General features: G+C 40.4%; 59 protein-coding genes, 1 tRNA gene and 2 pseudogenes (2 of these 62 only partly in view). 36 read left to right on the forward strand and 26 right to left on the reverse strand.

The genetic code is table 11. The features are described from left to right. From rph to JEU79_RS16525, 3 genes are all read left to right on the forward strand, one after another. A protein-coding gene (gene rph / locus JEU79_RS16515) for a ribonuclease PH (RefSeq protein ID WP_198264981.1) crosses the window boundary here: on the forward strand, positions 1 to 132 show its end. Its footprint begins 600 nt before the window's first position; the window shows 132 of its 732 coding nt (coding positions 601–732); its start codon lies beyond the left edge, outside the window; it ends in the stop codon at positions 130 to 132. Positions 133 to 332: 200 nt separating this feature from the next. Beyond that, positions 333 to 971 carry an RdgB/HAM1 family non-canonical purine NTP pyrophosphatase gene (rdgB, locus tag JEU79_RS16520; protein ID WP_198264982.1) on the forward strand — a complete coding sequence of 213 codons (639 nt, stop codon included), beginning with the start codon at positions 333 to 335 and terminating at the stop codon, positions 969 to 971. Next, complete coding sequence (locus JEU79_RS16525) at positions 961 to 1,488, forward strand: GNAT family N-acetyltransferase (protein WP_198264983.1); 528 nt, start codon at positions 961 to 963, stop codon at positions 1,486 to 1,488. Before rdgB ends, JEU79_RS16525 begins: the two co-directional genes overlap by 11 nt. On the opposite strand, the gene JEU79_RS16530 is transcribed toward JEU79_RS16525, so the two are convergent. From JEU79_RS16530 to thiS, 7 genes are all read right to left on the reverse strand, one after another. After that, complete coding sequence (locus JEU79_RS16530) at positions 1,468 to 2,688, reverse strand: PAS domain-containing sensor histidine kinase (protein WP_198264984.1); 1,221 nt, start codon at positions 2,686 to 2,688, stop codon at positions 1,468 to 1,470. The two genes, JEU79_RS16525 and JEU79_RS16530, sit on opposite strands and share 21 nt — an antisense overlap. Further along, complete coding sequence (locus JEU79_RS16535) at positions 2,681 to 3,313, reverse strand: hypothetical protein (RefSeq protein WP_198264985.1); 633 nt, start codon at positions 3,311 to 3,313, stop codon at positions 2,681 to 2,683. Before JEU79_RS16535 ends, JEU79_RS16530 begins: the two co-directional genes overlap by 8 nt. Positions 3,314 to 3,337: 24 nt before the next feature. Further along, positions 3,338 to 3,712, reverse strand: coding sequence for a response regulator (locus JEU79_RS16540; protein WP_198264986.1), 375 nt, complete (start codon positions 3,710 to 3,712; stop codon positions 3,338 to 3,340). A gap of 290 nt (positions 3,713 to 4,002) precedes the next feature. After that, positions 4,003 to 5,388 (reverse strand): oxygen-independent coproporphyrinogen III oxidase, encoded by a 1,386-nt coding sequence (hemN, locus tag JEU79_RS16545; RefSeq protein WP_246540604.1) that lies wholly within the window; start codon positions 5,386 to 5,388, stop codon positions 4,003 to 4,005. Positions 5,389 to 5,413: 25 nt separating this feature from the next. Further along, a complete protein-coding gene (gene trmB / locus JEU79_RS16550) occupies positions 5,414 to 6,112 on the reverse strand; it encodes a tRNA (guanosine(46)-N7)-methyltransferase TrmB (RefSeq protein ID WP_246540342.1) in 699 nt (232 codons plus the stop codon). 32 nt (positions 6,113 to 6,144) lie between these two features. Next, a complete protein-coding gene (locus JEU79_RS16555) occupies positions 6,145 to 6,927 on the reverse strand; it encodes a thiazole synthase (protein ID WP_198264988.1) in 783 nt (260 codons plus the stop codon). Between the two features lie 289 nt (positions 6,928 to 7,216). Next, positions 7,217 to 7,417, reverse strand: a complete 201-nt coding sequence (thiS, locus tag JEU79_RS16560; RefSeq protein ID WP_198264989.1) for a sulfur carrier protein ThiS — start codon at positions 7,415 to 7,417, stop codon at positions 7,217 to 7,219. A 129-nt stretch (positions 7,418 to 7,546) separates the two neighbouring features. On the opposite strand from thiS, the gene JEU79_RS16565 reads away from it, so the two are divergent. Next, positions 7,547 to 9,373, forward strand: coding sequence for an AMP-dependent synthetase/ligase (locus JEU79_RS16565; RefSeq protein ID WP_198264990.1), 1,827 nt, complete (start codon positions 7,547 to 7,549; stop codon positions 9,371 to 9,373). A 181-nt stretch (positions 9,374 to 9,554) separates the two neighbouring features. Here JEU79_RS16565 and JEU79_RS16570 read toward each other — a convergent pair whose 3' ends face one another. Continuing rightward, positions 9,555 to 10,694: a GGDEF domain-containing protein gene (locus tag JEU79_RS16570; RefSeq protein WP_246540605.1), complete on the reverse strand. Its 1,140-nt coding sequence runs from the start codon at positions 10,692 to 10,694 to the stop codon at positions 9,555 to 9,557. A 245-nt stretch (positions 10,695 to 10,939) separates the two neighbouring features. Here JEU79_RS16570 and JEU79_RS16575 point away from each other — a divergent pair, with 245 nt between their 5' ends. The 12 genes and pseudogenes from JEU79_RS16575 (at position 10,940) to istB (ending at position 25,975) form a co-directional block, all read left to right on the forward strand. Then, positions 10,940 to 13,102 carry an AsmA family protein gene (locus JEU79_RS16575; RefSeq protein WP_198264992.1) on the forward strand — a complete coding sequence of 721 codons (2,163 nt, stop codon included), beginning with the start codon at positions 10,940 to 10,942 and terminating at the stop codon, positions 13,100 to 13,102. A gap of 98 nt (positions 13,103 to 13,200) precedes the next feature. Next, a complete protein-coding gene (gene mutY / locus JEU79_RS16580) occupies positions 13,201 to 14,268 on the forward strand; it encodes an A/G-specific adenine glycosylase (protein WP_198266051.1) in 1,068 nt (355 codons plus the stop codon). A 45-nt stretch (positions 14,269 to 14,313) separates the two neighbouring features. Then, a complete protein-coding gene (locus JEU79_RS16585; protein ID WP_198264993.1) occupies positions 14,314 to 14,583 on the forward strand; it encodes an oxidative damage protection protein in 270 nt (89 codons plus the stop codon). 176 nt (positions 14,584 to 14,759) lie between these two features. Beyond that, positions 14,760 to 16,202: a sensor domain-containing diguanylate cyclase gene (locus tag JEU79_RS16590; RefSeq protein WP_198264994.1), complete on the forward strand. Its 1,443-nt coding sequence runs from the start codon at positions 14,760 to 14,762 to the stop codon at positions 16,200 to 16,202. A 136-nt stretch (positions 16,203 to 16,338) separates the two neighbouring features. Next, positions 16,339 to 18,039 carry a GGDEF domain-containing protein gene (locus JEU79_RS16595; RefSeq protein WP_198264995.1) on the forward strand — a complete coding sequence of 567 codons (1,701 nt, stop codon included), beginning with the start codon at positions 16,339 to 16,341 and terminating at the stop codon, positions 18,037 to 18,039. A 370-nt stretch (positions 18,040 to 18,409) separates the two neighbouring features. After that, a tRNA-Phe gene (locus tag JEU79_RS16600) sits at positions 18,410 to 18,485 on the forward strand. A gap of 191 nt (positions 18,486 to 18,676) precedes the next feature. After that, positions 18,677 to 19,129 (forward strand): hypothetical protein, encoded by a 453-nt coding sequence (locus tag JEU79_RS16605; protein WP_198264996.1) that lies wholly within the window; start codon positions 18,677 to 18,679, stop codon positions 19,127 to 19,129. Positions 19,130 to 19,319: 190 nt separating this feature from the next. Then, positions 19,320 to 21,899, forward strand: coding sequence for a bifunctional UDP-sugar hydrolase/5'-nucleotidase (locus tag JEU79_RS16610; protein WP_198264997.1), 2,580 nt, complete (start codon positions 19,320 to 19,322; stop codon positions 21,897 to 21,899). Positions 21,900 to 22,083: 184 nt separating this feature from the next. After that, positions 22,084 to 22,527, forward strand: a complete 444-nt coding sequence (locus tag JEU79_RS16615) for a hypothetical protein (protein WP_198264998.1) — start codon at positions 22,084 to 22,086, stop codon at positions 22,525 to 22,527. Beyond that, positions 22,457 to 23,638: a transposase gene (locus JEU79_RS16620; RefSeq protein ID WP_214660608.1), complete on the forward strand. Its 1,182-nt coding sequence runs from the start codon at positions 22,457 to 22,459 to the stop codon at positions 23,636 to 23,638. Before JEU79_RS16615 ends, JEU79_RS16620 begins: the two co-directional genes overlap by 71 nt. 94 nt (positions 23,639 to 23,732) lie before the next feature. Further along, on the forward strand, positions 23,733 to 25,226 hold the full coding sequence (gene istA / locus JEU79_RS16625) for an IS21 family transposase (RefSeq protein WP_198263001.1): 1,494 nt from the start codon (positions 23,733 to 23,735) through the stop codon (positions 25,224 to 25,226). A gap of 55 nt (positions 25,227 to 25,281) precedes the next feature. Further along, a pseudogene (istB, locus tag JEU79_RS16630) lies at positions 25,282 to 25,975 on the forward strand (IS21-like element helper ATPase IstB). Positions 25,976 to 26,371: 396 nt separating this feature from the next. Here the strand turns inward: istB and JEU79_RS16635 are convergent. Next, complete coding sequence (locus JEU79_RS16635) at positions 26,372 to 27,319, reverse strand: IS1595 family transposase (RefSeq protein ID WP_198262526.1); 948 nt, start codon at positions 27,317 to 27,319, stop codon at positions 26,372 to 26,374. Between the two features lie 232 nt (positions 27,320 to 27,551). Here JEU79_RS16635 and JEU79_RS16640 point away from each other — a divergent pair, with 232 nt between their 5' ends. Continuing rightward, positions 27,552 to 28,559, forward strand: a complete 1,008-nt coding sequence (locus JEU79_RS16640) for an HTH domain-containing protein (RefSeq protein WP_198265000.1) — start codon at positions 27,552 to 27,554, stop codon at positions 28,557 to 28,559. A 56-nt stretch (positions 28,560 to 28,615) separates the two neighbouring features. Next, positions 28,616 to 29,323, forward strand: a complete 708-nt coding sequence (locus tag JEU79_RS16645; RefSeq protein ID WP_246540344.1) for a hypothetical protein — start codon at positions 28,616 to 28,618, stop codon at positions 29,321 to 29,323. 670 nt (positions 29,324 to 29,993) lie between these two features. Here JEU79_RS16645 and JEU79_RS16650 read toward each other — a convergent pair. Genes JEU79_RS16650 through JEU79_RS16665 form a run of 4 tightly spaced genes read right to left on the reverse strand, consistent with a single transcriptional unit; the run spans position 29,994 to position 32,658 of the window. Next, positions 29,994 to 30,797 (reverse strand): IS3 family transposase, encoded by an 804-nt coding sequence (locus tag JEU79_RS16650; protein ID WP_198265002.1) that lies wholly within the window; start codon positions 30,795 to 30,797, stop codon positions 29,994 to 29,996. Further along, complete coding sequence (locus tag JEU79_RS16655; RefSeq protein WP_198263033.1) at positions 30,775 to 31,095, reverse strand: transposase; 321 nt, start codon at positions 31,093 to 31,095, stop codon at positions 30,775 to 30,777. Before JEU79_RS16655 ends, JEU79_RS16650 begins: the two co-directional genes overlap by 23 nt. Positions 31,096 to 31,126: 31 nt before the next feature. After that, positions 31,127 to 32,470, reverse strand: coding sequence for an IS66 family transposase (locus JEU79_RS16660; RefSeq protein WP_198265003.1), 1,344 nt, complete (start codon positions 32,468 to 32,470; stop codon positions 31,127 to 31,129). An 11-nt stretch (positions 32,471 to 32,481) separates the two neighbouring features. Beyond that, the gene (locus JEU79_RS16665; RefSeq protein WP_198265004.1) at positions 32,482 to 32,658 is read right to left on the reverse strand and encodes a hypothetical protein; all 177 of its coding nucleotides are present in this window, start codon (positions 32,656 to 32,658) and stop codon (positions 32,482 to 32,484) included. A gap of 250 nt (positions 32,659 to 32,908) precedes the next feature. Between JEU79_RS16665 and msrP the strand changes: the two genes are divergently transcribed. Continuing rightward, positions 32,909 to 33,925, forward strand: coding sequence for a protein-methionine-sulfoxide reductase catalytic subunit MsrP (msrP, locus tag JEU79_RS16670; protein ID WP_246540346.1), 1,017 nt, complete (start codon positions 32,909 to 32,911; stop codon positions 33,923 to 33,925). After that, the gene (locus JEU79_RS16675; protein WP_198265005.1) at positions 33,909 to 34,649 is read left to right on the forward strand and encodes a protein-methionine-sulfoxide reductase heme-binding subunit MsrQ; all 741 of its coding nucleotides are present in this window, start codon (positions 33,909 to 33,911) and stop codon (positions 34,647 to 34,649) included. The genes msrP and JEU79_RS16675 overlap by 17 nt, the downstream gene beginning before the upstream one ends. A gap of 35 nt (positions 34,650 to 34,684) precedes the next feature. Here JEU79_RS16675 and JEU79_RS16680 read toward each other — a convergent pair whose 3' ends face one another. The 3 genes and pseudogenes from JEU79_RS16680 to JEU79_RS16690 form a co-directional block, all read right to left on the reverse strand. Next, on the reverse strand, positions 34,685 to 36,130 hold the full coding sequence (locus tag JEU79_RS16680; RefSeq protein WP_198265006.1) for a catalase: 1,446 nt from the start codon (positions 36,128 to 36,130) through the stop codon (positions 34,685 to 34,687). Between the two features lie 139 nt (positions 36,131 to 36,269). After that, positions 36,270 to 36,698 carry a hemerythrin domain-containing protein gene (locus JEU79_RS16685; protein ID WP_198265007.1) on the reverse strand — a complete coding sequence of 143 codons (429 nt, stop codon included), beginning with the start codon at positions 36,696 to 36,698 and terminating at the stop codon, positions 36,270 to 36,272. A 25-nt stretch (positions 36,699 to 36,723) separates the two neighbouring features. After that, positions 36,724 to 37,029 (reverse strand): annotated as a pseudogene (locus JEU79_RS16690) (transposase); the annotation flags it as partial. A 199-nt stretch (positions 37,030 to 37,228) separates the two neighbouring features. On the opposite strand from JEU79_RS16690, the gene JEU79_RS16695 reads away from it, so the two are divergent. After that, positions 37,229 to 37,414, forward strand: a complete 186-nt coding sequence (locus JEU79_RS16695; protein ID WP_198265008.1) for a hypothetical protein — start codon at positions 37,229 to 37,231, stop codon at positions 37,412 to 37,414. Positions 37,415 to 37,539: 125 nt separating this feature from the next. Continuing rightward, the gene (locus JEU79_RS16700; protein ID WP_198265009.1) at positions 37,540 to 38,637 is read left to right on the forward strand and encodes a PilT/PilU family type 4a pilus ATPase; all 1,098 of its coding nucleotides are present in this window, start codon (positions 37,540 to 37,542) and stop codon (positions 38,635 to 38,637) included. A 17-nt stretch (positions 38,638 to 38,654) separates the two neighbouring features. On the opposite strand, the gene cysQ is transcribed toward JEU79_RS16700, so the two are convergent. Continuing rightward, positions 38,655 to 39,530, reverse strand: coding sequence for a 3'(2'),5'-bisphosphate nucleotidase CysQ (gene cysQ, locus JEU79_RS16705; RefSeq protein ID WP_246540348.1), 876 nt, complete (start codon positions 39,528 to 39,530; stop codon positions 38,655 to 38,657). Between the two features lie 40 nt (positions 39,531 to 39,570). Continuing rightward, a complete protein-coding gene (nudE, locus tag JEU79_RS16710; RefSeq protein ID WP_425511152.1) occupies positions 39,571 to 40,116 on the reverse strand; it encodes an ADP compounds hydrolase NudE in 546 nt (181 codons plus the stop codon). Between the two features lie 176 nt (positions 40,117 to 40,292). On the opposite strand from nudE, the gene yrfG reads away from it, so the two are divergent. Next, the gene (gene yrfG / locus JEU79_RS16715; protein WP_198265011.1) at positions 40,293 to 40,949 is read left to right on the forward strand and encodes a GMP/IMP nucleotidase; all 657 of its coding nucleotides are present in this window, start codon (positions 40,293 to 40,295) and stop codon (positions 40,947 to 40,949) included. A gap of 20 nt (positions 40,950 to 40,969) precedes the next feature. On the opposite strand, the gene JEU79_RS16720 is transcribed toward yrfG, so the two are convergent. After that, positions 40,970 to 41,302 (reverse strand): DUF3392 domain-containing protein, encoded by a 333-nt coding sequence (locus tag JEU79_RS16720; protein ID WP_198265012.1) that lies wholly within the window; start codon positions 41,300 to 41,302, stop codon positions 40,970 to 40,972. A gap of 228 nt (positions 41,303 to 41,530) precedes the next feature. Then, on the reverse strand, positions 41,531 to 41,938 hold the full coding sequence (locus JEU79_RS16725; RefSeq protein ID WP_198265013.1) for a YkgJ family cysteine cluster protein: 408 nt from the start codon (positions 41,936 to 41,938) through the stop codon (positions 41,531 to 41,533). 352 nt (positions 41,939 to 42,290) lie between these two features. Here JEU79_RS16725 and JEU79_RS16730 point away from each other — a divergent pair, with 352 nt between their 5' ends. The 3 genes from JEU79_RS16730 to zapE all read left to right on the forward strand — a co-directional run bounded on the left by JEU79_RS16730 (position 42,291) and on the right by zapE (position 46,642). Then, the gene (locus JEU79_RS16730) at positions 42,291 to 44,387 is read left to right on the forward strand and encodes a response regulator (protein ID WP_198265014.1); all 2,097 of its coding nucleotides are present in this window, start codon (positions 42,291 to 42,293) and stop codon (positions 44,385 to 44,387) included. Between the two features lie 258 nt (positions 44,388 to 44,645). Continuing rightward, positions 44,646 to 45,458, forward strand: a complete 813-nt coding sequence (locus JEU79_RS16735; protein WP_198265015.1) for a response regulator transcription factor — start codon at positions 44,646 to 44,648, stop codon at positions 45,456 to 45,458. 20 nt (positions 45,459 to 45,478) lie between these two features. Beyond that, complete coding sequence (gene zapE / locus JEU79_RS16740) at positions 45,479 to 46,642, forward strand: cell division protein ZapE (RefSeq protein ID WP_198265016.1); 1,164 nt, start codon at positions 45,479 to 45,481, stop codon at positions 46,640 to 46,642. Positions 46,643 to 46,671: 29 nt separating this feature from the next. Here zapE and fnr read toward each other — a convergent pair whose 3' ends face one another. Continuing rightward, positions 46,672 to 47,481: a fumarate/nitrate reduction transcriptional regulator Fnr gene (gene fnr / locus JEU79_RS16745; RefSeq protein ID WP_198265017.1), complete on the reverse strand. Its 810-nt coding sequence runs from the start codon at positions 47,479 to 47,481 to the stop codon at positions 46,672 to 46,674. 207 nt (positions 47,482 to 47,688) lie between these two features. Between fnr and hisB the strand changes: the two genes are divergently transcribed. The 10 genes from hisB (at position 47,689) to tatC (ending at position 53,657) form a co-directional block, all read left to right on the forward strand. Further along, complete coding sequence (gene hisB, locus JEU79_RS16750) at positions 47,689 to 48,294, forward strand: imidazoleglycerol-phosphate dehydratase HisB (protein ID WP_198265018.1); 606 nt, start codon at positions 47,689 to 47,691, stop codon at positions 48,292 to 48,294. Positions 48,295 to 48,379: 85 nt separating this feature from the next. Then, on the forward strand, positions 48,380 to 49,060 hold the full coding sequence (gene hisH, locus JEU79_RS16755) for an imidazole glycerol phosphate synthase subunit HisH (RefSeq protein WP_198265019.1): 681 nt from the start codon (positions 48,380 to 48,382) through the stop codon (positions 49,058 to 49,060). Positions 49,061 to 49,097: 37 nt separating this feature from the next. Next, positions 49,098 to 49,838 carry a 1-(5-phosphoribosyl)-5-[(5-phosphoribosylamino)methylideneamino]imidazole-4-carboxamide isomerase gene (gene hisA / locus JEU79_RS16760; RefSeq protein ID WP_198265020.1) on the forward strand — a complete coding sequence of 247 codons (741 nt, stop codon included), beginning with the start codon at positions 49,098 to 49,100 and terminating at the stop codon, positions 49,836 to 49,838. Between the two features lie 40 nt (positions 49,839 to 49,878). Continuing rightward, entirely contained in the window at positions 49,879 to 50,652 is a 774-nt protein-coding gene (hisF, locus tag JEU79_RS16765; RefSeq protein WP_198265021.1) for an imidazole glycerol phosphate synthase subunit HisF, read from the forward strand. Next, the gene (gene hisI / locus JEU79_RS16770) at positions 50,649 to 51,059 is read left to right on the forward strand and encodes a phosphoribosyl-AMP cyclohydrolase (protein ID WP_198265022.1); all 411 of its coding nucleotides are present in this window, start codon (positions 50,649 to 50,651) and stop codon (positions 51,057 to 51,059) included. Before hisF ends, hisI begins: the two co-directional genes overlap by 4 nt. A gap of 15 nt (positions 51,060 to 51,074) precedes the next feature. Then, positions 51,075 to 51,395, forward strand: a complete 321-nt coding sequence (locus JEU79_RS16775) for a phosphoribosyl-ATP diphosphatase (RefSeq protein ID WP_198265023.1) — start codon at positions 51,075 to 51,077, stop codon at positions 51,393 to 51,395. A 41-nt stretch (positions 51,396 to 51,436) separates the two neighbouring features. Continuing rightward, the gene (locus JEU79_RS16780; protein ID WP_198265024.1) at positions 51,437 to 51,772 is read left to right on the forward strand and encodes a histidine triad nucleotide-binding protein; all 336 of its coding nucleotides are present in this window, start codon (positions 51,437 to 51,439) and stop codon (positions 51,770 to 51,772) included. A gap of 62 nt (positions 51,773 to 51,834) precedes the next feature. Further along, positions 51,835 to 52,137: a Sec-independent protein translocase subunit TatA gene (locus JEU79_RS16785; protein WP_198265025.1), complete on the forward strand. Its 303-nt coding sequence runs from the start codon at positions 51,835 to 51,837 to the stop codon at positions 52,135 to 52,137. A gap of 15 nt (positions 52,138 to 52,152) precedes the next feature. Next, on the forward strand, positions 52,153 to 52,632 hold the full coding sequence (gene tatB, locus JEU79_RS16790) for a Sec-independent protein translocase protein TatB (protein WP_198265026.1): 480 nt from the start codon (positions 52,153 to 52,155) through the stop codon (positions 52,630 to 52,632). Further along, positions 52,629 to 53,657: a twin-arginine translocase subunit TatC gene (tatC, locus tag JEU79_RS16795; RefSeq protein ID WP_246540350.1), complete on the forward strand. Its 1,029-nt coding sequence runs from the start codon at positions 52,629 to 52,631 to the stop codon at positions 53,655 to 53,657. Before tatB ends, tatC begins: the two co-directional genes overlap by 4 nt. On the opposite strand, the gene JEU79_RS16800 is transcribed toward tatC, so the two are convergent. From JEU79_RS16800 to JEU79_RS16820, 5 genes are all read right to left on the reverse strand, one after another. Next, positions 53,654 to 54,286, reverse strand: coding sequence for a hypothetical protein (locus JEU79_RS16800; RefSeq protein WP_198265027.1), 633 nt, complete (start codon positions 54,284 to 54,286; stop codon positions 53,654 to 53,656). The two genes, tatC and JEU79_RS16800, sit on opposite strands and share 4 nt — an antisense overlap. Before the next feature lie 306 nt (positions 54,287 to 54,592). Further along, positions 54,593 to 55,752 (reverse strand): IS3 family transposase gene (locus JEU79_RS16805; protein ID WP_198265028.1). Its coding sequence is split into 2 segments (ribosomal slippage): positions 54,593 to 55,302 and positions 55,302 to 55,752, totalling 1,161 coding nucleotides; the frame shifts between segments, so codons are not numbered across the junction. A 63-nt stretch (positions 55,753 to 55,815) separates the two neighbouring features. Continuing rightward, entirely contained in the window at positions 55,816 to 56,088 is a 273-nt protein-coding gene (locus tag JEU79_RS16810; protein ID WP_198265029.1) for a hypothetical protein, read from the reverse strand. A gap of 4 nt (positions 56,089 to 56,092) precedes the next feature. Then, a complete protein-coding gene (locus JEU79_RS16815) occupies positions 56,093 to 56,695 on the reverse strand; it encodes a polysaccharide biosynthesis/export family protein (protein WP_198265030.1) in 603 nt (200 codons plus the stop codon). A gap of 21 nt (positions 56,696 to 56,716) precedes the next feature. Next, positions 56,717 to 57,671, reverse strand: the 3' portion of a protein-coding gene (locus JEU79_RS16820; protein ID WP_198265031.1) for an outer membrane beta-barrel protein. 293 nt of this gene lie beyond the right edge of the window; only the last 955 of its 1,248 coding nucleotides appear in the window; its start codon lies beyond the right edge, outside the window — the gene reads right to left on this strand; it ends in the stop codon at positions 56,717 to 56,719.

A 57,671-nucleotide genomic window follows, 5' to 3' on the forward strand; every position in this document is an offset into this window, starting at 1 on the left:
GGGGGCTTTATTGAAATTCAAGGGACAGCTGAAGGCCATGCTTTTCAACCAGAAGAACTCACCGCCATGTTAGCATTAGGCAAAAAAGGCATCGAACATCTGATTGAAAAGCAGACTGAAGCACTGGCTTAATCATCTAAGCAAACACTTAGTAAACAGAGAATGGCATAGCTCAAACCTTTTTTACACTTCAGATGTAGGATGTGGTGAGGCACGAACCGCATCAATGGCTTTAAATGTACGTCTTTGATGCGGTTCGTTCCTCACCGCATCCTACTAATGTAAAGATATATAGCTTATTTAATCTGTCCCCAAAAAATAGAGAATGAAAAATGAATTTAGATAAAAAAATTGTTTTAGCGAGTGGTAACAAAGGTAAAGTCAGGGAATTTGTCAAAATGTTCACTGATCTGGGTCTCAATATCGTGCCACAAACGGAACTCGGTGTGGGTGATGTTGAAGAAACCGGCACCACCTTCGTGGAAAACGCCATCATCAAAGCACGTTATGCCGCAGAAATCACCGGGATGCCAGCCATTGCCGATGATTCCGGCATTGAAGTTGACTACCTGAATGGTGTTCCCGGTATTTATTCCGCGCGTTATTCAACCTTAGCAGGCAGTGGCGAATACGGGGGTGACTCTAAGGATGCGAATAATAATTTAAAGTTATTAGATGCCCTAAAAGACGTAGACGATGATGCCTTACGTACTGCACGTTATCAATGTATTCTGGTTTATATGCGTCATGCTGCTGATCCAACACCGATCATTTGCCAAGCTGCCTGGGAAGGTATTATCATGCGCGAAGAAGTAGGTGATAATGGTTTTGGCTATGATCCACTATTCTGGGTGCCCGAGCACCAGCTATCATCAGCACAACTCGACCCTGACATTAAAAATGGCATGAGCCATCGTGGTAAAGCATTGCGTTTATTACATGATGAACTCACTGCATTGTATGCAAAATAGCACACTGAGTTTTCGTCAGGCAACATCATCTGACTTGGAGGCGATTTTAAATTTCCCCCAAGACAAAACCGAATTATTTTATTTCTTCCCCTCTGCCAGCTACCCTTTAACCCAAGCACAACTTGAAGCACAACTTAGCGAACGCTATGAGTCCACCGTTATGCTTGATCTTAAGCTTGCGCCTAAACAACAAGTTATTGGCTTTGCTAATTTTTATAATGTAGAAAACCATAATATTGCCTTTATCGGCAATGTCATAATCAAACCAGAAAAGAGACAACAGGGCTTGGGGAAAAAATTAGTGCAGACAATGGTGGCGATTGGCTTTCAACAATTAGGTCTCAATGAAGTACACCTCTCTTGCTACAGCCAAAATACTAAGGCTCTATTGTTTTATCAACATCTGGGATTTAAGCCCTATGCTATTGAACAGCGCAAAGATTTTAATCAACAGTCAACGGCGATGATACATTTTAAAATTAAGCGTAAAGCGTTTTTAGCGACTTTCCAAAGCTAATTTTAGATCAAAGCTAAAGAGTGAACCTTTGCCAGGCTGACTTTTAACCATCAACTCACCATCCATAAGTGTTACCAATTGTTTGCTTATGGCTAAACCAAGTCCCGTCCCCCCATATTTGCGGGTGATCGAGCCATCACCCTGAGAAAATGATTCAAATATTTTATCCTGATCGCTTTCAGAAATACCAATCCCTGTATCTTCAACACTCACATTAAGAATCAGTTGTGATTCATTTTGACAGAGGATCGTCATGGCAAGAACAACTGAACCTTGTTCGGTGAATTTAGCAGCATTATCCAACAAACTAATTAAAACTTGTTTTATTCGGCTCTTGTCTCCAATCACAATTTGAGGAATATTTTCATCAAATTTAATATCAAAGTGTATTTGTTTGAGCATTAACTTAGCCCGTATAATACGATCAATATCATCAATTAAGTCTCTAAAATTAAATGCTTTCGCATTCAGTAATAATTGCTTGGAATTAATTTTGCTATAATCCAGCACATCATTAACAATACCTAATAAGGTTTGACTCGACACATTGAGTGCTTTGATATAAGTCTTGGCATCTTCGTCTAAATCACAATAATTGAGCAGTTCAGTCATGCCCATAATACCATTAAGCGGTGTCCTGATTTCATGGCTGATATTGGCTAAAAACTGTGACTTGGTATAACTGGCAATTTCAGCCAAACGACGTGCCTCACGTATGGATTCTTGAGCACTTTTACGCTCATTGATATGTTTTTCGAGCAATTTTTCCCGCATCACACTCGCTGTCACATCGCTGATATGAATTAAACAAAAAACCTCGTGTTGCTCTTGTTCATCATCCAAACGAATTTGGGTAATTTGAATATGCTGCAACAAGGGTGTTTTTTCTTTATCTTCTTTATTGGTGTTCACATACAGTGGCAAGGGTGAATGGTTAAAAACATTAGAGATAACAGCCGGCATTCCCAACTCAAAATTAACTTCAATGGCCTGATGAATACGGGTATTTTTTAATTCAGGAAAAACTTGCAACAAGCTTTGCTGGTAAACTTGAGTAGCGCTTAGACCACTGGCATTGGCAACCCAACGATTCCAGTGCACAACCCGTAAATCCTGATCCAGAATGATCAAGCCCGTATTGATAGCATTCAATAAAACCTTACAATGCTTAAAGAGTCGATTGAAAGCAGAATCAGACATTTTCAAGCATTTTATTGAGTTGTAATTTAATACTATCCATCGACACTGAACCAAGAACAAAGGCTATATGACCACTTATTTGATTAGTCGTCAGGGTAAGATCCACTTGCATCGACATAACAACCTGATTGGTATTAAAATGACTGTTTTTAAATAGGTTTTCGGCTTTATCATCACTGAATTGTGGTAACTTGATAACAAAATTGTCATCCAGCATTTTGGCAATAATACCAATACAGGCATTCAGCACAATATTACCAATTTCAGTGAAAGCCTCCTGCTGTAGTTCAGTGGCCATTTCATCACTCAGATGATTGCCTAACATGGCACGGATCACATTGAGACTACCACTCACGGGAAACAGCAACATGGATTGCATGTCAAAGGGACCCGAAATATCCTGAGACACCGTGATAATGTTTTCATCATTGGGGAATCGCTCAAGCAATTCATCGACACTACAAAAAGAAATCTCTGGTACTGATAATTGGATTTCCTGATGCAACATTTCACTTAATGCTGCTGCCGAGCGTCCAATCCCCACATTGAAAAGTTCCGTCAATAGGTCAAATTCCATCTCAGTCAAAGTAACGGCTTGTTTTTCTGGCGATATATTATTGGTCATCACTGCTTCTCATCCGAAAATTCACTAGGGTGCTTCATTAAAATAAGCGACCAGTTGCTCAATTGATTTTTCAGTGATGGGTTTATTGATGCATCGACCATTTAATGCGGTGGTTTTTTCTTGAATGGAATCTTGAATATTCGCTGTTAATAAGGCTTTGGGTGCTTCTGGAAAGTTTTGATTCAGTTCAGCCATCAGTTCTAAACCATCCATACCCGGCATATTAAAATCAATACTAAACAAATCAAAGATGTGTTCTTTGGTTTGTTCAAGTGCTTCATCAGCATTCTTGGCTTCGGATAATTGCCATTGTGGGCAGAGCGCTTGCAAGCCCTTTTTGATCATCATTCTCGACACTAGACTATCATCGACAATCAGCACATGTTTTGCTTCGGACATTATTTTCTCAATATTTAAAATGCTAATAAAAATGTAACTCTTCAACGTGTTTAGATATAAATAACGACGAAATTAAATAAAGGGTGAATACGCTGAGTAGTTACATTAAAATTTAGTTGAGAATGTCCAAATTGGCAAGCTAAGATAAGAAAAGAGTGCTATTTTTACTCTTGTGAAAAATGAGTACGAATAAAATCATAAAAATATGCACTTCATCCGTCTCTTTCATTACATGAATGCCATCACGTTTTTGACTATAAGTAGCCCGGTGTTGGTATTGTTCCGAAACACTATATTAATTTGGAAAAACGTTGGGTTTCTTCATCGGGTTTAATATAACGATCAAACACCATGCAGATGTTACGAATCAATAAACGCCCCCGTGAGGTCACTTCGATACCCTGTTTATCCAGTACAATTAAACCATCTTCCACCATAGTGGCATAACGCTCTAATTCTGTTGCAAAATAGACTTTAAAGTCGATCTTAAAGCGCTCACCGACTTTGGCAAAATCAAGTTTAAAATGACAGATCAATTGCATAATGGCTTCACGACGAATCAAATCATCATCGTCAATTTCAACCCCACGGAAAATCGCTAACTCACCCTGATCAATCAAGGCATTGTATTCATCCATGGTACGAGCATTTTGAGCAAAGCTATTGGCAATGGTGCCTATTGAAGTAATGCCTATACCCACTAAATCACAGTCAGCATGGGTCGCATAGCCCTGAAAATTGCGGTATAACTCACCGTTTTTCTGAGCAATGGTTAGCTCATCATCGGGCTTGGCAAAGTGATCCATACCGATATAAACATAGCCCGCTGCCGTGAGCTTATCCATACAATGTTTAAAAATTTCCAGCTTTACCGCCGCAGAAGGCAGTTCACTTTCATTGATACGACGCTGTGGTTTAAAACGCTCGGGCAAATGCGCATAATTAAAGACCGACACCCGATCAGGACTGATTTCAATGAGTTCATCCAGAGTTTGATCAAAGCTTTCGACCGTCTGCAAGGGCAGTCCATAGATCAAATCAACGCTGATGGATTTGAAATTTTCTTCCCGTGCCGCAGTCATTGCAGCCAGAGTTTCCTCTCTGCTCTGAATTCGATTCACCGCTTTTTGTACCGCCGGATTAAAATCCTGCACTCCCAGACTCATGCGATTAAAACCTAGCTCGCGTAATAGTTTGATACTCTCACGGGACACTTCACGCGGGTCAATTTCAATGGAATATTCACCACTATCATCATCATGCAAATTAAAATGCTGACGGGTCACTGCCATCAATTCACGCATTTCGTCATGACTGATAAACGTCGGTGTACCACCACCCCAATGCAATTGATCGACTTTACGAGAGGGATCAAATAACTTTGCCTGCAGGGCAATTTCTTTGTGTACTCGCTCCAGATAAGGCGCAGCTTTAGAACGATCCTTAGTCACCACCTTGTTGCAACCGCAATAAAAACACACGGTATCACAAAAAGGAATGTGAAAATAAAGCGAGAGGGCCTTATCAGACTGATTGGATTTTTCCGCAAACTTGCGATAGCTGTCAGCGGTATAATCATCACAAAATTGTACTGCGGTAGGATATGATGTGTAGCGTGGTCCTGCTTTGTCATATCGTTTAATGAGCTGTGGATCAAACTCAACATTTGCCATAATTTTTTATCCTGATACGGGAATTGTATTAATTTATTTTTTCAAAAAGTATGTCCCAAACACCATGTCCAAGGCGTTCGCCACGGCGCTCGAATTTGGTTCTGGGTCGGTATTCTGGCCTAGGAATATAACGCCCCTCTACAGCACAATTGTCAAACCCCGGAGCATTTAACATGCTTTCAAGCATCTGTTTAGCATAATGTTCCCAATCCGTTGCCATGTGAAACTGCCCATGAAGTATTAATTTTTTCCGTAACAACTGGATAAAATCATCTTGCACAATGCGCCGTTTATGATGTTTTCTCTTGTGCCAGGGATCGGGAAAAAACAGATAAACAGCACTCAGACTATTGTCCTGAATTTGATTTTTTAGCACCTCAATGGCATCAAACCGCATGACTCTGAGGTTAGTGAGTCCTTGCTCACCTATATTGCCCAATAAACGTCCCACACCGGGACGATGCACTTCAATACCAATATAGTTATTTTCCGGATGTCGGGTAGCGGTTTCAATTAATGAATCCCCCATGCCAAAACCAATTTCCAGTATAACAGGCGCCTGACGGGAAAATAATTGTTCAAAATCAAGCTTTGCCTCAGGTTCAATACCAAAGACAGACCAGAGATCGGCAAAGGCTTTTTCCTGTCCCAGCGTCATCCGCCCCGAACGTACCACATAACTTTTGATCGCACGGGGGTGCTTAACTTGTTCTGAACTTTCTTTCACTAGCAGCCCCCTTTCACTTTTCACTTTCAAACTTAGAAAAACGTACCATCAATGGGTGAAGATGCACTGGCGTAGGCTTTTTTCGGCATACGTCCGGCTAAAAAGGCTTCACGCCCCCCTTCAATGGCTTTTTTCATTGCCGAAGCCATCAGCACCGGCTTGTTAGCCGCAGCAATGGCGGTGTTCATTAACACCGCATCACAACCAATTTCCATGGCAATTGCCGCATCAGAAGCCGTACCCACACCGGCATCAACTAAAATAGGCACTGTGGCATTTTCTTTAATCAGACGAATATTATGCGGATTACAAATGCCCAAGCCTGAACCAATTAAACCAGCCAACGGCATGACCGCCACACAGCCCATTTCTTCCAACTGTTTCGCCATAATAGGATCATCACTAGTATAGACCATGACTTTAAAACCATCTTTGATCAGAATCTCTGCGGCTGCAATGGTATCAATCATATTGGGATAGAGTGTTTTTTGATCACCCAGCACTTCAAGCTTCACCAAATCATGACCATCAAGCAATTCACGGGCTAGCTGACAGGTTCTCACCGCATCTTTAGCGGTATAGCAACCGGCTGTATTAGGTAAAATAGTGTATTTATCAGGCGAGATAACATCCAGCAGATTGGGTTCATCAGGGTTTTGACCAATATTGGTACGACGGATAGCCACCGTGACTATCTCTGCACCACTGGCTTCAATTGCCTCACGGGTTTCATCCATGTCCTTATATTTGCCAGTACCGACGAGTAAACGTGAGTGATACGCTTTGCCAGCAATGATCAGCTTGTCATCTTGCATAGTATGTCCTGATAATTAAGTGTTCTGGGTAAATTAAACCTAAAAAAATCAGTTGAACCTACTGCGACCGCCTTATGCACTGAATCTTAAGGATTTTCCAGAACATTTTGACTTCACCCGTAGGGTGACTACGAATAAAGCCCAAATAACCTGTAAAACCCTTAATCTTCAGCACCTAAGTCGCTCTCGCTACGATTCAACTGATTATTTTAGGTTAAAGGCGCATTATAGCCTAAAAAGTGCATGATAATAGCAGTTGCTGAGCTTAACATGATATATCGCAAAGACTTTAGCCACCGCCAATTGCATGGACAATTTCCACTTTATCACCGGCATTAAATAAATATGTATCATGACGGCTTTTTGAGACAATTTCTTCATTCACTTCAACGGCTAAACGCTGACCGACAATGTCCATCTCAGCGAGTAAATTCTGCACAGAATAGCCGTCTGACACCTTTTTGGCATCACCATTTACGAAAATTTTCAAAAAAAGCTCCTTTATTTACGATAAAAACGCCCATTCAAGGGGTTTTCCTACTCGAATTGACTGTTAGATGTGTTATATTTTACACGGAAACTAGCAGACGTTAAATATAACTTCCCAAGGAATTACTGCATGCTCGCCAGTTCTCAAGATAAAATAATAAGTTTACAACAAGCCGTTACTTTAGATGGCTTGTTTTATGAACGCACAGTACGTTCTGCCGATGATATTGCCTATATACAATATAACAAACAAAAAAAGCACACCCCAGACGAAGCATGGGAAGAAACTACCTGGAATGAAATGGCCGTGCTGGTCGGTCGCTGGCAAAAAGCCATCGATGCCGAAGAGTTAGAAAGTGGTGATCGCGTTGCCATTTTGATGAAAAACAGCAAAGAATGGATAGCAGTTGATCAAGCTGCACTTGGCTTAGGTTTAGTTATCGTACCATTGTATCTTGAAGATCGCCCGGATAATATTGCTTATATTCTTGAAGATTCAGCAATCAAATTATTAGTCGTTCAGGATAGCAGTCAATGGGGTCGTTTACGTGATAATTGTGCTGATAACACTTTTTTAAAGCGGGTGGTTTTGGTTGATGCGACAGAACAATTAGAAAATGAACTCGACATCGTGACCACCATGCAACAATGGCTACCGGAAGAAGGCCATGTCATGCATAAGCGCGATGGTGATCCCAATGAATTGGCAACCATTGTTTACACCTCTGGCACAACGGGCAAGCCCAAGGGTGTGATGCTTAGCCATAATAATATCCTATCCATCGTATCCCCTTCTGCCGCCGAACTGAAAGTTCGCTCAGACGACTTATTTCTATCTTTTTTACCCATATCCCATACCTTTGAGCGCAGCCTCGGTTATTACCTGACCATGATGGTCGGTTGTCGAGTGGCTTTTGCCCGCTCAATTCAAGTGCTTGCTGAAGATTTGGTGACACTGAAGCCCACCATTCTAATTTCTGTGCCACGTATTTATGAACGAGTCTATGCCAAAATTGAAGGGACTCTATTAAAAGGCTCGCCTATCAAACGGCTACTATTTAAACTCACGGTACAGGTCGGTTGGAACCGTTTCTTATACAAACAAAAACGTTCTAGCCTATGTTTATCCTGTCTTATCTGGCCAATACTCAGACGCATTGTTGCCGATAAGGTGATGCAAAAATTTGGTGGTGAACTCAGGCTGGCAGCAACCGGTGGCGCTGCTATTCCATTTCCTGTTGCGAAAACCTTTATTGGTCTTGGGCTAACGCTGATTCAGGGCTATGGTCTAACAGAAACCAGTCCTGTCGCGACATTTAATCGTATCGACAATAACGACCCGCGTTCAATTGGTCATGCCCTACAGGGCATTGAACTCAAAATTGGTGATAATGATGAACTGCTCATCAAAAGCCCCGGGGTGATGATGGGCTATTGGAACAATCATGCCGCTACCGCACAGGCCATTGATCCTGATGGCTGGTTTCATAGTGGTGATCAGGCACGTATCGATAAAAACAGCGGCCATGTTTATATCACTGGTCGTTTAAAAGATATTTTGATTATGTCCAATGGAGAAAAAATTCCTCCCACAGACATTGAAAATACCATCGTGATCGATCCACTATTTGAACATGCCATGTTATTAGGCGAAGGTCAGGCCTATCTCAGTGCGGTACTGGTATTGAATTCTGAAGAATGGGTACAGATTGCACAGAAAAACAACTTAGATCCCTTTGATAAAAACAATCTTCATGATAAGGCTGTCAATAGTCAGATTGTGCGCCATTTAAGAACCGTTTTACACGATTTTCCAGGTTATGCCAAAATTCGTAAAGTGGTTCTAAGCCTCGACCCTTGGACAGTTGATAATGGTATTTTGACCCCCACTCTTAAAGTCAAACGACCCAAGGTAATGGAGCAGTTTAAGAAAGAAATTAAGAGCTTATATAGTTAGCATCCATCCATTTTATACCCATGATATTTGGAAAAGCAGTAGTAGGGTGGGCATGGCTTTATCTGCCCACGCTGACTCAATACCTTGTATTCACATTTTCAGCGTGGGCACAAAAAGCGTGCCCACCCTACAGTCACTGAAAGTGTAAAAGACCCTATCTACAAATGGATACTACTGAGCACTAAAACAACTCAATGTCACCTTCATTGACCTGTTCCTGCAATTCGCCCTGTGCCACCAATGTTTCGTACAAGGCGATATTATTGCGCCCATGTTCTTTGACGTAATAAAGCGCATTGTCGGCACGGTCGATAATTTCACTTTGCATTTTGCTATTGTCTAATTGCGTCACACCAATACTGATCGTGACTTGGCCCACCGAGGGAAAATCATAGTTCTCAATGTGTTTTCTAAAACGATGTAAAATGGTCTCAACCATATCAGAGCCGACATTTTTTAGCAGCACTACAAACTCCTCGCCACCATAACGAAAAAGCCAGTCATCGTCTCGAAATACTTTTTGCATCTGTTGGGCAAAATGTAGCAAGACTTCATCACCATACAGGTGTCCATAAGCATCATTAATACGCTTAAAGTGATCAATATCTAAAATAGCCAGATAACTATGCTTACTTATTTCAGGCTTATTCATTTCAGCCTGACGGCGTAATTGATGCTCACTTTCCAAGGATAATTGGTTCATCTTGCGATCAAAAAACTTTCGATTATACAAGCCCGTCAATGCATCCTTATCATTCAATGAAATCAATAATTGATGATTGCTATAAATTTCGGAGAGATAGTGGACTAATTGCAAGACAATGGAACGAATTTCTATGGGTAAATCGTTGCTGGATAATGAGTGAATCTCAGCACCAACTTGAGCGGAAAACTGATAAGCCATAAAAAAGCTGGTTTGCTTATCCTGATTCATTTTCTTGAGTAATAGGCTTACCGTTTCTGTGCTTACCGATTCAACAGCAAGCGCACAATCATTTAGTTCGCTATTTTGTACAATTGCCTGCTGACACGCCTCAAGTGACTCGACACTCATGGCATGTTGGCCCAGCTCAGCCAAGTTATTAGCGATCAGTGATGTTTGCGAAAGCTCCAAACCATAGCAGGCCTTTCTATCCTGATAAGCTTCTACAGAAATAGAGGCATCGTTATGCACTCGTTCGAATTTCAATAAAACAATGCTTTCCAAGGCATCAAACTGCTGCATCATCACATCAAAAAAGACAGCCACTAGGGACTCTTCATCTCGATAAGATGTTAATAAAGCACTTTTTTTTAAAATTTCACTACAAAAATCGGTCATATTAAACACAAAATTGGCTATATACCCATAATACTTGGAAATGCAGGCTTCGTTCTTTTAACTAAAATCCTCAATCATGTAGTGCTTATACACTCAATCGGCTCTTAGTCAAAATGCCTCGCTGCACTTCCAAGTATCACGGGTATAGAATAGGTTGCTATTGTTAGTTTTATATATTTTAATACATATATTATGTGAACATTTCCATGCTCTTTTTTACAACATCTTATCACTGGTAAAAATATATGACAAAACTACTTAAAATATTACTCTGGCTTATCGCATCATTTGTAATTGTAATTGTTCTGGCTAGCGTCCTATTACCAATCCTTGTTGATCCAAATGACTACAAAGATGAAATTGCCCAGCAGGTCTATAACAAAACTGGTCGAACCCTGACAATTGACGGCGATATTGACTTATCCATCTCTTTGCCGCTCTCCGTATCGCTGGATTTAGGCAAAATTGAACTCAGTAATGCCAAGGGATTTACTGATACGCCCTTTGCCCGAATGCAAGGCGCGTCGCTCTATGTTGCCATTATGCCATTACTGACTTCCAACCAATTGGATATCGGTGAAATTCAACTGAATGGCATGGAATTGAACCTAATAAAAAATAAACAGGGGCAAACTAACTGGGCTGATTTATCTTCTCCCCCAACCACAGCCGATCCAGCCAAAGAAGCACCCGCTTCTACCAGTAAAGCAAACCAAGCAGCTTCCTCTGAAAGTAGCTCTATGCCAGCCATTAGCGTTGCTGGACTCAATATCAAAGATGCCATCATTAATTGGACTGATGAACAAGCTGGACAAAAAATCAGTTTATCCAAAAGTAACATTAGCATCAGTGAGTTAATTGAAGATAAGCCCTTTGAGCTGAAAATAAGCACTTATATTCAAAGCAGTCAACCGGCCATAAAAGGTGACTTTAGTTTAACCAGTAGCCCAACAATCTCATTATCAAAGCAACAATTCAGTTTACCTGATACTTTGCTCTCATTGGATTTAACCGGCGATGCCCTCCCCGGTGGTGCTAACAAAACCACTCTGGGTGGCGATATTCATTTTGATGGCAATAAGCAAGTGCTTGAAATCAACAAAATGAAACTCACTTCCTTTGATATGGTCATTAATGGCTTATTCCATACGGCCAAGCTAGATAGCTCCCCCGTATTTAATGGTGAAGTCAGCATTGAACAGTTTTCACCCAAAAAATTAGCCCGTACCCTCGGTGCTGCATTACCCAATATGAAAGAAGCTAAGGCGCTTAATAGTGCTGATGCTAAAATGACATTTAACGGCAATGCAGACTCAGTCACCATCAGCGCTTTAGAAGCCAACCTTGATGATACGGCTTTAAAAGGAAATGCCTCGATTAAAAACTTTAAAGCACCTCGCTATGGTTTTGATTTAACACTCAATCAATTAAATCTAGACTTTTATGCCATGGCAGCGCCTGCTGATGTCAGCACGACAGCAAAGACAGACACGAAAACTAAAGCTGCTCCAACAACTAAACCCAAGCCAAGCAAAGCCCCTGTCAAAACAGCTAAAAGTGCACCCATTTTTCCTGTTGAAACACTACGCAAGTTAAACCTCAATGGTAAATTAAGCATTGCTGAGTTTATCGCCGGTGGTGCCAAAATGACTGATGTGGTTATTGTCTTAAAAGGTAATAAAGGCTTGGTACAATTAGCCCCACTCAGTGCCCAAATATATCAGGGCAGTATTAACCTAAAGGCAGACATTGATGCCCGAGGAAAAACCCCAAAGGTAAAAATCAACAATGTCTTGAAAAATGTGCAAATCGGAGACCTATTACAAGCCACTACAGGCTCACAAGAATTCACCGGTACTGCTAACATTAGTGCTAACATCACTTCTATCGGCAATGATAAAAATAGACTGGTAAAAAACAGTAATGGTAATATGAAATTACTCATCACTGATGGTCATATCAAAAAGCTGGATATTTTAAACACCCTAAGAAAAGCCGATGCCTTACTAAAAGGTCGTACGGCACCATCCGGCTCACAAGAACAGAACACTAAGTTTACTGAATTAAAAGGGACGTTTAATATCAAAAATGGCGTGATGAAAAACAACGATCTTTCCAGCAAATCACCTTTGATGGAGCTTACGGGCAAGGGTTATGCTGATTTTCCCAAAGAATATCTTGACTATACTCTCTCGGTTAAACTCTTAAATAGTTTAAAAATTGATGGCAAGTCACAGGGTACTGACTTTAAAGGCAAAGAGATCCCTTATACCATCAAGGGTAAGTTTTCTGAATTATCAGAAGAAGCCAATCTCAGCAAGCTCATTGAAGGTGAAGTGAAAAAGAAAGTCAGCAAAGAATTAGAAAAAAAGTTTGGTGACAAACTCAAAGGCTTTCTTAAGTTCTAAACATAGACCAGCACCTTAATCAGCACTAACAAGCCGGGTATTACCCGGCTTTTTCATTAGCGACTTTTTTTACGCTTCACTTAACGGATAACATTATTATCAGCAAACAAACACCGGCCCAATTTGCTAAAGCACTACTCAAATGGTTTGACCAACACGGCAGAAAAGATCTCCCCTGGCAGAAAAATAAAACCCCCTATCGCGTCTGGATTTCTGAAATCATGCTGCAACAAACGCAGGTCAAAACCGTCATTCCTTACTACCAGCGATTTATGCACAATTTTCCTGATCTCGATGCGCTGGCAAAAGCCCCTCATGACGATGTACTGCATCTCTGGACAGGACTGGGCTATTACGCCCGTGCTCGCAACTTGCATAAAACAGCTCAAATCATTGCCCAAGAACATGCCAGCCAATTTCCCGATGACAGAGAAGCATTACAAGCCTTGCCCGGCATCGGGCGTTCCACAGCCGGTGCGATTTTATCCTTCGCCAAAGGTCAGCACCATGCTATTCTTGATGGCAATGTGAAACGAGTCCTATGCCGCTATTACCGCATACAAGGCTGGAGTGGCCACTCAAAAACACAACAAGCACTTTGGACATTATCTGAAAACATCACCCCTAAGAAACGCTGTGATGACTTCAATCAGGCCATGATGGATTTGGGTTCAAGTTTATGCAGTCGTAGCAAGCCCCAGTGCTCACTATGCCCCTTACAAAAAGGCTGTGAATCATTTCAGCATCAGCAACAGAACTTATACCCACAAGCTAAGCCAAAGAAAACAATGCCAGTTAAAAGTGCTTATTTGCTCATGCTACTTACCCCAGAAGGTGAAGTGCTACTGGAAAAACGTCCTGAACACGGTATTTGGGGCAGTTTATGGTCCTTTCCACAATGTGAAAAGCATGATGATATTCAAGTCTGGTTGGATAAATATCATTTTAAGACGATTAACGATATTGTCATACAAACAGAATTTCGCCACACATTTAGTCACTACCACCTGCAAACAAGTCCTGTTTCCATTACCATAGCCCCCCCTTCAAGCGTGATGGATGATCAACATTTCATCTGGTTCAACCCTCAAAAACCATTGAAATTAGGTATGCCCACCCCCATTACAAAGCTTATATCACAATTGAATAGCAGTACTAACAAGTAAAGAGCATTTAAAGAACAACTAAAAGAACGATAAAAAGGTAAGAATATGTCACGAATGGTAAACTGTGTAAAATTAGGAAAAGAAGCCGAAGGCCTCGAACGATTAACTTATCCTGGTGAGCTGGGCAAACGAATTTTTGAAAATATTTCCAAAGAAGCATGGGCGGGATGGGTAAAACACCAAACCATGTTGCTCAATGAATATCGCCTATCCCCCATTGATCCTGAACACCGAAAATTCTTAGAAAAAGAAATGGACAAATTTCTCTTCAGTGATGAAGAGCCAGCAAAACCAGACGACTATAAGCCTCAGTAGTAGCCCTTTCTGAGCCACTAACTCGCGATATAATGATTTTTTCTCATGCCTGAGTAAAAATCATTATTATTCAAATACTTTCCTTATTCCTTACAGCAAAAAAATTCCCATAGAAAATTCTTTTTAGTCTATACTTTATGTTTATCTCTTTAACAGCCCTTCATTAGAGACCCTATATGTGGAATAGAAAATTACGCTTTGTCGCATTATTAACAAGCTTGCTACTCGTTGGATTTTTATCAACCAGTTATATCAGTTACTTTGTCGCACACGAATCAGTTATCAACCAAATTGAAAAAACTACCTTACCACTCACTAGCGATAATATTTACTCTGAGATACAACGCGATCTATTACGCCCCATCTTTATTTCATCAATCATGGCACAAGATACCTTTGTACGAGACTGGATTATAAACGGTGAACAAGATGAAAAGGCTATCATTCGATTTTTAAAAGAAATTCAGATTCAATATGGCACTATCACCAGCTTTTTTGTGTCTGAGAAAACACGTAAATATTACCATTCCAGCGGCGTTTTAAAAGTTGTCAGTAAAATAAACCAACAAGATAGCTGGTACTTTCGCGTACAAAACATGCATCAGGATTATGAAATTAACGTTGATGTTGATACCGCAAAAAAACAAGCTTATACCATCTTTATTAATCATCGTGTTTATGACTACAATGGTGTTTATCTTGGCGCTATTGGCGTAGGCTTGGCTGTTGAAGCGGTTAAAAGTCTAATTGAAGACTACAAAAATCGCTATGGGCGACAAATATATTTTATTGATACCCAAGGCAACCTCACTTTACGAGGAACCTCTCATCACGGCACAGAAAACATACGCCAGGAACAGGGTTTATCAATATTTGCCAACGAAATTCTTAGCTCAGCCAATAGCTCGTTCAATTATGAAAAGGAGGGTAAAAAAACCTACTTAAATAGCCGCTTTGTACCCGAATTTGATTGGTATCTTATTGTTGAACAGCAACAAGATGAGGATGAAATGCGTATTCAAAACACCCTCATCATCAACCTGCTGGTCAGCGCAGTTATTTCACTCATTATTATCTTCCTAGTCTACTTGCTCATCAGCCGCTACCAACACAAATTGGAAACTATGGCAGCAACCGACAAATTGACAGGCGCCGCTAATCGTCAAATCTTTGAAATGCTTTTTTCACAAGCGCGCACTCAGGCCAAACGTCGCGATAGCCACCTATCAATGATAATGCTTGATATCGACTATTTTAAACAAGTCAACGACACTTATGGCCATCCCACCGGTGACGTAGTGTTAAAAAAACTAACCCATATTATCAAAGAAAACATACGTGAATCCGATATATTATTTCGCTGGGGAGGTGAAGAATTTCTTATTATTTTACCTGAATGCGATCAACAAAAAGCCGTTTATATTGCTGAAAAAATTCGTAGTTCGGTGGAAAATGAAAGCATAAAATTTGCCGGAAAATCCTTATCCATTACAATAAGCCTTGGCGTAGCAAGTCTTTTAGCAAATGATCATGCCGATGAATTAGTGTCACGTTCAGATAAAGCACTCTATAAAGCTAAAGAGAATGGACGCAATAGAGTTGAGATGGGCATAGTATAGCCCCCTCTATAAAGAGTTGTTAATTCATCTCAATGTTATATACTGCCAATAAGGTATTGACTTACTAACTCCAGATAGTCACTGTCAATTTTGGTTTTTTATTCCCCATGATTTAAACACATAGGTTTAATCATATATGGCTCGCAAGTTACTCCAACTCTTATTAATTATTCTTATTGCATCCAGTGCATTATCTTTTACCAGTTTTAATTTCATAGTTTCTGCTATTGAGAAACATGAGCTAGCAAATGAAAAACTCTTGCTCAATGACATCCGTGCGCAAATTAACCTTTCTTTTAACCTGCTTGATAAACTACTCCTTCAGAAAAAAAATAATTATTTAGAACTACATCAATTTGCCCAAGAATTTCTGCAAAAAAACAAAACACCTGCCGATTTTGTCGAACTACAAACAATCTTAAAAGAAAAATCCGGCTTCCCAATTGAGTTATATATTATCAATGCTGATTTTAAAATCATAAAAACATCATTTCCCCCCGACCTAGGCTTGGATTTTGGTGCAGCACCTTTTAAAAATATAGCCCATTATTTAAAAAAAATCAGACGAACCAAACAAATCATGGTCGGGCAACCCAATATAGAATTCATTAGTAAAAAAGTGAAAATTTATTCTATGTCGGTGCTTGATGACAATCACTATCTGGAACTCGCCTTTATCGATCCGGATATCAATGAATATTTTAAAAAATTAATTGACTATACTTCTCACAGAGACGGCGTACAAATCTCCCTATTTGTTGAATTTTGGAATAACATGCTCATACCCATGACCTTTATTCCCGAAAAAAACAGTAATAAAAAAATTGCACTTTTTCAAGAATTGGAGTCAAAGACTAAAAGTGATCAACAGGCCTTTAATAAAATCATCAGCGAAAAAGTCCCCTATCAAGTTCAAACAATCGCGCCTCAAGGGCACAAAATAAATAGCTATTATCTCCAACTAGCCGGTTTTTCAAGTCCTTACATTAAGAAATATTCCTCAAAATACCTTGCCAAGGTTGTTTTTGATCAACACAAGATTTTACTCATTAAAGAACAATTTAAACTCTTCCTGATATTGTCATTAGGACTGACCATATCTGCAATCATCATTTTTGCACTTTATATTCGCAACTGGCTGATAACGCCAATTAATCTAGTACTCAGTGCCATCCAAAAAAAATTACCCGTTGACATAAAAAAACCATTGGCCGATTCTCATGAAATAAAAGAAATCGCTCTCACCTATAATGAAACGCTTGAACACCTCAAGCAAACCATGAATAAATTAGAGCAACGTTCAAGCAAAGATCCTATGACTGGACTTGATAATAGAAGAAAGTTTACTGAATCATTTAAGCTGGAAGTTCAACGAGCAAAACGTCATCAAACCCATCTCGCATTAGCAATGATTGACCTTGATGGCTTCAAAAAATACAATGATTTTTATGGTCACCAAAAAGGCGATCAACTATTAATCGAATTTGCTCAACAAATGCAACAACGTTTTCTACGACCATCGGATCACCTATGCCGAATGGGTGGCGATGAATTCAGCATATTACTCGTTGCTATAGAGCCAACTCACATAATCTCAACCTTTAATGAGTTTCAAGAAACATGGAATACTCACTACCGTGACAATATCATAAACGTTCAAGATGATTCTCAGATTGTAGTGACCGCTTCTATTGGCATTTATACTTTTAGCAGCCAGAATTCACCTGATTGGGAAACGGCTTATCAACAGGCTGATATAGCCCTGTATCGAGCTAAAGACAAGGGGCGGAACCTTATTGAACTCATAGAAGATGCTCCATTGCTTGTCTCAGAATGAACATTAAACTTTCACATTATTACTACACTAACTTAGGTCATACCACTCAGCACACCATCTTACAGTCCAACTCAATATTTCTGTCCACATTCGGCAAAACCTAACAAACACAAACAATATTGGCAATTAATTCTCTATACACATGAAATTTAACAAGTTTTTATTATTTTTAAAAAAAATATTACCCTTTGAATAAATATTACATCAATAAGTCAAAAATATTTCATTTTTTGCTTGACAGAAACGGGCAAAAACGACAGAATACACGCCGTTGATTAAGCAAATAATCACGCCATTGAAAAGCAAGCCATTTTCTTCTCAATATCAGTAATAACTGCAACACACGCAACAATTAATTAGTAGCATCGTTGCCCGGATAGCTCAGTCGGTAGAGCAAGGGACTGAAAATCCCTGTGTCCCTGGTTCGATTCCAGGTCCGGGCACCATTTCCACTTTTTCCACCTGATTTTTCATTCTATATCCCAAAATCTCTTCAAAATAAATAATTTTTTAAAAATGTCCTGTTCGGTCAAGTTTTTGTCCTGTATAGACAAGTAATATTCTCCTTAAGCTTATACAATATATCCTATAACAAATTACTAAAAAAATTTACAACTCACTATAGGGATGATTTTTTATGAGCAAAAGTATTATTCAGGGAGTCACTCCTGAAGAAAAGGAATTCAGTGACAATAATATTACCTGGCATAAGGGTGTATTATTGGGAATTGAAAAAAATACCAGTTGGAAATACGTTACTAATCTTGGCATAAACTTTAAATATTGTAGGGAGCAAAGTAACACGGCTGAAGATTTTATCGAGCAAGCAAGAATTAATCATGCTATTGATGTACAGAAAAAAGTTCAAAAAACAAAACCTTCCAACAATTCTAATGCTAGCAATGACATTAACAGCAATAAAATTTCAAGCATACATAAAATAAAAAAAAGTGCTACACCTCAACAGCAGTTTACAAGTTGTAGTCATTGTTCACATCATATCAGTCAGACATTAAATAAATGTATGATGTGTATACATTTTAGTCTAGTTGATAATTTTACTCCAAGAAAAACAAGTTATTCAGCATAATACACCAAGCCTGACCCTTTCAATTTTTGGTAATCCAATAGATTTCCACTGTTCAATCTAGGGTACGCCCTAGATTAGCATCGGGTACGCTCCGGTTACATCCTTGCATCAACTCCCCTAGTATATTCTTGGCGTTATTAGCGATGTCTAATAACCATTCATAAAAAAAACAGAACATAGGGAGTTAAGTATGTTTTTTACAAGACAACGAAGGTTATCTCAAGCCGTATTTGCCATGCTTGCAGGTACAGCACTGACCTTATCGGCATCCGCCTTTGCTGATGATAAACACGATAATGACAACGATGACGATGATAAAAATGAACGTAAAGTCTATATCATGCATTCCGGTGATTTACATGGTGACACCGAATCTCACCCAAATGCCAGAGCAGATGCCACGGGTAGACTTGAAGGTGGACTCGCGCGTGCTGCGACTGTTATTAAGAAATTAAAGAAAAAACATAAGGGTAAAATAATCTGGGGGCACACAGGCGATACCATTCAAGGTAGCGCAGTTGCCACCTACACTCAGGGCAAAGCATTGGTTGATGTCTGGGATGCGCTAGCCCCTGATGTGTTTGCAGCAGGTAACTGGGAGTTTGTCTACGGTCTGTATCGTTATCAACAACTATTTGGCAGTGATGGCGATATTCGCCCTATTACTGAAGCTGAATATGGCCAGATGTTTATGAAACCATACGATCCTAGTGGCAATATCTATCAGGGCTTTAACCCTGAACACGCCATTAAGGCTGATCAGAATGGAGAAAAGCGTCGCTGGCGTTCAATTTCTGCTAATGCCTATTATAATGGTTTGAATGTTGGTCCTGGTGTGAATGGTAAAACAGCCGGTGAACATTTTACTGATCCTTATTATATTAAGGAAGTAAACGGTATTAAAATTGGTTTCATTGGCTGTACGACCAATCGTGGCCCTCAAGTTGTTAGCTCTAATGTCACAGCCGGTCTGTCATTCTCGAACTGTATGGGTGGTGTCAAATTCCCACAAAACAAAGCCATTGGCTGGGCGGATGATCACCCCAATCGAAATGCAGCTAAAGAAAAGAGTGTACAAAATCCTTTGGGTAAGGAAATGCCACAATGGGGCTCTACCGTTGGCTTCCACACCGTACCTGAAATCATAAAATTCACAGAAATTTTACGTGCTGATAAGGGGATAGATACGCAATACATTAACTCTGCTACCGGTACGCCTTGGCAAGGTGAAGGTGTTGACTTAGTTGTGGTTATGTCTGAAGCGGGCATTCCTGAAAATCTATGGAATGCTGAACATGCAACAATGCCTGAAGGTGTTCGTTTCCCAGAGATTATTCTCTCCTCTGACACGCATGAGCGTACCCGTTACCCTGTTGTTGCCACCAATATCGACGGCAATAAAACAGTCATCATCGAAGAAGGTGAAGATGGTATGCAAGTGGGTTTACTCGAGCTTGAATTTGAAGGTGGTGAGCTAAAAGAATGGGAATGGAAGCGTTATGATATTGATGATAGCATCCGTCCTGACAGTGAAATTGCTGACTTAGTCAAAGATGCTCGCGCACCCTTTGTTAGTGTTGCAGGCGGTGGTGACTGGGTTCCAGGTGATGAATTCCTGAATCCTTTCAATGGTTATACACTGACTGTGCCCATTGATTATCAAATGGCAAGTACAGAAGTTGTTCTGGAACGTAATCGTTTCTCTTATGAGCATGATCCTGCAAACTTAAAAATGCCTGCTGATATTGAAGGGACTTTACATGATGTCTATGCTGATGCTTTCCGCGCTCTAACCGATGCCGACGTAGGTGAGATACGTGGTTTCCGCTACAACAATACTATTATGCCTGGTCCTATTACTGTGAAAGATGTTTATCATAGTTTGACTATTGGTGCGATGATTGCTCGAGGCAATATTCCTGCTTCACCTGAAGCAGAAGCTGCCGCTGGTACTTGTATCTCGGATAAAACCGATCCTAACTATAAAAACCACACCAAGAATGATTGTCATTTCCTTGGCTGGCCCCGTAGCTTAGTGCAAACCCTGGAACTTTCGGGCAATGGCACACAGCAGGCTAGAATCCCTGGATGGAGTGGTGGTTGGTTCTTCAATTATTCAGGTGTGAACTTTGATCTGGATGTGTTTAAACCAAACTTTGATAAGTATGGTTCAAAACTACGTTCACGTACTTCCAATGTACGCTTGGTGGATGCAGAGACCGGTTTAGACAAGGGTGGAAACTTACCCAGTCATATTGATATTGCTGCTTACTATTTTGATGGTGACTTCAATCGCATTAACCGTAATCAGATTGTGTCTAAGCTAACTTGTAAGAAAGCCGGCTATCCTGGTGTGACTCGTGCTTGTGCCGATGAGAAAATGTTAATTCTGGTTAAAGTGGGCAAGGCTTATGGCGCTCAAATGGCCTGGGTTAACTCTACTCAATTCAGCCAGCGTGAAACTGCAAGCATTGATGGTTATGACATCTTTCCTCTGGATGTCGTTGAAGCCTTTGGTCGCTATGTCAACGAGGCAGACATCAATATCCTTGACCTGCGTAGTGGCACGGCAGAAACCGTTACCGTTTCAGGTTTAGGTGGTGCTGTAACTGTCGCGAACCTATCGCCTACCTTCCCACGTATCAATCTATTAGAGCAGTTGCCTGATGGTCGTGATGAATTTGGTTTCAGTGTCATTCAACCAATGCGTGGTGCGACTTTAACACCGGCCAATCGTGTTGATGCACCTGACGATGAAGGTGATTTTTAATCTCACATCAATAATAATTATGCGTTAATCTTTAGCCCGCTCTTTGAGTGGGCTTTTTTATAGGACATAAACATTTTTTATGTTTTAATGAATTTTCTCATTTAAACAATAATAATCCTAAAAAAATCAGTTGAACCTACTGCGACCGCCTTATGCACTGAATCTTAAGGATAATAAATAACTTATGAAGAATATAAAATTTAATAAAAAATATTTGCTTATCACTGGTAGTTTTATAATTATCACAGGTCTTAATGGCTGCTCCAAAAACACCGATAATCAGCCCCAGCAAACAATCCAAACCGAACAAGTCGATAGTCAGAAAGACTACTTTGGTGAAGCCAACCGCATCCAAAAATTTTCTGCCGACAAAAAATATCAAGCGGCTCTTTATACCAATGCTTTTCCTCTCAAAACAGGTGTCATTCATAGTTGGATATTACAAGTCACTACACCCGATGGACAAGCTGTAGAAGCAAAGAAGATTTATGTGCATGGCGGTATGCCTATGCACCAACATGGATTTCCAACCACCCCTAGGACCCAGTATTTGGGCAATGGCCTGTATGTATTTTCAAGAGCCTTCCCTTGCACAGTTTCAGTTGCGAATGGAAGAAGAGCTTCATAAAAATAATTTACGAACCCTCTTTGGTGTTGAGAATATACCTCAAAACAGTCAACTGCGAAAGATACTTGATGCTGTGCCCAGTGAAGGGTTCGCCCCCATTTTTAAAGATTTGTTTGAACGTCTGAGACGGCACAAACATTTAGAAGATTATGCTATTTTTCCCAATATATTACTGTGCGTAATTGATGGCACCCAGTATCACAGTTCAAAAGACATTCATTGTGAACAATGCCTGCATAAAGAACATAAAAGCGGTGAAATCACTTACAGTCATGCCGTATTACAAGGTGCCATCATGCACCCAGATAAAAAACAAGTGTTACCAGTCATGCCTGAAGCCATCCAAAATAAAGATGGTACAGAGAAACAAGACTGTGAGATCAATGCCAGCAAACGCTTCATTGCTCAATTGAAAAAAGACCACCCTCGCCAAGGCTTTGTTATCTGTGGTGATGGACTGATGTCACACCAACCGATGATTGAAACCATTAAAGATAATAAAATGCATTATCTTCTGGTGACCAAACCAGGTGATCATAAATATCTTTTCGAATGGCTCAATGACTTTACTGAATTGTCCTCATTTGAAACCATCGATGAGAAAGGTCGTACCCATCAGTATCGTTGGAAAAATGCAGTTCCATTACATGGTGAAGCTGATGCCGTCACCGTTAACTTCCTTGAGTATCATCTCATCAATTCAGAAGGAAAGATCACCTATCGTAATAGCTGGGTGACTGACTTTCAAGTCAGTGAGCACAATATTATCCAACTGGTTCAGGCTGGGCGTTGTAGATGGAAGATTGAGAATGAGTGTTTTAACACGCTGAAAAATCAGGGCTATTCTATAGAACATAATTATGGTCATGGTAAACAACATCTCAGCTATAACATGTACCTACTTACCTTGCTGGCCTTTTACTTTCATCAAATATTTGAGCTGACCGATGGGGCTTATCAGGCCTGTCGAACTAAAGCAGGTTCTAAGCGGTATTTGTGGGAAATGTTCAGAGGGACTATTCAGTTTCTTGTCATGGATTCATGGGAGGAAATGATGGATTTGTATTTAAATCCAGATGACTACGAGGTAACGAAAACGAAAAAATCTTAAACCCAACTATTAGGCGACAATTAACTTGTCCGGTCGGCGACAACTAGCTTGGCCGGTTTGATACACTCCAGACACATTAATCGAGAAGGATTTTATGTCTGGAAAATCAATTACCCAAGAACAGGTCAAGTTATACATGTCACATCGAAAACAACCGAATCACACTCAAGCTTCATCAGCAGCCAAAGCAGGATTTTCAGAAAGATCAGCGCGACGCATTGATACAGGTAAGCACCCCGGCGGCACCACACAGCCCAGACAGTACAAAACTCGAAAAGATCCCTTAAATGGTGCTTTTGAACAACATTTAGTGCCCTTACTTGAGATTGAGCCCAAACTACAGCCCATTACCTTATTAGAAGCACTGGAAGAGCTAGAACCCGGTCAATTTGACAACACTCACCTAAGAACACTGCAACGCCGAGTCAAACGCTGGCGTGCTCAGGAAGGACCGGAGCAAGAAGTTATTTTTCAACAAAAACACATTGCCGGTGATATGGGTATTTCAGATTACACCTGGGCTAATGAGCTTAAAATCACGATTGACGGAGAAGAGTTTAAACACAAACTTTATCACTACCGATTGGTTTATAGTGGCTGGACTTATGTTCAAGTTGTCTTAGGTGGAGAGAGCTTTGAATCTCTTTCTTCAGGCTTACAAAATGCGCTATGGCAATCAGGCGGTGTCCCTGTAAGCCACCGAACCGATAGCCTAAGTGCTGCATTTAACAATCATTATGAACAAGAAAAGCTGACCGAGCGTTATGAAAAATTATGTCAATACTATGGTATAAAAGCCACTCGAAACAATAAAGGCATTGCCCATGAAAATGGAGCCATTGAATCCCCTAATGGTCATTTAAAACGCCGAATCGAACAAAAGCTACTCCTTCGTGGCAGTCGAGATTTTACCGCCTTATTGGATTATGAAGCCTTTATTGATGACATCGTTCGCCAAATAAACATACGCTGTAAAACACGATTTAATGAAGAAAAAGCACACTTAAAACCGCTTCCCAGCCGCCGCACCAATGGCTTTAGTGAGCTCTATGTTAAAGTCACCACAAGGAGTACCATTTCAGTTAAACGAGTCACTTATACCGTACCCTCCCGATTGATTGGTACCACGTTATTGATCCATATTTATGATCAACATTTAGATTGTTTCTATGGTCATGAATTGACCTTAAGTTTAAAGCGTATTTATGCACACCGCCATATCCGTTCGCGTTCAATCAATTATAAACATATCATTCACTCGTTAGCCAAAAAGCCCAATGCCTTTAAATCATCGGCTTACCGAGATGATATTGTCCCAGAAGGTGATTTCACCCTGATTTGGGAAAATCTCAAACAAACGGGCATTCATGATGATGATTGCCGTTATATGGTGAGCTTGCTGTCCATTGCCGATGCCTATGATTGTGAAGCAGCGCTGGGTCGTTTTGTCTTAGCCTCGTTAGAAGCCGGCAGTCGAGTTTCCATCAAAGCGTGCCGTGACTTTTTTGCGCCCATGTCGGTTGATAGACCTCAGTACACCAGTCAGCAACATGACTTATCGACCTACAATGTATTACTGGGGAATTAATATGGCCAATGCACAAAGTTTACCGTTTTTACTCAAAGAATTACGTTTAACGACCATGGTCAAACAATGGCAGCAGGTTTCACAAAAAGCCATTGAATTAGATTGGGAGCCTGAATTATTTTTAGCCCATTTATGTGAATTAGAAACCAGTTACCGGCATGACAATAAATTAAAGCGCTTATTAAGAGAAAGCAAACTACCCATTGGTAAACAGTTATCACAGTATGACTTTAATGAAATAACCGGTGTGACAGCCCAACAGCTCAAACAAAAAATTACTCAGTTAGACTGGCTCAGGCAAGGACATAATCTGCTTTTATTTGGTGCCAGTGGTCTGGGGAAAACGCATTTAGCCGCCGCTATTGGTTACGCACTCATCGAGCAATCAGTGCGGGTTAAATTCATGAGCAGCACTTCATTGGTGCAAATGCTTCAAAAGGCAAAAGAAGCGTTATCTCTGGAATTTGAACTGAAAAAGCTGGATAAATATGAGTTACTTATTTGATGATATTGGCTATGTCAAAAAAACCAATAGTGAAAGCCAGGTACTATTTGAATTAATTGCGCACCGATATGAACGCAATAGCTTGCTCATTACCTCAAACCAGGCTTTCAGTGAATGGGATAGTATCTTCACTGACAATATGATGACAGTGGCTGCCATTGACCGACTCATTCATCATGCGTCTATTTATCAAATTGAAGGCGACAGTTATCGTAGAAAACAAGCGATGAAAGGCTTAGATTAATGGCTAACTCATTGATCGCTGAACATTTTAAAAGCAAGATAAAAAGCATAGAGCGGGCGAAAAGCCAAAAAGCTCAAAGTGGCCTCGTGCAAGAGCAAAAGCCGCACATCGGTCGCTTTTCGCCCTAGAGCCAGATCAAGAGCAGCGACTAAAGAAAAATCAAGTTAAAAAGAAGAGCAGACAATTAAAGGAGAATAATCGATTGTAAAAAACTCACTATGAATAAAATAAATTAGAAACCGGCCAAGCTAATAATTCGCCAACCGGACAAGGTAGTTGACGCCAGATACCCAACCGTTTGAAGGAATGCACTTGAGTGTGTAGCTCGACCCGTGCCTGCCATTTAGTGGTGCAAACGTGAGCCACTCAAAGAAAGTGCCATAAATTTTTACTTGATTACCCATAAAGCTCCGCCATTTTTAGGAGCTTTCCATTCATAGGTGGCGTTTTCATCGCCACGCATAAAAACCTTGGCATCATGTCTTTTAAGTTAAAGCGTCTATTAAACCGATAACAAAATTCAGCAAGATACCGAGGTAAATGTTTTGAGTTAATGGAATGATAGCTTCCCTTCATAGAGTTTTTAATATTACCTATCATAGTGTTAACCCAGATAAACTCAATTTTATCAACACTTGCCGCACCACCACCCGTGACGATTGGAACATGCTTACAGTCAGCTTCTTTAACCGCAGGAAAACAATTTAACCCATCTGAGTAAACAGTACTTCCAGGTGTTAAATGAGTTTGTGCCCATCGTTTTATTTCACTGGATTTAAACCCTTTAAGCACATTTAAATTCATTGCAATCGGGTGTCCATCTTCATTAGTAGAAACGGCTGCAACGAACGGTGTTTTATTTTCTGAACCACGACCTCTGGAGCCGCCTCTGTGCTCACCACCCCAGTAGGCATCATCAATTTGAATGATGCCTGATAAAGGTTTACTGTCATCACGTTCTTTCATAACCTGCATGATCTTTTGTTTCATACTCCAGGCTGTATTGTAGCTTACCTTAAGCTGTCTCTTTAATTCTAATGCTGAAACCGCTGTCTTCAATTGAGTCATAAGATGAATCGCTAAAAACCACTTAGATAAAGGCAGTTTGGTACTATCAAATATTGTCCCACAGGTTGCTGATGTCTGATGATGACAATGGTGGCACTGATAAAGATGGCGATGTTCTAGAGTGCAATAAGTCTTATTGCCACACTCTGGGCAAACAAATCCATCAGGAAATTTCCATTTAAATAAGGCTTGTCGGCACTGTTTGTCAGTGCCATAATCATTAAAAAGCTCAAATAAACTATAACCTTCTTGAAACTGAATTTTATTTTTTGACATCATTCTACTCCACACATAATCTATACTTTAATTATAGTATAATTATAGTATAATTATCGAAATATGGCGGAGCTTTGTGGGTAATCAAGAATTTTTAAAAAGCATGAACTTGGCTAATTGATGAGGTTTAAGTGGGTTCACCGATTTTTGCTGAAGTAGTAACTTAAAACTTGCACAGTAACATCACTAATGTTATCGTGCAATTACCTTGTTATTAACAATTATTAGGATAATGACTAATTTAATTGAAACACTTAAAGTCTACGTTAATGAAGTACTAGGAGAAATAACAGAAGTACATCAATGGCCTGAGGCTTCAGACATGCCTTTTTATCTACAGGAGTTATATGAGTTTTATCATATTCATATCCTTAATAGGCCTTGTTTACTTATGGTTTCATTGAATTCTAATGATGAATCTCCTGCCATAGTGAAAAAGCATTGGAATGCTGTAGCCAAAAAATACGCTGGCGATATCATTTACATCGTTGGGACAATCACTTCTTTTAACCGTAAACGTCTGATTGAACAGAATGTGCCTTTTATTGTGCCAGGCAATCAACTCTATTTGCCTACTATGGGTTTAGATTTACGAGAATATTTTAAATCTGCAAAAGAATCCGCTCTAAAACCTTTAAGTTCAGTCTCTCAAATACTCCTACTTCGATATATTCTGGGATATTATAAAACCTCACTTCCTGGCAAAGAATTAGCAGAAAATTTAGGCTACAGTCGGATGACATTAACTCGGGCAATTAAAGAGCTTGAAGAGAAGGGATTAGCCAGCTCTATAATAAAAGGTAGAGAAAAGCACCTACTCTTTCCTTTAGAGGCAACAAAATTATGGTCAATAGCTCAACCTTATTTTAACAACCCTGTTAAAAAGACTATTTGGATCACTCAACCTGATAGCACATTCCCTGCTCTTATATCTGGTGAAAGTGCATTGGCCAACTTGACCATGATTGCAGAGCCCCATAATTCAGTTCTGGCGCTTTTTGTTAATGAATGGACTGGTCTCAAAAAATTATTGAAACTGAATGAATGCGATAAAGGTGAGCCGCACTGCACTAAACTGGAACTATGGCGTTATAACCCACACCTTTTAACAGAAGATCATATTATTGATCCGTTGTCACTTTGGCTAAGTCTCAAATTAACACCTGTAAGTATAAATGACGAACGCATAGATCAGGCATTAGAAGAACTCATAGAAAAATTTTGGAGTAATAAATTATGATAAGAGGTCTGGATTATTTTCGAGAATATTTTAATGAATTCCAGGAAAGTTATGTTTTGATTGGTGGCGTGGCCTGCTATCTTGCTTTAGAAGAGGCTGGTATTGATTTTCGTGCCACCAAAGATCTTGATATTGTTTTATGTGCAGAAGCCATGGATGTGGCTTTTGTAAGAAAATTTTGGGAATTTGTAAGAGAAGGCTCTTATGAACATCAGGAAAAAAGTACTGGGGATAAACAATTTTATCGATTTAGCAATCCTGAAAATAAAGAATTCCCTTTTATGTTAGAACTTTTCTCACGAAAACCAGATCAATTAAAATATGAGGGCAATGGACATCTAACCCCGATTCCAATGGATGAAAATGTATCCAGCTTGTCAGCCATTCTGCTCAATGACGATTATTATCAATGCATCCATGAAGGAAAAGTGATCATTGATAGCATATCAATACTTGGGCCAAGTTTCATTTTACCGTTCAAAGCTCGAGCCTGGCTTGATTTGACTGCCAGGAAAAAAGCAGGTGAACGCATAGACTCAAAAAATATAAAAAAACATCGCAATGATATTTTTCGAATATTTCCATTATTGTCACCAGGCCAAACCATTAATATTGCTGAATCTATAAAATCAGATTTACGTCAATTTCTTGATGCAATGGAGCAAGAAAAAGGGATTAATTTGAAAGATTTTAATATCAAGAATTTATCTTTGTCTGAGATTATATCTAACATCCAGTCTATTTATGGGTTAGAAGAAAAATGACAATGTAGCATAGTTCTATCTATATTTTGAACAATTTTCCCATTCAAACAAGTACGAACACAAATCATTGAACAGCCAATATCAGTCCGATGAAGTCAAAAAAACGTATAAAAAAGTCTCCTGATGATCAATGCTGTTACAGCAATATTCTAATTGCTTGACAGTCGATTTTTTGCTATAATATTACGATAAATTATTAGGAAAAAGCACTTCTAAGTTATTGTTCCGTATAGGGCTTTATTGGGTCTTTTAGGAAAAACAATTGTAACTTCTCAATAAGTCTGTGCATTTAAACAGCACAAACTTTACCTTTCAGCAACTCAGGCAGATATGGGATCAAATTTCTCTTGCTGATCCGGTCATTAATAAAATCCCAGAATGAAATTCCTTGTTTCAAACAAGTTTTCTTTAAACTGATGTGTCAACACTTTTCCGGACAGTTTTCTAAATATTTTTTTGGCTGTTTCAAGTGATTTTTGTCATTTTGTATTTCCTATCATTTTAGTTTCTCATGTTAACTTTAAACAGATGAAGAGAAAGGGCTTTGCCCTCTGGAACGATAGAGCCGTTCCATTCACCCAAGGTATTTTCACAACGGTAATGATCCTGTTACAATATCTTCACGGCACAGGCTGAGGAGCCGATGGCCGTCAACGGTAATGGGCGGCATTTATGTCGCCCGATTATAAAATACCTCAATATATTCAAATATTGCCTGCTTTGCTTCTACTCTGGTTTTGAATCGACAATGGTGCGTCAATTCAGTTTTCAAACTATGAAAGAAGCTCTCTGATACAGCATTGTCCCAGCAATTTCCTTTGCGGCTCATAGACTGAATTATGTTATGATCCGACAATATTTTTCTATGACTATCAGAGGCATATTGGCTACCTCGGTCAGTATGCCAAAGCAATCCATCCATTGGTTTACGCTTCCATATGGCCATCAGTAAAGCATCATTGACTAGCTTGGCTTTCATTCGCTCATCCATCGACCAGCCAACAATTTGCCTAGAGAATAAGTCAATGACAACCGCTAAATATAACCAGCCTTCCTTGGTGGCAATATAGGTAATATCACCCACATAGTAGCGATCAGGTTGAGAGACAGTAAACTCTCTTTCCAGTAAATTTGGAGATATACGCTTATTATGCTTGGAATTAGTCGTCGCTTTAAAGCGTCTCTTCGTTTTACAAAACAAACCGGCTTTTTTCATTAATCGACCAATTCTCCGGCGGCTTATATGAACGCCTTTTTCAGCCAGTTTTCTTTTTAAGACGACGGGTTCCATAAGTCTTGCGACTGTCTTCAAACAGTTTTTTAGCTGCTCAGTAAGCGCTTCATTTTCTTTCTCTCTATCCGTTTTAGGAGAGCTAACCCAATCATAATAGCAACTACGGGAAACATCCATAAAACGGCACAGAATCGTTACCGGGTAATCTTTAGCCTGATCAGTTATCCATGCGTACTTCACAAAGTTTCCCTTGCAAAGTACGCTGTGGCCTTTTTAATAAATCACGCTCCTGAATCACTTTTGCCAATTCTTTTTTCAGACGTTTTACTTCATCATAAATGTGTTCATCACTTCTATTGGCTACCGTCTTCACCGGTTTGGAATATTTACTGATCCAGGTATGTAGAGTATTTACATTAACACCTAGCTCCCTGGCAGTCTGAGAAACGGGTTGATCCGTCTCATTAGCTAATTTGACAGCTGATTCTTTAAATTCTGATGTATAGCTTTTATTCGGTTTTTTTGTTTGATCATTCATTTTAGGTCACACTTTTTATCTTTTAGTTATTTTAAGTTGTGTGTCCGGTTAAGTATAGCCACATTAAACTGACAAAGGTATCTCTGCAAAGTTGCCCATCCTTTGAGCGTGTACTACCACTAATTTTACGCTTAATAACATATTCTCGAATATCATTTTCACTCAAATTATTATGAAGAGGAATATCAGGCCGTTCCAATACCAGCAGTAATTCTGTTTTATTTCTTGCCAATCGTTTCAGTGCCTGATTCAACGTTTCAAAGCTTGTTTTAGTCCGGCACAATTCATCAAAATGTTCAGCAATCGCTGACTTCAACGGATCATCTGGCTCAAGTTTATATTGTTTGAGATCATAAAATAGTTCCCAAATCTGAGTATGTACCCAGTTCAGTTCTTTATCATGTCGCTCATTGAGTGGTAGTATCCGCTGAAACACTCTGTCTGCATGTATCCAACATAATGCGTGCAACAAAATATCAAATTGTCCTGCATCATCACTCACAATCACCAAATCACTTGGAAAGCCACTGTTAATTAATGCCCCCAGTAAAGCGCCTTCTGTGGCAATGCGAACATGCCGTTGTGTTATGATACTATTGTTCTGCAGATAGTATTTCCAGGCTTCTTCATTATCAAAGCAAGTCTGATGACTTTGTTCAATAACGCTCAATGGCTTGTGAGGTAATTTTTCTGCTCTCATATAATCAAGTGCTGCATCGTTGAGCGTATAATCAACAGCAGCACCTCGTAACAATTGTAGAAAATTAATCCGGCTCTTATATCGAGTACTTGAAAACCAGGCAAAGGTTTCATTGCCAACGTGAGTACAATAACCATTCTTTCCATCATGACGACTACCCGTATCATCAACATGGATATAAGTACTATTGTTGATACCGGCAGTTAGCAATGTATTTTTTTCAGTATGAAAATGGTCTTTGTCATGGATTAAAATCTCATTGATCTGACCCGTTGAAATATCAAAACCTAATTCTGTTAATTGTTGTATTATCAATGGCTGAGTCACTCTCTGGTGATAATATTGATAAACGATATAACTCTGTAATGTATGGCCAAAATGTCCTATATGTGTATCAAAGCTCAATTTTCCTATACAGGTATCACCATCGGGTGTTTTATAGCGAGCCAATCGATAACGAGTATTGAAAGGCTTAATCAGCAGCTCCTGAACAAAATAATCCTGATACCCTAAAAAACGTGAATGTTCTGGCAGGTTATCTGGTTTGATAACGGTGGTTTTATGAATAGCCAATTTCTTCTTTCGTTTACGACTTTTACTAGTCCCATTTCCTGAGTTGTTTTTCTTGCTTCCTGAATGACCTGTCGGATTATCATTGTCATCATCCTTTGGCAATTTACTGGCTCTTATTTTAGGCTTTGGAGGTGCTTTTTAAGCTTAGCAACTTCTGTTTTAAGGGCATCGATTTCAACCTGTTGGTTTTGAATGATTTCCTGTTGTTGCTCCATGAAAGCAAGGAGTAATCGGACTACCGGTGTCTTTTCTTCTTCAGGTATCTCTGGAATTGGAGGTAATTTTTTCACTATAATCAATACAGGTTGTTTTCAATAAAACAATTGTATCATGGCTTTTTAAGGCTCTTTAGTTTGCCCTGTGTTGATCAAACTCCCTCTCAGTTAAGATAATATTCAAAAATATTCTATTTCGATCTGAGACAGATCGACAGGATCATTTATAGGGATAAATTACATGGGGCAGTGAAAATGCAATTTTTGTCCTCTAAAATGCTGTCAAGACTTTTTTTGTTTTTATTTCAAGTTTTGCACAGACTTATTGAGAAGTTACAAAAAGACTAGTTATTCTAAGCACTCCCACACGAACGAAATAGAAAACGAAGTCACTGATCAAAGTCTCTATTTAAACCGCCGGGCATTTATTGAAAAAAGTAGCCGTACCATCGGCGCCTATTCTCTCGGTGCAATGACTCTTGGCAGTAGCAGCTCTCTTCTATTAGCCAATTCCTCACTTGCCTGTGAAAACCTTGGTCAACTAAATAAGAGTCAACTAGATAAGGGGCAACTACATAATATAACTCAGGATAAAAGTAATAGCCTGAGTGAGATAACCCGTTACAATAATTATTATGAATTCTCCACCAATAAAGAGGCGGTGATTCATTTAGCCAAGGTATTAACCACCGAACCTTGGACTTTAACCATTGAAGGTGAAGTTGAAAAACCAATAATCCTTGATATTGATAAAATTTTATCCTCCATGCCCATTGAAGAGCGTATTTATCGTTTACGTTGTGTCGAAGGCTGGTCTATGGTCATCCCCTGGTCTGGTTTTTCTTTATGCCATTTATTAAAATTAGCACTACCGACATCAAAGGCCAAATACGTTGAGTTTGTCAGCCTATTACGCCCTGAAGAAATGATTGGTCAGCGTATTGACTCTCTGGATTGGCCCTATCGTGAAGCACTGCGTATAGATGAAGCAATGCATCCACTCACCTTAATTGCCACCGGCTTATATGGACAGGATTTACCCAAGCAGAATGGTGCGCCCTTACGTTTAGTGGTGCCTTGGAAATATGCTTTTAAGAGCATTAAGGCCATTACTCATATTCGTTTACTAGAAGAGCAACCTATTAGTAGCTGGAGTAAAGCGGCTTCATCCGAGTATGGTTTTTATGCCAATGTTAACCCCAAAGTCGCCCACCCGCGCTGGACACAGCGCCGTGAAAACCGCATTGGGGAAATAAAAAAACGCCGTACCCAAATGTTTAACGGCTATGCTGAACAGGTAGCCCATCTCTATAAAGGGATGAATCTTGAAAAAAATTATTGATTTGGCTCCCAAAAAAAAGCATCGGACAGCATTTTCCATCTCGCTCTTTCTAAAAAATAATTTTCGTTCAACCTGGTGGTTCGCCGTTCTTATTTCCCTATTACCACTTGCCAGCCTAAGCTATTCTTTTGCTATTGATCAATTAGGCATCAATCCCTTAGAAACCCTCACTCATAGCACCGGGAAATGGTCTCTCATTTTTCTGATTCTAACCTTATTAATTACACCTTTACGTAGAATAGTCGCTTGGTTAAGCCGTAAAGTCCATGCATCTTATGGCAAGCGTATGGCTGACTGGAATTGGATTATTCGTCTAAGACGCATGTTAGGTCTCTATTGTTTTTTTTATGCAGTCTTGCATCTGCTGATTTATTTACACTATGATTTAGGCTGGGAATGGCAATATTTATGGGAAGATATTGAAGAAAAAAATTATCTCTTGATTGGCCTGATTACTTTTACCCTACTGACATTATTAGCCATCACTTCGCTCAATAAAATCATTCGCTGGATGGGCAAATATTGGCGTCGATTACACCAACTTATCTATCTCATTAGCATTTTAGTTTTGGTGCACTTCTGGATGCTAGTTAAGGTCGGCGTTTATTCTCCCTTGCCTTATAGCATCATGATTGCTTTATTATTGATCTATCGTGTGATTGCTCATTTTGGGCTGTTGTTTAATAAGCCTAAAGATCAGGGTGAAATACTCATTGAGCGTTAGTCATTTCACCCCGAAACGGGCGCTATATCAAAAAACTATGCTTTAAGGCCAAGGGCATCTGCAATACCGTTACCATAGGCGGGATCAGCTTTAAGACAGTTAGCGATATGACGTTTTTGCACATCTATTTCTGCACCGCCAACAGAACGCGCTGTATTTTCAAACAGTACTTGTTGCTGCTCTTTAGTCATTAATCTAAATAAATCACCTGCCTGTGTGTAATAATCATTATCATCTTCACGATGATCCCAATGATCAGCAGAACCATACAAATCAAATGCGGGCTCTTTTGTTTCTGGCTGTTCTTGCCATTCACTCTGACTATTAGGCTCATAACCTATCGTACTTCCCATATTGCCATCAACACGCATCGCGCCATCACGATGATAACTATGGTATGGGCAGCGAGGTGCATTGACCGGTATCTGAGAATGGTTAACACCTAGGCGATAGCGTTGTGCATCACCGTATGAAAACAAGCGACCCTGCAACATTTTATCGGGTGAAAAACCAATGCCCGGAACAACACTCGCAGGATTGAAAGCCGCCTGTTCGACTTCTGCGTGATAGTTGTCAGGATTACGTTGTAACTCCAACACACCCACATCAATAAGCGGATAATCACTATGTGACCAGATTTTGGTAAGGTCAAATGGGTGAAAGCGATAATCTTTCGCATCCTTTTCAGGCATGATTTGTACTTTAAAATCCCAACGTGGAAAATCACCCTGCTCAATGCTTTCATACAGATCTTTTTGATGACTTTCGCGATCCTGACCAATCAAGATTTCAGCTTCTTCATCAGTCAAGTTTTCAATACCCTGCTGTGATATGAAGTGGAACTTCACCCAGAATCGTTCATTGTCTTTATTGATAAAGCTAAAAGTGTGACTACCAAAACCATGCATATGCCGATAGCTACGCGGGTTGCCCCGGTCACTCATTAAGATGGTGATCTGATGCAAAGCTTCGGGCAATAGTGTCCAATAATCCCAATTATTTTGGGCGCTACGCATATTGGTGCGTGGGTCACGCTTAACAGCATGATTAAGATCAGGAAATTTAAGCGGATCTTTTAAGAAAAACACGGGGGTATTGTTACCAACCATATCCCAATTGCCTTCCTCAGTGTAAAACTTTAGCGCAAAACCTCGAATGTCGCGTTCTGCATCAGCGGCACCACGTTCACCGGCTACAGTCGAAAATCGTGCAAAAACATCCGTTTTTTTACCGACTTCAGAAAATATTTTTGCCTTAGTGTATTGGCTAATGTCGTTAGTGACTGTAAACACCCCGTATGCCCCCGAACCCTTGGCATGCATACGACGTTCGGGGATGACCTCCCTGTCAAAATGGGCAAGCTTTTCAAGAAACCAAATATCTTGAAGTAGCATTGGTCCTCTGGCACCGGCTGTTAACACATTTTGATTGTCTGCAACGGGACATCCATTTGTCATTGTTAATTTCGATTTGTTACTCATTTCATTCTCCTGTGAACGTATACATGAAAACATATTTACATTGTGAAAATCTAGAGTAACAAACCCAACATGATTTGTATAATTGATTAATTCTATATCATCAATAGGTTTTTTCGATAACTCATAGGCTCATTATTTTTCAACTTGATGCGCTAAAAACACTTTGTAATTGTTCTTCAGTCATGACATCTTCCAGCAATGGAAATAATTGCCGTTCTTCCATTCGGGTATGCTTTTTTAATAGTATGCCAAAATCGCCCAAAACAGTATAATCTGCATTTTTCATTTGCTCATAATAAACATCCATTTGTCGATGCTCTTGCTCTAACAACTGGCACAACTGCGAGACCTCAGAAGTCTTTGATTCTGAAAAAAGTGCAAAGATGGTTTCTTCTTCCACCTGAAAATGCTTCATCCAAGTCAGCGGATAATCTTGCACTATTGTCTGACAGAGTGCCTCAATTGTCTCGGCATTTTGTGCCTCATGGGTTTTAATGGCTTTTTGTGCCAAACTCAATGACTGATGGTGTTCTCGTGAAAGATTTTGTAATTGTTCAATACGCTTCATAAGTGAGCCTCATAAGCTTTCTTGATTACCCATAAAGCTCCGCCATTTTTAGGAGCTTTCCATTCATAGGTGGCGTTTTCATCGCCACGCATAAAAACCTTGGCATCATGTCTTTTAAGTTAAAGCGTCTATTAAACCGATAACAAAATTCAGCAAGATACCGAGGTAAATGTTTTGAGTTAATGGAATGATAGCTTCCCTTCATAGAGTTTTTAATATTACCTATCATAGTGTTAACCCAGATAAACTCAATTTTATCAACACTTGCCGCACCACCACCCGTGACGATTGGAACATGCTTACAGTCAGCTTCTTTAACCGCAGGAAAACAATTCTTGATTACCCACAAAGCTCCGCCATATTTCGATAACTATACTATAATTATAGTATAATTATCGAAATATGGCGGAGCTTTGTGGGTAATCAAGTAAGCTTTATCTAATTCTTCACAGCCTAGCATAAAAATCAGTTTTACAGCAAATGCTAATAGTGTATAATACATAACCAATTTTACTATAATAGTGCCTTGTATGGATCATCAAAAACTAACTGAATGCCTTGAAACACTTTGCCAAAGTGGCTGTGAAACAGTCAATGCAACCATTGTGGCAATGGAAGAAAATCAAACTATCAGTGCAGTTGATGGCCTGAATGCTGATGAATACCAGCGAGTACTGCAAGAACTAAAAGCGATTATGTCGGTTTACCAGCACTAACTGCTTCACAGCTTTCATCAACACTGCCCCCTACCCCTATATTTATCACTATTGCTTGCTATAATAAGCAAAAATACAATATACCTTTCACACCTTTAGCAAAAGATAAATCTTGAAGGCAAGCTATGGATATCACTAAATTTCTACAACTGATGGTCGATGAAGAAGCCTCTGATATTTTCTTCAGTACCCATGCTTCCGTATCAATGAAAGTAATGGGAAAAATCAGACCCGTCAGTAAGCAAACATTAAGCTCATCTCAAATCGAATCCATCCTCTCTAAGCTCGTTGATGAAGAACAACTGCAGGAATTTCATGACACGCTGGAATTAAATTTTGCTATTTCAGTCTCTGAAGTGGGTCGTTTTCGTGCCAATGCTTTTCGCCAGCGCGGTGACATTGCTATGGTTATCCGCCATATTAAAACCGATATTCCAACTACTGAACAGATGCATCTGCCTTCAACACTCAATGATCTAGTCGCCAGCAAAAATGGTCTCATTATGGTTGTCGGTGCGACTGGCTCAGGAAAATCAACAACTTTAGCCGCCATGGTCGGTTATCGAAATTCCAATATTGGCGGCCATATTCTCACTATTGAAGATCCGGTAGAGTTTATTCACGCTCATAAAAAAGCCATTGTAAATCAGCGGGAAGTGGGACTTGATACCCTAAGTTATGGCAATGCTCTGAAAAATGCCATGCGTGAAGCACCCGATGTTATTCTCATTGGCGAAGTGCGTGATGCAGAAACCATGGAACACGCAATGGCCTATGCTGATACGGGACATCTCTGTTTAACCACCTTACACGCCAGCAATGCCATTCAGGCGTTGGATCGCATTTTTAACTTTTTTCCTAAAAATGCGCATCGACAATTGTCGGAAGATTTATCACGTAACTTACGTGCAATTATTTCTCAGCGCTTGATTCCCGGTAAGGATGGCAATTTATACCCCGCAGTGGAAATATTGATCAACACCCCTTATGTCACGGAAATTTTACAACAAAGTAAATTAGAAAAATTACCCGAAGCCATGGAACAAGGCTCAAAGTATGGTATGGCAACCTTTGATGATGTGCTTTACAGGATGTATAAAGCCGGTACGATTGATGTTAAAACCGCACTGGAATACGCCGATTCTTATAATAACTTACAATTGAAAATTCGCATGAGTGATGGTAGTGCTGGCGATGAAGTATTTACTGATATTGATTTTTAAGATTGTGTCAATAGTGCTTACAAAAACTGATTCCAGGGAATGGATTTATCACCAAAGACAAAAAATTCGGGGTTCAATAAAGACGCTTTAGTATTGTAGCGCAAAGGTCGCATTTGGGTATCGGTGATTAAACCACCGGCTTCCTCAACAATACACTGTGCCGCACCCGTATCCCATTCTGAGGTAGGGCCAAGCCGTGCATAGAGATCTGCTTCACCCGCTGCCACTAGGCAGGATTTAAGAGAACTGCCTAAGAATTTCATTTCACGGCCATTAAACTCAGCATCCAAATTAGCAAAAAAACGCTGCAAGGCACTACTGCGAGCTGAGCGCGTACCGGCAACAACAATATTTCTGGATTGTTCACCCACAACAGGCGTACATTGAGCGCAGACTTGAATAGGCTGAGATTCATTCACATCATTTAACTGAAAAGCACCACTCCCCTTGCAGGCATAATAGCCCACCTTCTGTACCGGACTATAAACCACCCCGATAACAGGCTGTTGACGGTAAATCAGGGCAATGTTGACACTGAATTCACCACTTTTTTCAATAAAAGCACGCGTACCATCCAATGGATCAACCAGCCAATAGGTTTCCCATGTACTCCGTTCTGTATAGGGAATTTCATCTGATTCTTCTGATAAAATAGGAATATGCGGCGTCAAAGCAGAGAGTGTCGCCACAATAAGCGCATTCGCTTCCAGATCGGCGGTAGTAACAGGGGTATTATCTTTCTTATTGCTGATCTGAAAATCAGTTTCATAGATCGACATGATTTTTTCACCCGCCAAACGTGCCAACTCAATAGCACTGGGCAGGACACGACGTAATTCCGCTTTCACGGAATCAGGCAGTTTTTGTTCGGAATTCATTTCATTGAATGACATGAATAATCACTATGTTCATTTTTAGCTCACCATAGCGCATTTATTGACGTTGCTCTAATATGGCTTTCACCATGTAGGCTGCGGCAATCGTTCTGGCCTCGCTGACATCTTCACGTATTGATAAGTCATCGATATTATCTATTTTCCAAGACACCACCTCTAAAGGTTCAGGCTCATCCCCTTCTAAGGTAGCGGGATATAAATCTTCTGCTAATACCACATGGGTCTGATGCCCCATATAGCCCGGCGCCAAAGTCATGGATTTGATCAAGGTCAGCTCTTTTGCCGCATAGCCCACTTCTTCCTGAAGCTCACGATTAGCAGCTTCCAGAATCGGCTCATCATTTTCAATGCGTCCCTTGGGGAACATTAATTCATAACCTTCAACGCCGACACCGTATTCTCTCACCATTAAAAAACTATCACCCTGGACAGCCACCACCAAAACACCACCACGGCTGGAGCCTTTGAGACGTTCATAAACCACCGCTTCACCGTTGGAGAAGGTCAAATCAACTTGCTCAATACGAAACAATCGACTCTGGGCAACGACCTTACAGGCTGTTATTTCTGGTTTTTGTGACACAATAGCTTCCTAAAAACTGGGTGGTTTCCTAAATTTTTTAAGCCATAACGAGAGCATCCGCACGGCTGGAAACTTGCTATAATAGCAGTTTTCTTATACGTTTAGGACATTAGAGGTCGGTTAATCTTTCATTTACCCCCTAATTTACTTCTTTTTACCCCAATAAAGGCTGAATTTTGTTAAATTGGAATGATATAGACAGTGTATTTCTTGATATGGATGGCACTTTATTGGATCTGCATTTTGATAATCACTTCTGGCTAGAGCATGTCCCAATGCGCTATGCTGAAAAACACGGCATTTCCAAAGCCGAGTCACTGGCTATTTTGATACCGCTGTTTAAGTCGATTGAAGGCACTATCAACTGGTATTGCGTGGATCATTGGAGCAAGGAGTTGGACTTAGACATTGCCCTGCTCAAAGAGGAAGTAAAACACTTGATTCAAGTGCATCCATTTGTGGTGGAATTTTTAGAAAACTTAAAAAAATCCGGTAAGCGCCGGGTATTAGTGACCAATGCGCATCAGAAAAGTCTCGCTCTCAAAATGAAAAATACCCCTTTGGGCGGTTTGTTGGATCAGGTGATCAGCGCCCATCAACTGGGCATCCCCAAAGAAGAAATTCGTTTCTGGACACAACTGGAAAGTTTAGAAAGCTATGATCCACAGCGCACGCTATTGATTGATGACAACCTTCACGTCCTCCGCTCCGCCCAAAGCTATGGCATTAAGCATTTACTCGCCATCTACAAGCCCGATAGCCGCTCAGGATTAAAAGATGTTGAAAGTTTTCCCGCCATCCATTCCTTTGCAGAAATTTTGCCCGACTATTAAACTAGAATAATCAGTTAAAACTAAATGTGATTATTTCTCTCTGCAAAACTACCCAGGGCGATAAAAATACCGACCACCAAGGGTCCAAGATATATCATCCCCATTGAGGCCAGCAATTGTGTCAACATGGGCGTTAAATAAATCAAAACCGCACCATAGCCAAAGGTGCAAAGCAAAATAAAAATCACGGTGCGCAAGATAAAATGCCAGCCACCGATTTGACGCTTAATCATGCGATTTAGCCTGCCACCAAAAATCACTAACAAGGTCGCCATAATGGCCATAGAGATTTCACCCAACCACGGATATAACCATTGTGACAACTGAATAATTAGGTTTTTTATTTCATACATATTGGTTTTATTCTCATATTGCTTCGATGGCTTGATTTCAACCTAAAATAATCAGTTGAATCGTAGCGAGAGCGACTTAGGTGCTGAAGATTAAGGATTTTACAGGTTATTTTGGCTTTATTCGTAGTCACCCTACGGGTGAAGTCAAAATATTCTAGAAAATCCTTAAGATTAAGTGCATAAGGCGGTCGCAGTAGGTTCAACTGATTTTTTTAGGTTCAAGTATTATTATTGTACTTTTTCCATTTTCTTAAGCTTCTTGTCCCATTTTTTAAAACGCTTGCGACAATAAGCCAGCAATTCATCATGAGTCTTAAAATACAGGTCAAAACTCTCTTCAGCAGGCGAATCATATTCACAATAATCATTGGAATATTCCCGGCAAATATCAGGACGTTGATGATAAATGCCACACTCGCCATTGCTTTGTAATTGTTCACAAGGCGTGATAAACATCAGAAACCAACCATCTTCATCTTTATAGAATTCAACATTGGCATGAGAAACTTGCCATAGCATCAACTGAAAGTCGTCTTTTTTCTTCGGTGTATCAATTTGCTGGGTCACATACTGGCAACATTTAGTACCATGGCAATGACTGCATTTATTTTCTGCGGTAATTATAATTTCATTCATATAGGGCTTTTATTACTCTATTACTGACACATTGGTTTGCTATTCGTTTGCTATTCGTTTGCTATTCGTTTGCTAATAGTTTGCTAATAGTTTGCTAATAGTTTGCTAATAGTTTTCTTATGTTACACTAATGCTTATACCCTTGATACTTGGTAATGCAGCGAGGCATTTTGATTTATAGCCGATTGATTGTATAGGTACTACATGATTGAGGTTATAAATTACATTTCTTAACAAAGAGAACGAAGCCTGCATTTTCAAGTATTAGGGATATATCAATCTTTCATGGAAAAAAGATTTATATAAACGGATGATCCTATTAAATTTCTAATCAACTTACAATTAATAAATTATGAAACGATACGATTTTTCAACCGTTAGACAATCCAAAGATTTTTATTCCGCCGTTGTTCGTTTTAGTTTAGGGCTGTTTATCTCACTCTACGTCTGGCTGGGCATGTCTTCTGGTGAGTTTACCATCACCCATGAGCAGTACAATTTATTTTTTACTTTTTTCTTTAGCGTTACAATTGTCATTGGCCTGGATATTTTTCGCAATCCCGACTCCAATGTACGCCGCTATATTACGCTCATTTTTGACTTCACTTGTACAACCTATACCATTACTTTAACCGGTGACGGGGGCAGTGAATTTATTCTTATTTATATCTGGCTTTATATTGCTTATGGCACCCGCTATGGGTCTGCCTATTTATTACCTGCGGTTGTTTTAGTGCTCGTAGAATACAATTATATTTTATTCCTTGACAATACCTGGTCAAAAAATCCACTGGGCACTTCAGCCCAATTTTTTGTCCTCATCGCCATGCCATTTTATTTACACTCCATGTTAAAACAATTACGCGAAGCAAAAAAAGCCGCTGAGCAAGCAACCCGTGCAAAGAGTAGTTTCCTAGCCACCATGAGTCATGAAATTCGCACCCCAATGAGTGGTATTATTGGCACTGCTCATCTATTACAACGCACCGATCAAAATAAAGAACAAAAAGAATATACTAAGGCCTTACTCGATGCATCAAAATCCTTGCATGCACTGATCGATGACATTCTGGATTTCTCTAAAATTGAAGCCAACAAACTGCAATTACAACATTGTACCTTTGATTTACATCACACCATTAATGAAGTCATTGCCATACTTTCACCCAGTGCTGAACAAAATTCACTTGACTTTATTGTCTATATTGATCCCAACCTCCCCTCTTTTATTATTGGTGATAGCCAGCGCATCAGACAAATTTTATTTAATTTAGTGGGCAATGCCATTAAATTTACTGAAAAAGGGGAAGTGCTACTCAAAGTCAGTGCGACCAATCCCGACGCATTAGTTGGTGAAAAAATCAATTTACGCTTTGATATCATAGACACCGGCATTGGTATCAACAAAGAACAACAGACTAAAATTTTCGACAGTTTCACTCAAGCTGAAGACCTGCAAACCCATAAATTTGGTGGCACAGGTTTAGGCACAACCATTTCCAAACAATTAGTTGAATTCATGGGTGGCACTATCGGCTTAACGAGTGTTTTAGGTCAGGGCAGCCACTTCTGGTTTGAACTCTCACTACAGGTTGATAAGCATGGTAATATGAAAGAGCGTTACTATAAGCTCTTTGAAAATAAGTGTGTGGCGATTGTTGCTTGTAGAAATGCCCTGCATGAAGCTTTAGAAAGTTATTGTAGCTATTTAGGTTTTCAAGTAGAACGTTTTTATTCTGAAAGCGAATTACTCAATGGTCTACAGCAAAGCATCAAACATCAACATCCCTTTGAGCTGGTCATATTATCCACCAGCTGGGATCAAAAAGTTCCCTTAAATATTGCTGAAAAAATTAATGAAATTAATTATGGTTCTTATAATCCACCGAAAAAAATCTTCTTAAATTATTTAAGCAAGCGTCCTGAATTACAAGCCTTGGGCAATACATTTTTTGATGCCTTCATCACCAAGCCCATCAATTTCGAACGACTGGGCGAGGACTTATTAGAACTACTCAATCCCGAAGAAAGAACCATTAAAAAAACGACATATATTGATTTAGATAATATTTCATTGAAGATTTTGATCGCCGAAGATGAAGATATTAATGCCATGGTACTCAGCAGCTTTCTGCAAGAAGCCGGACATCAAACCAAACGCGTATTGAATGGTGTTCAGGCGGTGAAAGAACTCAGTCAAAACCATTATGACATTGCCTTTATGGACATGCGTATGCCGGAAATGAATGGCCTCAATGCCGCTATTGCCTGGCGTAAGCAAGAGCCTGAAGGCCAACATCTTCCCATTATTGCCCTCACCGCTAATGCCACCACAGATGATCGAGAGGCTTGTTTTGAAGCCGGTATGGATGATTTTATTACCAAGCCGATCAGTCCCGAACAATTATCCAGTGCCATTAAGCGACTTTATATACCCCCTTCAGATTAAAATAGTCGATCTTTTTTTCTTTTGGACTACACTTAAATTTTATTATAAGTTTAACCTAAAATAATCAGTTGAATCGTAGCGAGAGCGACTTAGGTGCTGAAGATTAAGGGTTTTACAGGTTATTTTGGCTTTATTCGTAGTCACCTACGGGTGAAGTCAAAATGTTCTGGAAAATCCTTAAGATTCAGTGCATAAGGCGGTCGCAGTAGGTTCAACTGATTTTTTTAGGTTTAACGCCACAGACAAAAAAAGATCACTATGGATGACAATAATTTAACAATTTCTGACCTGATAATACTCATTGTTGAACCTTCAAGCGTACAAGCAAAAATTATCCAAAGCCGCTTTCAGGATGCTCAGGTTAATAGCATACAAATTGCCCACAACGGTGCTCAGGCCATGGCTTTGATGGCTGATAACCCACCGGATCTGGTGGTTAGCGCCCTATACCTGCCCGATATGACCGGTACGGAATTAGTGCAAACCATGCGCAATGATAGCAACATGGAAAAAATTCCTTTTATGCTGATTTCCAGCGAAACCGCATTTGAGCAATTAGACCCGATCCGTCAGGCAGGAGTAGTGGCCATTTTACCCAAGCCGTTTGCCTTTGCGGATTTAAAACGTGCCTTATTTAATACCCTGGATTTTATTAATCCCAGTGCCAGCGATGTTGAAGAATTGGATTTTAATGGCTTTCATGTTTTAGTGGTCGATGATAGTGCCATGGCGCGTAAGCATATCCAGCGAGTATTGAAAAAAATGGGCATTAGTTCATTTCAGGAAGCCATCAATGGTAAGGAAGCAATTCCCTTAATTGAGAATAATTTTTTCGATTTAATTGTCACTGATTATAATATGCCGGAAATGGATGGCGGTGAACTGACACGCTATGTGCGGGAACAAAGTGCCCAAAGTTCAATTCCGATTTTAATGGTGACCAGTGAAAACGATAATAATCGTCTGGCTGCAGTACAACAAGCAGGTGTATCCGGTATTTGTGACAAGCCTTTTGAGCCTGATACGGTCAAAGCCTATCTGAAAAACATTATGGCTGACATCGACATATAAAAGAGTAGTATAATAGCGCTATGACGCCAGAAAAAGCCTATCTCAATGCCATTAAAGCACTTCACTTTAGTCCCGATCCGGTACAAAAAAAAGCGGTACAACTGACTCAGGCACTTTATGAGCAACTTATTTCGCCCAACACCTCACAAGCCGCTCGACGCAGTAGCAGCACAAAAAACACTGCTAGCAACTGGTTTAAACAGTTACAAAAAAATGTCTTAGCACATTTTTCTCGCACAGAAAAAACTACCATTAAAGGACTTTATCTCTGGGGTGGGGTCGGTCGTGGCAAGACCTGGCTTATTGATAGTTTTTTCCACACCCTACCCTTTGAAAACAAACTGCGCATCCATTTTCATCCCTTTATGCAGTCCTTGCATGAAAGGCTTAAAAATTTGCCTAAGTCACCCGATCCCTTGCCTATTGTTGCGCAACAAATGGCACAAGAATTTCAACTGCTGTGTCTTGATGAATTTCATGTTCAGGATATTACGGATGCGATGTTATTAGCGGGCTTGTTAGACACTTTATTTTCCGCCGGTGTCGTCCTAGTCACTACCTCTAATATTGAACCCGATGCTTTATATAAAAATGGCCTGCAAAGGGATCGTTTTTTGCCTGCAATTCAATTACTCAAACAACATACTCAGGTTTTTGAACTAAATCATGACACCGACTATCGTGCCTTGGTACTGGAAAAGGAAGGCTGTTATCACTGCCCTTTAAATGATTACCACGATGATATGATGGCTCAGCATTTTATCAAGACCGGTGATCATGCAGAGATTTTGCCCCAGTCTATCACCATCAATAAACGCTCAATTCAGGTATTGGCCGTCAATCGTGCTTCAAAAACACATCCACAAAGCATCATCTGGTTTGATTTTAATGAATTGTGCAACACGCCTCGCTCCAGTGCCGATTACTTAGCCATTGCGCAACAATATCACACAATTTTAATCTCTCATGTATTCCAAATGGATGAAGAAACGGATGATGTTGCCAAGCGTTTTGTACACTTGATTGATGCCCTATATGACCATCATTGCATTTTAATTATGAACGCTGAAGTAGAACCGGATGGTTTATATGAGGGACGGCGACTGAAACTTTCGTTTCCAAGAACTGCCAGTCGTCTAAAAGAAATGCGCAGTAAATTATATCGTGGTAAGCATGCACTATAAGCTTATAACTATAAGCAAATAGAAAGCGCTTATATTGTTGCCTGTGATTTTTTATTGGAACACTCTTCACTCATATCATTCACACCGGCAATTAGCTGTAAGGCCTCACGGTTTTTAATCACAATATGTTTACGCTCCGCTGCAATCAAGCCTTCTTCCTGAAAACGGGTAAACATACGGCTGACCGTTTCTACTGCCAAACCAAGATAGTTAGCAATGTCATTGCGTGACATACTCAGATAAAACTCAATAGAGGAAAAACCGCGCTGTTTAAAACGCAGGGAAATACTGAGTAAAAAAGCCGATAAACGAGCTTCTGCTGTCTTCTTACCTAGAAGTAGCATGAGTTCCTGATCATCAAAAATTTCTTTGCTCATCAAGCGTAGTAACTGACGTTGCAAAGTAGGCAATTCTTGAGTGAGTTTTTCCAGATCTTCAAAGGGGACTTCACAAATACTGGTGGTTTCCAGTGCTTTCGCCGCACAAGGGTGTTTGCCTTTACCGATGGCATCCAAGCCGAGTAATTCACCGGGCAAATGAAAGCCCGTCACTTGTTCCTGACCATCAACTGTGGGCGAATAAGTCTTTAAAGAACCCGAACGAACCACATAAATGGCGTTGAATTTACCACCGACTTGAAATAAATGTTCATTACGCTTTAGCGGCTTTTTGCGCTCAATAATACTGTCTAACTTTTCTAAATCAGCACCATTAATTGACCGTGGCAGGCAAAGCTGATGCAAACTACATTCCTTACAGGCCACTTTAATGGTACTAAAATCTAATACCTTTTTGGGTCGCTGTTGTGTTTGTTGGGATTGTCGGGTTTTCTGTTGCATCAATATACCTACAGCTTTGCTAGTCGCTTATATGAAAAGTTCAATCAAAGTTCGACTAAATAATTGATAAATATCAATTCTATACTAAATAGCATAAAATAAAAACAACAATCTTAGATATTGCTAATATTTGCCATGCACTTATAATACTCATATTATTCGTAATAATTTTTCTAGGTTAATAATGCCAATGGAGCCCAGTAGCTAATGTCGCAAAATAGATCAGATAGGCAAGCCTCTGTTAAACGAGACACTAACGAAACCAAAATCGAAGTCAGTATCAACCTTGATGGCACAGGCAAGGGCGAATTTGATACGGGTGTGCCTTTTTTGGAACACATGATGGATCAAATTGCCCGTCACGGTATGATTGACATCAATATTAAAGCCAGAGGTGATCTGGATATTGATGCTCACCACACGGCTGAAGACATTGGTATCACTCTGGGCATGGCCATGAAACAGGCATTGGGCGACAAACAAGGCATCACCCGTTATGGCCACGCTTATGTGCCATTGGATGAAGCACTGTCTCGTGTGGTGATTGATTTTTCCGGTCGTCCTGGCTTTGAGGATCAGGTTGATTATAAACGTGAGACCATTGGCAATTTCGATACCGAATTATTCCATGAATTCTTTCAGGGCTTCGTCAACCATGCATTAGTCACACTGCACATTGATAATATTCGTGGCCGTAATAGCCATCATATTGCCGAAACGGTATTCAAAGCTTTTGGCCGTGCAGTGCGCATGGCCATTAGCGATGACCCACGTATGCAGGGCACTATCCCTTCTACTAAGGGTAGTTTATAATAGCCCCAGCGCTTAATGCCCATCTGTTATTTGCACACACAGATGGCGCTATTTAAAACATCATCGATCACATTGACAATATACTATGACAACTACCATTAAAGTGGCTGTAATTGACTATGGCATGGGGAATTTACACTCCGTTGCTAAGGCCTTGGAACACGCCAATTCATTTGCCACCATCCAAGTCACTTCAGATAAAAAAATCATTGCCAATGCCGACCGCGTGGTCTTGCCCGGTGTCGGTGCCATGCGCGACTGCATGGGTGAGATGGAACGTCTGGATCTCATTGACACCATCAAACAAGCTGCCGCCAACAAGCCATTTTTAGGCATTTGTATCGGCATGCAGGCTTTATTGACTCATAGCACTGAAAACAATGGCGTTAAATGTTTGGACATTATTCCCGGCGAAGTCGAACGCTTTGCCAGTGACTTGCATGACCCCATTATCAGCACTGAACAGATTTTAAAAATCCCTCACATGGGCTGGAATCAGGTCAATCAGCAGATAAAACACCCGCTATGGAAAAACATTCCACAAAATCAGCGTTTCTATTTTGTGCACAGTTATTTTGCCGTGCCGCAAACCCCTGAGCCCATTGCCGGTTCAACGCTTTATGGTCATCCCGTTTGCGTTGCCCTGGCTCAAGAAAATGTTTTTGCCACGCAATTTCATCCGGAAAAAAGCGCTGACTCCGGACTGCAATTATTTGCTAACTTTATCGACTGGAACGGTAGTTATGACGTACCGCCTTGTGATTAGTTAAACGCTATAAAAAAGAAAAAACAGAGAGAAAACAATGATATTAATACCTGCTATCGACTTAAAAGATGGACAATGTGTACGCCTGCGTCAGGGACGCATGGAGGATGACACTGTTTTTTCTGATCACCCTGTGGAAATGGCTGGCCGCTGGTACGATGCGGGCGCACGCAGACTGCACTTAGTTGATTTGAATGGTGCCTTTGAAGGCAAGCCAGTCAATGGTGAAATCATTCAGGAAATCACTCGGACTTACCCCGATCTCCCGGTTGAAATTGGCGGTGGTATTCGCACAGTGGAAACTGTTGAAGCCTATTTGAATGCCGGCGTTGCCTACGTGATAATCGGCACTAAGGCCGTTGAAGAGCCTGAATTTGTCACTCAGTTATGTAAAGAATTTCCCGGCAATGTCATTGTTGGCCTAGATGCTGTCGATGGCAAAGTGGCCATCAAAGGCTGGGCGGAAGTATCTGATGTCGACTTGTTTGAGCTCTCCAAACGCTTTGAAAACGATGGCGTTGACGCCATCATTTACACCGACATTAAACGTGACGGCATGATGCAAGGCGCCAATGTCGAACATACGGCGGAACTAGCTCAGGCCATCAACATTCCTGTTATTGCCTCCGGTGGTATCCATGACTTAGGCGATGTCGAAGCCATTTGTAAAGTGGCTCATCATGGCATCTCCGGTGCTATCACTGGCCGCGCTATTTATGAAGGCACCTTAGACTTTGCCGAAGGGCAAAAATTAGCAGATACCTTGCTGTTAAAATAAGTTATCAAAGTAAGTTTTATAGGATTTTATAGGAAAGAGCATGGCACTAGCAAAACGCATTATTCCCTGTCTCGACGTAGACAAAGGCCGGGTGGTCAAGGGCGTACAATTTGTTGATATTCGCGATGCAGGTGATCCCGTAGAAGTGGCACGACGCTACAACATGGAAGGTGCAGATGAAATCACCTTCTTAGATATTACCGCCACCCACGAAGGCCGTGACACAATCGTTCATGTGGTAGAACAAGTTGCCGGTGAAATATTCATTCCGCTTACCGTTGGCGGCGGTATCCGCAGCGTAGAAGATGTGCGCTTGATGCTCAATGCCGGTGCTGATAAAGTAGCAATTAACTCCGCTGCTGTGGCGAACCCGGATTTTGTCCGTGAAGCAGCAGAAAAATTCGGCAATCAATGCATAGTCGTTGCCATTGATGCCAAACAAGTCGAAACTGATACCGACCAACCCCGCTGGGAAATTTTCACCCATGGTGGCCGCAAAGCCACTGGCATCGATGCCATTGAGTGGTCAAAAAAGATGGTTTCCTATGGCGCAGGCGAATTGCTGGTCACCAGTATGGACAATGATGGCGTGAAAAATGGCTTTGACCTAGCCCTCACCCGTACCATCAGTGATTCGGTAGCAGTACCCGTTATTGCCTCTGGCGGTGTGGGTAATTTGGATCACTTAGCCGAAGGCGTACTGGAAGGCCATGCCGATGCCGTATTAGCCGCCAGTATTTTCCACTTTGCCGAATACAGTATCGGTGAAGCCAAGCGTCACATGGCAGAAAAAGGCATCGAGGTACGGCTGTGAGCCAGACTGCCGACACCCAATGGCTAGACGCACTCAAGTGGGACAAAGACGGCCTGATTCCAGCCATTGCTCAGGATGAAAAAACCGGCAAAGTGGTCATGTTTGCCTGGATGAATCGTGAATCGCTAGCCATGACCATTGATATGGGTCGTGCCGTTTATTGGTCACGTTCACGCCAAAAACTCTGGCCTAAGGGTGAAGAGTCCGGCCACGTGCAAAAACTCAAATCCTTGCGCGTTGATTGCGACAAAGATGTGGTACTTATGAGTATCGAACAGATCGGCGGCATTGCCTGTCATACTGGCCGTGAAAGTTGCTTCTATTTTGAATTACAGGCAGACAATGACACAATGAACTGGCAAGCCGTCGAACCCGTACTTAAAAATCCGGATGAGATTTATAAATAATTTTTAGGAAAGCCCGTGGCAAATGATATTTTAGAACAACTTGCACAAACCTTAGAAGCACGTAAACAAGCCGATCCAGAATCTTCCTATGTAGCAAAACTACACCATAAAGGTCTGGATAGCATTCTTAAAAAGGTCGGTGAAGAGGCCACTGAAACCATTATTGCGTCAAAAGGCGGCAAAACTGATGAGATCATCTACGAAACCGCTGATTTATGGTTTCATAGCATGGTAATGCTATCCCATCATGGTCTTGGCCCTGACGATGTGCTCAATGAACTCGCACGGCGCTTTGGCCTGTCCGGCATTGAAGAAAAAGCCAACCGTAAGAAGTAGGCCCTGCTTGATAAAAAACCGACACCTGATGAGAGAAAATTATGAGCGACTGCCTTTTTTGTAAAATAATTGCGGGTGATATCCCAGCAGATATTGTTTATCAGGACAATGAAGTCTTGGTATTCAAAGACATTAATCCCAAGGCAGACGTACATTTGCTTATGATACCCAAACAGCATATTAACAGTTTAGAGCAATTAAATGCATCACATCATGATCTTATCAGCAATATGATGTTAAAATTACCCATACTTGCGAAGAATCAAGGATTAAACGGTGGCTTTCGTACTATTATAAACACTGGAAAAGACGGTGGGCAGGAAGTGTTTCACCTGCACATGCATTTATTGGGTGGTAAAAATCTAGCCGGTTTTTAATCGAATGCTTTTAAAGACAAACATTTAAAAATAGTCATATTTATTATTTATAGGAGAATCCCATGGGGTTTGGTGTTACTGAATTATTAATTATTCTGGCCATTGTTCTGGTTTTATTTGGCGCAAAAAAACTACGCAACATTGGTGGTGACTTAGGTGGCGCTATCAAAAACTTCAAAACAGCAATGAAAGATGAAGAAAACGCCAATGAAGATAAGGCCAGCACTGACACTGACACCAGCAGCGACAAGCAAACTCAATTAAAAACTGACGCTGGCGCAACCATTGAGGGTACTGTTGTTGATAGCACATTTGATAGCACAGTTGATAGTAGCGTCGAAAGCAAACCCAAAGAGAATGTTTAAGGACTGTAGTCAAGTATGTTCGATATAGGATTTTGGGAACTTTCCCTTATTGGTATCGTGGCTTTATTAGTCATTGGCCCAGAACGCTTACCCAGCGTAGCACGTACCGTCGGTAAGTATGTCGGTCGTGCTAATCGCTTCGTCAGTAATGTCAAAGATGACATCAGCAAAGAACTCAAAGATGAAGATCTCAAGAAAATTTTAGCTGACCAGCAAAAATTAGCGGATGAATACAAAAAAGCCGCTAGCGATATGAACTCTGCTATTTCATCTGAGACCGACTCCATGCGCGGTAGCGTTTCTATGGATGACATTCTGGAAATTGAAGAAAATGACAATAAGTCGTCTTCAAGTAATAGCGGCACCAATAGCAACACCATAGGCAAGCCCGAAAATCCCCTTACAAACGATACATCTGACAGTACCCCCCAAGAAAGTACAAGTAAAGAAAGTACTCCCAGCACTAAAGTACAGGCGAACACTGAAAAATCATGAGCGAACAGCAACACGATACCGATTCAACCATGGAAACAGAACAACCTTTCATGGCGCATTTGATAGAGCTCCGCGATCGCATATTACGCATTGTCGTCGTCGTGATTGCATTTTTTCTAGTGCTATTCTTTTTTGCTAATGATTTATACCAATTAGTTGCCGAACCCCTAATGAAGCAGTTGCCCGAAGGCAGCACCATGATTGCCACCGGCGTTGCAGCGCCCTTTTTAACACCTTTTAAATTAAGTCTGGTGGCTTCAATCTTTATTGCCATTCCCTACGTTTTTTATCAATTCTGGTCTTTTGTTGCACCCGGTCTCTATCAGCATGAGAAACGCCTAGCTTTACCGCTGATCGCTTCCAGTGTTATCTTATTTTATGGCGGCATTGTTTTCTCATTTTATGTTGTCTTCCCCCTGATGTTTGCTTTCTTTACCGCCACTACACCTGATGGCGTCACAATGATGACGGATATTAGCCAATATCTGGATTTCATTTTAAAAATGTTTTTTGCCTTTGGTCTAGCCTTTGAAGTCCCCATTGTCACCATCGTTCTCACCCTGACCGGTGTCACCGATGCCGATAAACTAGCAGCAAAACGCCCTTACGTCATCGTTGGCTCGTTCGTGATTGGCATGTTGCTCACCCCTCCTGACATCATTTCACAAACGCTACTGGCAATCCCTGTCTGGTTATTATTTGAATTAGGTATTGTTTTCTCACGCATCATTGGCAATCGCAGAAAAAAACAAGAAGCAGCTGATAACAATGATAATGATGACAATCCAACGCCAAGCTCACCTGTCACGGCAGCTACAGAAGCTGAGTCCGAAGATAGCCAAGCTTCGAGTGATTCAGCACCATCAACAGAAAGCGCTCCAAGCACTGTAGATGAGCCGCATAACGAATTTGCTGAGGTAGATGGTGATGACCGTTATGAGCCTATGAGCGATACTGAAATGGAAGCGGAGTTAGATGCTATTGAAAAAGAAGAAAACAAGGAACAGGAAGACAAGAAGTCCTAAAGGCTAAAAGCAAAACGCTCAAAGGAGTCAGTCGCCAACAATAATTTAGTTAGTCTGACCGAATTTAAATTTTCGTTATGCCAGACATTCAATGTTTCACCCAATTCATAAAAACCTGTGGGCACAATCAAGTGTTGTTTCCCACCCTTGCCCTGAGTGTTATTTTCAGAAATTAAAAACGCTCTTTGATAATCCTGATTGCCTTTATTCACGGCAATCGCCCGAGACTGAATTGCCATTAACTGCAAACCGATAGCAATGCCCTTATGGGGATTAATCCGTAGCCATTTTACACAGGCCAGACAATACGCTTTTTCGACCTCTAAACGATAAGCCATCAGCATACCCACTGCAATAGGCATACTAATATCATTTTTACTGACTAATAACATGCCATGATTGCTTTCATTTTTCTGTTGCCAACTTTCTTCTCTTGAGTGATGAAGTAAATAATTTGCACTGTCTTGGCTAAACTGTCCATCAGCATTAGCTGCATCATCAAATTCCACATAAAAAGGACTCACGCTCTGCAATTCACCCAGCGGGTTATTATTATCAAATAGGTGTGCTTCATTGTATAAGCCTAATTGCTTAATGTTTAATTTCTCTGTTTGATAATTTTTAGTCACTTGCAGACCTAAGACTGATGTGTCAACACTTTTCCGGACAGTTTTCTAAATATTTTTTTGGCTGTTTCAAGTGATTTTTGTCATTTTGTATTTCCTATCATTTTAGTTTCTCATGTTAACTTTAAATAGATGAAGAGAAAGGGCTTTGCCCTCTGGAACGATAGAGCCGTTCCATTCACCCAAGGTATTTTCACAACGGTAATGATCCTGTTACAATATCTTCACGGCACAGGCTGAGGAGCCGATGGCCGTCAACGGTAATGGGCGGCATTTATGTCGCCTTTTACCCCTCTTCAATCAATCGATTTAAGCTATTTCCTGCTGTATTTCATAATCGACTGGTGACAAATAATCATTAGCCGAATGAAGTCGCTCCCGATTATAAAATACCTCAATATATTCAAATATTGCCTGCTTTGCTTCTACTCTGGTTTTGAATCGACAATGGTGCGTCAATTCAGTTTTCAAACTATGAAAGAAGCTCTCTGATACAGCATTGTCCCAGCAATTTCCTTTGCGGCTCATAGACTGAATTATGTTATGATCCGACAATATTTTTCTATGACTATCAGAGGCATATTGGCTACCTCGGTCAGTATGCCAAAGCAATCCATCCATTGGTTTACGCTTCCATATGGCCATCAGTAAAGCATCATTGACTAGCTTGGCTTTCATTCGCTCATCCATCGACCAGCCAACAATTTGCCTAGAGAATAAGTCAATGACAACCGCTAAATATAACCAGCCTTCCTTGGTGGCAATATAGGTAATATCACCCACATAGTAGCGATCAGGTTGAGAGACAGTAAACTCTCTTTCCAGTAAATTTGGAGATATACGCTTATTATGCTTGGAATTAGTCGTCGCTTTAAAGCGTCTCTTCGTTTTACAAAACAAACCGGCTTTTTTCATTAATCGACCAATTCTCCGGCGGCTTATATGAACGCCTTTTTCAGCCAGTTTTCTTTTAAGACGACGGGTTCCATAAGTCTTGCGACTGTCTTCAAACAGTTTTTTAGCTGCTCAGTAAGCGCTTCATTTTCTTTCTCTCTATCCGTTTTAGGAGAGCTAACCCAATCATAATAGCAACTACGGGAAACATCCATAAAACGGCACAGAATCGTTACCGGGTAATCTTTAGCCTGATCAGTTATCCATGCGTACTTCACAAAGTTTCCCTTGCAAAGTACGCTGTGGCCTTTTAATAAATCACGCTCCTGAATCACTTTTGCCAATTCTTTTTTCAGACGTTTTACTTCATCATAAATGTGTTCATCACTTCTATTGGCTACCGTCTTCACCGGTTTGGAATATTTACTGAGCCAGGTATGTAGAGTATTTACATTAACACCTAGCTCCCTGGCAGTCTGAGAAACGGGTTGATCCGTCTCATTAGCTAATTTGACAGCTGATTCTTTAAATTCTGATGTATAGCTTTTATTCGGTTTTTTTGTTTGATCATTCATTTTAGGTCACACTTTTTATCTTTTAGTTATTTTAAGTTGTGTGTCCGGTTAAGTATAGCCACATTAATCATCTGCTTGCTTGAGGTATGCCTGCCATAATTGTGCATTGGCTTGCAGATTGAGATAAGCCGGATCATTAGGGCTTAAGCTTTGAACTTTTTTTAGGGCGCTTTGCGCTTTGCTTATTTGCTCTAAATTAGTCTGTTGTATCAGTGATTGTAATTGATAGCTGGCATTGCTTAAGTGAATGGCGGCCAGCGTGTTTTTGCTGGCTTGAACAATTAGGAAGGCTAATAGCGGTATCAGCAATAGGGGCAATAAGGTGTTTTTAGTCATCTACTTAGAAGAAGCTTTCTTCTACTGTGATGGTGTCGCCGGGTTTTATTTTGGTATATTGTTTGGCTTTGATGCGTTGTTCAGGTTGGTTTTGGTGAATGACGAAGGTGTTGGATTTTGAGGCGCGTTCGGTGTAGCCTCCGGCGAGGGAGATCGCGCGTCTTAATGTTAGCCCCGGTTGATAGGGATAGCCACCGGGTTTTTTCACTTGACCATTGACGAAGAAAGGACGGTATGACTCGATGGATACATTGACGTTCGGATCGAGTAAGTAGTCACCTTTGAGGTGCTTGAATATTTTCTTTTCCAGGATTTTTACGGTCATGCCTTCTACGTTGATTTCGCCCAAAAAAGGATAGTTGATAATGCCGGAATCACCTAATGTCGTTTCTAGGGTGAGATCTTCTTCACCATAAACAATGATTTTGATTCGATCACCACTGCTAAGGCGATAACTTGTTTCTGATGCGAAAAGGGCAGGACTTGTTAGTAGTATGACGCTAAGGGCGAAGAGTAAAACAACAAGTTTTTCAGCTCCCCTGCTGAATAAACGGGGAGCGAAAAACGAAGAACGGTGTAGTGCTGAAAAAGAATTAAGCGTTTTCATTGTAGAGTAGACCCTATTCTATTACATGCCAATTTTTGCGGTAAACATTATAATATTGTCAGTATAGTCCAAAGTGCGAATATTGGAATCTCTAGTTTTATAGGTGTACTTAATACCAAAGCCGAGTGCGCGACGAAATTGGTAATTGACACCGGCTTGGTAGTTTTCCAAATCGTCGTCACGGATTGAATCGATATAGTCTTCATTCAGAAAACTGATGCCTACGTTACTGTCCAGTTTGTCTGACCAGGCATGTTGCCAGGAAAGTCCCACAGACTTATCACGAATAAAGTTACCCGTGCCATTGGTTTCCTTAGCTTCGCTGGCGCTGACCAAGGTAAAGACTGAATACGTTAGGGGGGACCATTCAACACCCATTCGCCAACTGGTAAAATCGTTATCTTTGCGCTGTGAGGAATCAAAGTCTTTGTAGGTACGACCAATTTGTGCTGTGCCCGTGGTTTTTGCTGTAGTTTCCCAGGTGACACCAACTTGAAAGGTGGTTTCATCACCATCTAGGGTTGAAATGCCGCTTATGTCATTTTTGTAGTCAATGTCTTTGTAGGTGGCTTCAAATAATAATGAGGTTTTGGGCATAACGCGATAATAGAAGGTTGGACCGATAAGGTCTTCGCTTCGATCAAAGCCACGGGTTCTGTTGCGATAGTTGATGTATTTTCTATAAAAATGTGAGGCATTAACTTTGATTTGACCTTGAGACTCATCACCACCGTAGGTATAGGTTGCATTGGTAATGGCGTCTTTGTATTGGTAGGGTGTTTTGCTAACGCCAAAAGGACCATCAGAAATACCACTACCGCGTTTTTCATGGAGTTTTAGAAAGTCAAAAGACAAATCCAGTTTGTTGCGGTAGTTAAATTCATTATGGGTATCAAGTTGTAACAGATGATCAACGTAGTCGTCATTTCTACTGCTATGATAGCGCCCTGCTTTGAGGGTGTATTTGGCTGTGTAG

It is taken from the genome of sulfur-oxidizing endosymbiont of Gigantopelta aegis (assembly GCF_016097415.1).
Taxonomy (GTDB): Bacteria; Pseudomonadota; Gammaproteobacteria; order GRL18; family GRL18; genus GRL18.

Bases quoted from the DNA above. Each gene is read 5' to 3' on its own strand.
- hisB (WP_198265018.1), top strand. From the start codon at position 47,689: ATGTCGCAAAATAGATCAGATAGGCAAGCCTCTGTTAAACGAGACACT.
- JEU79_RS16725 (WP_198265013.1), bottom strand. From the start codon at position 41,938: ATGAATGAAATTATAATTACCGCAGAAAATAAATGCAGTCATTGCCAT.
- JEU79_RS16595 (WP_198264995.1), top strand. From the start codon at position 16,339: ATGGCTCGCAAGTTACTCCAACTCTTATTAATTATTCTTATTGCATCC.
- JEU79_RS16700 (WP_198265009.1), top strand. From the start codon at position 37,540: ATGGATATCACTAAATTTCTACAACTGATGGTCGATGAAGAAGCCTCT.
- JEU79_RS16785 (WP_198265025.1), top strand. From the start codon at position 51,835: ATGGGGTTTGGTGTTACTGAATTATTAATTATTCTGGCCATTGTTCTG.
- JEU79_RS16530 (WP_198264984.1), bottom strand. From the start codon at position 2,688: ATGTCTGATTCTGCTTTCAATCGACTCTTTAAGCATTGTAAGGTTTTA.
- JEU79_RS16535 (WP_198264985.1), bottom strand. From the start codon at position 3,313: ATGACCAATAATATATCGCCAGAAAAACAAGCCGTTACTTTGACTGAG.
- JEU79_RS16680 (WP_198265006.1), bottom strand. From the start codon at position 36,130: ATGAGTAACAAATCGAAATTAACAATGACAAATGGATGTCCCGTTGCA.
- JEU79_RS16730 (WP_198265014.1), top strand. From the start codon at position 42,291: ATGAAACGATACGATTTTTCAACCGTTAGACAATCCAAAGATTTTTAT.
- JEU79_RS16640 (WP_198265000.1), top strand. From the start codon at position 27,552: ATGACTAATTTAATTGAAACACTTAAAGTCTACGTTAATGAAGTACTA.
- JEU79_RS16575 (WP_198264992.1), top strand. From the start codon at position 10,940: ATGACAAAACTACTTAAAATATTACTCTGGCTTATCGCATCATTTGTA.
- JEU79_RS16590 (WP_198264994.1), top strand. From the start codon at position 14,760: ATGTGGAATAGAAAATTACGCTTTGTCGCATTATTAACAAGCTTGCTA.
- tatC (WP_246540350.1), top strand. From the start codon at position 52,629: ATGAGCGAACAGCAACACGATACCGATTCAACCATGGAAACAGAACAA.
- JEU79_RS16635 (WP_198262526.1), bottom strand. From the start codon at position 27,319: ATGTCAAAAAATAAAATTCAGTTTCAAGAAGGTTATAGTTTATTTGAG.
- JEU79_RS16610 (WP_198264997.1), top strand. From the start codon at position 19,320: ATGTTTTTTACAAGACAACGAAGGTTATCTCAAGCCGTATTTGCCATG.
- JEU79_RS16720 (WP_198265012.1), bottom strand. From the start codon at position 41,302: ATGTATGAAATAAAAAACCTAATTATTCAGTTGTCACAATGGTTATAT.
- hisF (WP_198265021.1), top strand. From the start codon at position 49,879: ATGGCACTAGCAAAACGCATTATTCCCTGTCTCGACGTAGACAAAGGC.
- JEU79_RS16605 (WP_198264996.1), top strand. From the start codon at position 18,677: ATGAGCAAAAGTATTATTCAGGGAGTCACTCCTGAAGAAAAGGAATTC.
- istA (WP_198263001.1), top strand. From the start codon at position 23,733: ATGTCTGGAAAATCAATTACCCAAGAACAGGTCAAGTTATACATGTCA.
- tatB (WP_198265026.1), top strand. From the start codon at position 52,153: ATGTTCGATATAGGATTTTGGGAACTTTCCCTTATTGGTATCGTGGCT.
- cysQ (WP_246540348.1), bottom strand. From the start codon at position 39,530: ATGTCATTCAATGAAATGAATTCCGAACAAAAACTGCCTGATTCCGTG.
- JEU79_RS16815 (WP_198265030.1), bottom strand. From the start codon at position 56,695: ATGAAAACGCTTAATTCTTTTTCAGCACTACACCGTTCTTCGTTTTTC.
- zapE (WP_198265016.1), top strand. From the start codon at position 45,479: ATGACGCCAGAAAAAGCCTATCTCAATGCCATTAAAGCACTTCACTTT.
- rdgB (WP_198264982.1), top strand. From the start codon at position 333: ATGAATTTAGATAAAAAAATTGTTTTAGCGAGTGGTAACAAAGGTAAA.
- JEU79_RS16655 (WP_198263033.1), bottom strand. From the start codon at position 31,095: ATGAATGATCAAACAAAAAAACCGAATAAAAGCTATACATCAGAATTT.
- JEU79_RS16810 (WP_198265029.1), bottom strand. From the start codon at position 56,088: ATGACTAAAAACACCTTATTGCCCCTATTGCTGATACCGCTATTAGCC.
- hisH (WP_198265019.1), top strand. From the start codon at position 48,380: ATGACAACTACCATTAAAGTGGCTGTAATTGACTATGGCATGGGGAAT.
- JEU79_RS16685 (WP_198265007.1), bottom strand. From the start codon at position 36,698: ATGAAGCGTATTGAACAATTACAAAATCTTTCACGAGAACACCATCAG.
- JEU79_RS16780 (WP_198265024.1), top strand. From the start codon at position 51,437: ATGAGCGACTGCCTTTTTTGTAAAATAATTGCGGGTGATATCCCAGCA.
- JEU79_RS16570 (WP_246540605.1), bottom strand. From the start codon at position 10,694: ATGACCGATTTTTGTAGTGAAATTTTAAAAAAAAGTGCTTTATTAACA.
- JEU79_RS16615 (WP_198264998.1), top strand. From the start codon at position 22,084: ATGAAGAATATAAAATTTAATAAAAAATATTTGCTTATCACTGGTAGT.
- JEU79_RS16735 (WP_198265015.1), top strand. From the start codon at position 44,646: ATGGATGACAATAATTTAACAATTTCTGACCTGATAATACTCATTGTT.
- JEU79_RS16585 (WP_198264993.1), top strand. From the start codon at position 14,314: ATGTCACGAATGGTAAACTGTGTAAAATTAGGAAAAGAAGCCGAAGGC.
- JEU79_RS16540 (WP_198264986.1), bottom strand. From the start codon at position 3,712: ATGTCCGAAGCAAAACATGTGCTGATTGTCGATGATAGTCTAGTGTCG.
- hisA (WP_198265020.1), top strand. From the start codon at position 49,098: ATGATATTAATACCTGCTATCGACTTAAAAGATGGACAATGTGTACGC.
- JEU79_RS16565 (WP_198264990.1), top strand. From the start codon at position 7,547: ATGCTCGCCAGTTCTCAAGATAAAATAATAAGTTTACAACAAGCCGTT.
- JEU79_RS16620 (WP_214660608.1), top strand. From the start codon at position 22,457: ATGGCCTGTATGTATTTTCAAGAGCCTTCCCTTGCACAGTTTCAGTTG.
- JEU79_RS16695 (WP_198265008.1), top strand. From the start codon at position 37,229: ATGGATCATCAAAAACTAACTGAATGCCTTGAAACACTTTGCCAAAGT.
- fnr (WP_198265017.1), bottom strand. From the start codon at position 47,481: ATGCAACAGAAAACCCGACAATCCCAACAAACACAACAGCGACCCAAA.
- JEU79_RS16525 (WP_198264983.1), top strand. From the start codon at position 961: ATGCAAAATAGCACACTGAGTTTTCGTCAGGCAACATCATCTGACTTG.
- JEU79_RS16555 (WP_198264988.1), bottom strand. From the start codon at position 6,927: ATGCAAGATGACAAGCTGATCATTGCTGGCAAAGCGTATCACTCACGT.